Source organism: Arthrobacter gyeryongensis, assembly GCF_039543785.1.
Classification (GTDB): domain Bacteria; phylum Actinomycetota; class Actinomycetes; order Actinomycetales; family Micrococcaceae; genus Arthrobacter; species Arthrobacter gyeryongensis.
Genome location: NZ_BAABKK010000005.1, coordinates 55,183 through 112,212, shown reverse-complemented (window position 1 = coordinate 112,212; position 57,030 = coordinate 55,183). Strand labels below are relative to the sequence as shown.

54 protein-coding genes and 1 pseudogene (1 of these 55 only partly in view) are annotated in these 57,030 nt (G+C 64.1%); 37 read left to right on the top strand and 18 right to left on the bottom strand.

Features of this window, described 5'->3' with window-relative positions; genetic code table 11:
- The 16 genes and pseudogenes from ABEA18_RS03835 to ABEA18_RS03760 all read left to right on the top strand — a co-directional run.
- Positions 1–342: pseudogene (locus ABEA18_RS03835) on the top strand (sugar ABC transporter ATP-binding protein); the annotation flags it as partial.
- Positions 343–373: 31 nt separating this feature from the next.
- The gene (locus tag ABEA18_RS03830; protein WP_345447997.1) at positions 374–1,804 is read left to right on the top strand and encodes an aldehyde dehydrogenase family protein; all 1,431 of its coding nucleotides are present in this window, start codon (positions 374–376) and stop codon (positions 1,802–1,804) included.
- Positions 1,805–1,826: 22 nt separating this feature from the next.
- A complete protein-coding gene (iolD, locus tag ABEA18_RS03825) occupies positions 1,827–3,776 on the top strand; it encodes a 3D-(3,5/4)-trihydroxycyclohexane-1,2-dione acylhydrolase (decyclizing) (protein WP_345447996.1) in 1,950 nt (649 codons plus the stop codon).
- On the top strand, positions 3,773–4,570 hold the full coding sequence (locus ABEA18_RS03820; protein ID WP_345447995.1) for an HpcH/HpaI aldolase family protein: 798 nt from the start codon (positions 3,773–3,775) through the stop codon (positions 4,568–4,570). Before iolD ends, ABEA18_RS03820 begins: the two co-directional genes overlap by 4 nt.
- A 23-nt stretch (positions 4,571–4,593) precedes the next feature.
- Complete coding sequence (locus tag ABEA18_RS03815) at positions 4,594–5,811, top strand: Gfo/Idh/MocA family protein (RefSeq protein ID WP_345447994.1); 1,218 nt, start codon at positions 4,594–4,596, stop codon at positions 5,809–5,811.
- Positions 5,812–5,813: 2 nt separating this feature from the next.
- Positions 5,814–6,830 carry a LacI family DNA-binding transcriptional regulator gene (locus ABEA18_RS03810; protein WP_345447993.1) on the top strand — a complete coding sequence of 339 codons (1,017 nt, stop codon included), beginning with the start codon at positions 5,814–5,816 and terminating at the stop codon, positions 6,828–6,830.
- Positions 6,831–6,906: 76 nt separating this feature from the next.
- Positions 6,907–7,839: a hydroxyacid dehydrogenase gene (locus ABEA18_RS03805; protein ID WP_345447992.1), complete on the top strand. Its 933-nt coding sequence runs from the start codon at positions 6,907–6,909 to the stop codon at positions 7,837–7,839.
- Between the two features lie 92 nt (positions 7,840–7,931).
- A complete protein-coding gene (iolG, locus tag ABEA18_RS03800; protein WP_345447991.1) occupies positions 7,932–8,954 on the top strand; it encodes an inositol 2-dehydrogenase in 1,023 nt (340 codons plus the stop codon).
- A 2-nt stretch (positions 8,955–8,956) separates the two neighbouring features.
- Entirely contained in the window at positions 8,957–9,736 is a 780-nt protein-coding gene (locus tag ABEA18_RS03795; RefSeq protein WP_345447990.1) for an SDR family oxidoreductase, read from the top strand.
- Positions 9,733–10,620: a sugar phosphate isomerase/epimerase family protein gene (locus ABEA18_RS03790; protein ID WP_345447989.1), complete on the top strand. Its 888-nt coding sequence runs from the start codon at positions 9,733–9,735 to the stop codon at positions 10,618–10,620. Before ABEA18_RS03795 ends, ABEA18_RS03790 begins: the two co-directional genes overlap by 4 nt.
- Complete coding sequence (locus tag ABEA18_RS03785) at positions 10,617–11,642, top strand: Gfo/Idh/MocA family protein (protein WP_345447988.1); 1,026 nt, start codon at positions 10,617–10,619, stop codon at positions 11,640–11,642. The genes ABEA18_RS03790 and ABEA18_RS03785 overlap by 4 nt, the downstream gene beginning before the upstream one ends.
- Positions 11,642–13,135: a CoA-acylating methylmalonate-semialdehyde dehydrogenase gene (locus ABEA18_RS03780; RefSeq protein ID WP_345447987.1), complete on the top strand. Its 1,494-nt coding sequence runs from the start codon at positions 11,642–11,644 to the stop codon at positions 13,133–13,135. The genes ABEA18_RS03785 and ABEA18_RS03780 overlap by 1 nt, the downstream gene beginning before the upstream one ends.
- 80 nt (positions 13,136–13,215) lie before the next feature.
- Positions 13,216–13,671: an SRPBCC family protein gene (locus tag ABEA18_RS03775; RefSeq protein ID WP_345447986.1), complete on the top strand. Its 456-nt coding sequence runs from the start codon at positions 13,216–13,218 to the stop codon at positions 13,669–13,671.
- Complete coding sequence (locus tag ABEA18_RS03770) at positions 13,668–14,210, top strand: GNAT family N-acetyltransferase (protein WP_345447985.1); 543 nt, start codon at positions 13,668–13,670, stop codon at positions 14,208–14,210. The genes ABEA18_RS03775 and ABEA18_RS03770 overlap by 4 nt, the downstream gene beginning before the upstream one ends.
- A gap of 31 nt (positions 14,211–14,241) precedes the next feature.
- Positions 14,242–14,445 (top strand): hypothetical protein, encoded by a 204-nt coding sequence (locus ABEA18_RS03765; protein ID WP_345447984.1) that lies wholly within the window; start codon positions 14,242–14,244, stop codon positions 14,443–14,445.
- 7 nt (positions 14,446–14,452) lie between these two features.
- Entirely contained in the window at positions 14,453–14,917 is a 465-nt protein-coding gene (locus ABEA18_RS03760) for a Clp protease N-terminal domain-containing protein (protein ID WP_345447983.1), read from the top strand.
- Here ABEA18_RS03760 and ABEA18_RS03755 read toward each other — a convergent pair.
- From ABEA18_RS03755 to ABEA18_RS03740, 4 genes are all read right to left on the bottom strand, one after another.
- Positions 14,914–16,419 (bottom strand): HNH endonuclease, encoded by a 1,506-nt coding sequence (locus tag ABEA18_RS03755; RefSeq protein ID WP_345447982.1) that lies wholly within the window; start codon positions 16,417–16,419, stop codon positions 14,914–14,916. The two genes, ABEA18_RS03760 and ABEA18_RS03755, sit on opposite strands and share 4 nt — an antisense overlap.
- Before the next feature lie 1,091 nt (positions 16,420–17,510).
- A complete protein-coding gene (locus ABEA18_RS03750; RefSeq protein WP_345447981.1) occupies positions 17,511–17,912 on the bottom strand; it encodes a VOC family protein in 402 nt (133 codons plus the stop codon).
- A gap of 9 nt (positions 17,913–17,921) precedes the next feature.
- Positions 17,922–19,289 carry a sensor histidine kinase gene (locus ABEA18_RS03745; RefSeq protein WP_345447980.1) on the bottom strand — a complete coding sequence of 456 codons (1,368 nt, stop codon included), beginning with the start codon at positions 19,287–19,289 and terminating at the stop codon, positions 17,922–17,924.
- Positions 19,286–20,005, bottom strand: a complete 720-nt coding sequence (locus tag ABEA18_RS03740; protein ID WP_345447979.1) for a response regulator transcription factor — start codon at positions 20,003–20,005, stop codon at positions 19,286–19,288. Before ABEA18_RS03740 ends, ABEA18_RS03745 begins: the two co-directional genes overlap by 4 nt.
- Before the next feature lie 168 nt (positions 20,006–20,173).
- Here ABEA18_RS03740 and ABEA18_RS03735 point away from each other — a divergent pair, with 168 nt between their 5' ends.
- A complete protein-coding gene (locus ABEA18_RS03735; RefSeq protein WP_345447978.1) occupies positions 20,174–20,695 on the top strand; it encodes a hypothetical protein in 522 nt (173 codons plus the stop codon).
- 125 nt (positions 20,696–20,820) lie between these two features.
- Here ABEA18_RS03735 and ABEA18_RS03730 read toward each other — a convergent pair whose 3' ends face one another.
- Positions 20,821–22,407: an MFS transporter gene (locus tag ABEA18_RS03730; RefSeq protein WP_345447977.1), complete on the bottom strand. Its 1,587-nt coding sequence runs from the start codon at positions 22,405–22,407 to the stop codon at positions 20,821–20,823.
- Between the two features lie 255 nt (positions 22,408–22,662).
- On the bottom strand, positions 22,663–23,466 hold the full coding sequence (locus ABEA18_RS03725; protein WP_345447976.1) for a putative protein N(5)-glutamine methyltransferase: 804 nt from the start codon (positions 23,464–23,466) through the stop codon (positions 22,663–22,665).
- A gap of 321 nt (positions 23,467–23,787) precedes the next feature.
- Here ABEA18_RS03725 and ABEA18_RS03720 point away from each other — a divergent pair, with 321 nt between their 5' ends.
- Both ABEA18_RS03720 and ABEA18_RS03715 read left to right on the top strand, forming a co-directional pair.
- Positions 23,788–24,015, top strand: a complete 228-nt coding sequence (locus tag ABEA18_RS03720; RefSeq protein WP_284754430.1) for a hypothetical protein — start codon at positions 23,788–23,790, stop codon at positions 24,013–24,015.
- A gap of 72 nt (positions 24,016–24,087) precedes the next feature.
- A complete protein-coding gene (locus tag ABEA18_RS03715; protein ID WP_345447975.1) occupies positions 24,088–24,348 on the top strand; it encodes a hypothetical protein in 261 nt (86 codons plus the stop codon).
- 86 nt (positions 24,349–24,434) lie between these two features.
- Here the strand turns inward: ABEA18_RS03715 and ABEA18_RS03710 are convergent, their stop codons facing one another.
- Complete coding sequence (locus ABEA18_RS03710) at positions 24,435–26,945, bottom strand: ATP-dependent DNA ligase (protein WP_345447974.1); 2,511 nt, start codon at positions 26,943–26,945, stop codon at positions 24,435–24,437.
- 38 nt (positions 26,946–26,983) lie between these two features.
- Here ABEA18_RS03710 and ku point away from each other — a divergent pair, with 38 nt between their 5' ends.
- Positions 26,984–27,874: a non-homologous end joining protein Ku gene (ku, locus tag ABEA18_RS03705; protein WP_345447973.1), complete on the top strand. Its 891-nt coding sequence runs from the start codon at positions 26,984–26,986 to the stop codon at positions 27,872–27,874.
- 83 nt (positions 27,875–27,957) lie between these two features.
- On the opposite strand, the gene ABEA18_RS03700 is transcribed toward ku, so the two are convergent.
- The 4 genes from ABEA18_RS03700 to ABEA18_RS03685 form a co-directional block, all read right to left on the bottom strand.
- The gene (locus ABEA18_RS03700) at positions 27,958–28,224 is read right to left on the bottom strand and encodes a DUF7218 family protein (protein ID WP_345447972.1); all 267 of its coding nucleotides are present in this window, start codon (positions 28,222–28,224) and stop codon (positions 27,958–27,960) included.
- Positions 28,225–28,251: 27 nt separating this feature from the next.
- Positions 28,252–28,680 carry a hypothetical protein gene (locus ABEA18_RS03695; protein ID WP_345447971.1) on the bottom strand — a complete coding sequence of 143 codons (429 nt, stop codon included), beginning with the start codon at positions 28,678–28,680 and terminating at the stop codon, positions 28,252–28,254.
- A 66-nt stretch (positions 28,681–28,746) separates the two neighbouring features.
- Positions 28,747–28,923: a CsbD family protein gene (locus ABEA18_RS03690; RefSeq protein ID WP_059388403.1), complete on the bottom strand. Its 177-nt coding sequence runs from the start codon at positions 28,921–28,923 to the stop codon at positions 28,747–28,749.
- Between the two features lie 97 nt (positions 28,924–29,020).
- The gene (locus ABEA18_RS03685; RefSeq protein ID WP_139359614.1) at positions 29,021–29,191 is read right to left on the bottom strand and encodes a DUF2207 domain-containing protein; all 171 of its coding nucleotides are present in this window, start codon (positions 29,189–29,191) and stop codon (positions 29,021–29,023) included.
- Between the two features lie 331 nt (positions 29,192–29,522).
- Here ABEA18_RS03685 and ABEA18_RS03680 point away from each other — a divergent pair, with 331 nt between their 5' ends.
- Together ABEA18_RS03680 and ABEA18_RS03675 are read left to right on the top strand one after the other, a co-directional pair.
- Entirely contained in the window at positions 29,523–30,002 is a 480-nt protein-coding gene (locus ABEA18_RS03680; RefSeq protein ID WP_345447970.1) for a Dps family protein, read from the top strand.
- Positions 30,003–30,033: 31 nt separating this feature from the next.
- Positions 30,034–30,984 carry a DNA topoisomerase IB gene (locus tag ABEA18_RS03675; protein ID WP_345447969.1) on the top strand — a complete coding sequence of 317 codons (951 nt, stop codon included), beginning with the start codon at positions 30,034–30,036 and terminating at the stop codon, positions 30,982–30,984.
- Positions 30,985–30,995: 11 nt separating this feature from the next.
- Here the strand turns inward: ABEA18_RS03675 and ABEA18_RS03670 are convergent, their stop codons facing one another.
- The 6 genes from ABEA18_RS03670 to ABEA18_RS03645 form a co-directional block, all read right to left on the bottom strand.
- Complete coding sequence (locus tag ABEA18_RS03670) at positions 30,996–31,274, bottom strand: HPr family phosphocarrier protein (RefSeq protein WP_059388405.1); 279 nt, start codon at positions 31,272–31,274, stop codon at positions 30,996–30,998.
- Positions 31,275–31,307: 33 nt separating this feature from the next.
- Positions 31,308–33,029: a phosphoenolpyruvate--protein phosphotransferase gene (gene ptsP, locus ABEA18_RS03665; RefSeq protein ID WP_345447968.1), complete on the bottom strand. Its 1,722-nt coding sequence runs from the start codon at positions 33,027–33,029 to the stop codon at positions 31,308–31,310.
- Between the two features lie 36 nt (positions 33,030–33,065).
- On the bottom strand, positions 33,066–35,120 hold the full coding sequence (locus ABEA18_RS03660; RefSeq protein WP_345447967.1) for a PTS fructose transporter subunit IIABC: 2,055 nt from the start codon (positions 35,118–35,120) through the stop codon (positions 33,066–33,068).
- A gap of 2 nt (positions 35,121–35,122) precedes the next feature.
- Positions 35,123–36,130 (bottom strand): 1-phosphofructokinase family hexose kinase, encoded by a 1,008-nt coding sequence (locus ABEA18_RS03655; RefSeq protein WP_345447966.1) that lies wholly within the window; start codon positions 36,128–36,130, stop codon positions 35,123–35,125.
- The gene (locus tag ABEA18_RS03650) at positions 36,127–36,939 is read right to left on the bottom strand and encodes a DeoR/GlpR family DNA-binding transcription regulator (protein ID WP_345447965.1); all 813 of its coding nucleotides are present in this window, start codon (positions 36,937–36,939) and stop codon (positions 36,127–36,129) included. Before ABEA18_RS03650 ends, ABEA18_RS03655 begins: the two co-directional genes overlap by 4 nt.
- 311 nt (positions 36,940–37,250) lie before the next feature.
- Positions 37,251–37,442, bottom strand: a complete 192-nt coding sequence (locus tag ABEA18_RS03645; protein ID WP_345447964.1) for a hypothetical protein — start codon at positions 37,440–37,442, stop codon at positions 37,251–37,253.
- A gap of 653 nt (positions 37,443–38,095) precedes the next feature.
- On the opposite strand from ABEA18_RS03645, the gene ABEA18_RS03640 reads away from it, so the two are divergent.
- Positions 38,096–38,899: a GAF and ANTAR domain-containing protein gene (locus tag ABEA18_RS03640; RefSeq protein ID WP_345447963.1), complete on the top strand. Its 804-nt coding sequence runs from the start codon at positions 38,096–38,098 to the stop codon at positions 38,897–38,899.
- 9 nt (positions 38,900–38,908) lie between these two features.
- Here the strand turns inward: ABEA18_RS03640 and ABEA18_RS03635 are convergent, their stop codons facing one another.
- Positions 38,909–39,340 carry an SRPBCC domain-containing protein gene (locus ABEA18_RS03635; protein WP_345447962.1) on the bottom strand — a complete coding sequence of 144 codons (432 nt, stop codon included), beginning with the start codon at positions 39,338–39,340 and terminating at the stop codon, positions 38,909–38,911.
- Between the two features lie 318 nt (positions 39,341–39,658).
- On the opposite strand from ABEA18_RS03635, the gene ABEA18_RS03630 reads away from it, so the two are divergent.
- The 14 genes from ABEA18_RS03630 to ABEA18_RS03565 all read left to right on the top strand — a co-directional run.
- Complete coding sequence (locus ABEA18_RS03630) at positions 39,659–41,710, top strand: hydantoinase/oxoprolinase family protein (protein WP_345447961.1); 2,052 nt, start codon at positions 39,659–39,661, stop codon at positions 41,708–41,710.
- Between the two features lie 10 nt (positions 41,711–41,720).
- Positions 41,721–43,394, top strand: a complete 1,674-nt coding sequence (locus ABEA18_RS03625; RefSeq protein WP_284990764.1) for a hydantoinase B/oxoprolinase family protein — start codon at positions 41,721–41,723, stop codon at positions 43,392–43,394.
- 25 nt (positions 43,395–43,419) lie between these two features.
- Positions 43,420–44,442, top strand: coding sequence for a sugar ABC transporter substrate-binding protein (locus ABEA18_RS03620; protein ID WP_345447960.1), 1,023 nt, complete (start codon positions 43,420–43,422; stop codon positions 44,440–44,442).
- A 117-nt stretch (positions 44,443–44,559) separates the two neighbouring features.
- Positions 44,560–46,086, top strand: a complete 1,527-nt coding sequence (locus ABEA18_RS03615) for a sugar ABC transporter ATP-binding protein (RefSeq protein ID WP_345447959.1) — start codon at positions 44,560–44,562, stop codon at positions 46,084–46,086.
- A gap of 9 nt (positions 46,087–46,095) precedes the next feature.
- Positions 46,096–47,079 (top strand): ABC transporter permease, encoded by a 984-nt coding sequence (locus ABEA18_RS03610; RefSeq protein WP_345447958.1) that lies wholly within the window; start codon positions 46,096–46,098, stop codon positions 47,077–47,079.
- Between the two features lie 83 nt (positions 47,080–47,162).
- Positions 47,163–48,515, top strand: a complete 1,353-nt coding sequence (locus tag ABEA18_RS03605; protein ID WP_345447957.1) for a methylhydantoinase — start codon at positions 47,163–47,165, stop codon at positions 48,513–48,515.
- Positions 48,512–49,594: a DUF917 domain-containing protein gene (locus tag ABEA18_RS03600; protein ID WP_345447956.1), complete on the top strand. Its 1,083-nt coding sequence runs from the start codon at positions 48,512–48,514 to the stop codon at positions 49,592–49,594. Before ABEA18_RS03605 ends, ABEA18_RS03600 begins: the two co-directional genes overlap by 4 nt.
- Positions 49,587–51,101: a helix-turn-helix domain-containing protein gene (locus ABEA18_RS03595; RefSeq protein WP_345447955.1), complete on the top strand. Its 1,515-nt coding sequence runs from the start codon at positions 49,587–49,589 to the stop codon at positions 51,099–51,101. Before ABEA18_RS03600 ends, ABEA18_RS03595 begins: the two co-directional genes overlap by 8 nt.
- 17 nt (positions 51,102–51,118) lie before the next feature.
- Positions 51,119–51,574, top strand: a complete 456-nt coding sequence (locus tag ABEA18_RS03590; RefSeq protein WP_345447954.1) for a GAF domain-containing protein — start codon at positions 51,119–51,121, stop codon at positions 51,572–51,574.
- A gap of 17 nt (positions 51,575–51,591) precedes the next feature.
- Positions 51,592–52,806, top strand: a complete 1,215-nt coding sequence (locus tag ABEA18_RS03585; protein WP_345447953.1) for a metal-dependent hydrolase family protein — start codon at positions 51,592–51,594, stop codon at positions 52,804–52,806.
- Positions 52,807–52,875: 69 nt separating this feature from the next.
- Positions 52,876–53,493: an alpha/beta hydrolase gene (locus ABEA18_RS03580; protein WP_345447952.1), complete on the top strand. Its 618-nt coding sequence runs from the start codon at positions 52,876–52,878 to the stop codon at positions 53,491–53,493.
- Between the two features lie 153 nt (positions 53,494–53,646).
- Positions 53,647–54,657, top strand: coding sequence for a LacI family DNA-binding transcriptional regulator (locus ABEA18_RS03575; RefSeq protein WP_345447951.1), 1,011 nt, complete (start codon positions 53,647–53,649; stop codon positions 54,655–54,657).
- 17 nt (positions 54,658–54,674) lie between these two features.
- Positions 54,675–55,412 (top strand): HAD family hydrolase, encoded by a 738-nt coding sequence (locus ABEA18_RS03570; RefSeq protein WP_345447950.1) that lies wholly within the window; start codon positions 54,675–54,677, stop codon positions 55,410–55,412.
- Between the two features lie 40 nt (positions 55,413–55,452).
- Positions 55,453–57,030, top strand: partial view of a glycoside hydrolase family 65 protein gene (locus ABEA18_RS03565; protein ID WP_345447949.1) — the 5' portion only. The gene runs 810 nt beyond the window's last position; only the first 1,578 of its 2,388 coding nucleotides appear in the window; its start codon is at positions 55,453–55,455; the stop codon falls past the right edge of the window.

The following is a 57,030-nucleotide window of genomic DNA, read 5'->3' as shown; positions in this document are numbered from 1 at the left end:
GCGGCGCTGGGTGTCAAGCAGTCCGGCGTCGTGCTCCGCTACATCCTGCAGGCCCGCGACCGCGGGCTCGGCGTCATTTTCATCACGCACAACCCGCACCACGCCTTCCCCGTGGGGGACCGGTTCCTGCTGCTCAAACGCGGGAAGTCGATCGGCTACTACGACAAGAAGGACATCACCCTGGACGAACTCACCGCCCAGATGGCCGGCGGCGCGGAACTGGCCGAACTCGCCCACGAACTCGAACAACTCGGCGGCCACACCGAAGCACTCAAGGAAGTCCAAGCCGAAGTCGCCGAAGTCACCGACGCCGCATACGAAAGCAACACCAAGCGCCACTAAGCGCGAACGTTTACAACCTGATGGAGCCACCATGGAAATGCTAATAGCCGGAAACTGGCGCGGCGCCGCCGACGGAAGGACCGAGGAAGTCCGCTCGCCCTTCGACGGCCGGACGATCGACACAGTCCCCGTTGCGACGGTCCAGGACGCCCAAGCCGCCCTTGACCGGGCCGAAATCGGCGCCCACCTGCAAAGGACAACACCGGCCCACGTGCGTGTCGATATCCTCCTGCGCGCAGCCGCCCTGGCAGATGAACGTGCCGAGGACATTGCCCAGACTATTAGCGCCGAATCCGGCAAGCCCATCACAGAGGCTCGGGGCGAGGCCAGCCGCTCCGGGAACATCATCCGTCTCGCCGCCTACGAAGGAAGCCAACTGTACGGCTCCACCCTTCCGCTGGACGCAAATGCCGGAACCGGTTTGGACAAGATCGGCTTCACCTTGCGGCAGCCGGTGGGCATCGTCGTCGCCATCACCCCGTTCAACTACCCGGCCCTGCTGGTGTTGCACAAAATTGCACCCGCGCTGGCAGCCGGTAACGCCGTCGTGCTTAAACCCGCCCGCGCAACGCCGCTGACGGCGCTGAAGCTGGCGCAGTGCTTCGTCGACGCCGGCCTACCGCCCGAGGCGCTGTCCGTGATCACCGGACCCGGCAGTTCCCTGGGCGACGTGCTCGTGACGGACCCGCGGGTCCGCAAGGTGTCCTTCACAGGCTCCACCAGCATCGGAACGCGCATCAGCTCGATCGCGGGCGTGAAGAAGCTGTCCCTTGAGTTGGGCGCTTCGTGCCCGGTAATCATCCTGCCGGACGCCGACCTCGAACTCGCCTCCACTGCGGTGGCGGCTGGCGGCTACGTCAACGCAGGCCAGGTGTGCATTTCGGTGCAGCGGGTCATCGTTGACCGCCGCGTCGAGAAAGACTTCCTGGACGCGCTTGTCCCGAAGGTTGAAGCGATCGCCTTGGGCAACCCCAAAGAAGAGGACACCCGGCTTGGCTCCCTGATTTCCGAAGAGGAAGCCTCACGCGTCCACGCATCGATCCTCGAGGCCCGCCATTCCGGTGCCCGGGTCCTCACCGGCGGTGACCGTGACGGCGCCGTGGTGACTCCCGCCGTCGTCGCCGGCGTCGATCCGCGATCCGCGCTGAGCCGGAACGAACTGTTCGGACCCGCCGTCGCGGTCTCCTCCGCGCCGGATATGGAAAGCGCCATCGCGATGGCCAACGACAACGAGTACGGACTCGGCGCGGGCATCTTCACGAGCGACGTCGCCGGAGCTGTACAGGCGATGCGGCAGATCGACGCCGGCAACATCCATATCAACTGGTCGCCGCTGTGGCGGGCGGACCTCATGCCCTACGGCGGCTTGAAAGGCAGTGGAATCGGCAAGGAAGGCGTCCGTTCTGCTGTCCAGGAAATGACCGAAGAGAAGACGGTCGTCCTGCACGGACGCCCCTGGTAACCACGACAACGGGAATAAGGCAATGACCACACCATCGCAGACCATCAGGCTCACCACGGCCCAAGCGGTCGTCAAGTACCTCTCGGCACAGTATTCGCTCGTTGACGGCGTCCGCCGCCGCTTGGTCCCCGCTGCCCTTGGCATCTTCGGCCACGGCAACGTGGCAGGCCTCGGCCAGGCACTGGACGAACTGGCGGATGACATGCCGTTCATCCAAGGCCGGCACGAGCAGTACCTGGCCCATATCTCCACAGCGTATGCCAAGGCGAGCCGCCGCCAGGCTGTCCTCGCGGTCACGGCCTCCATCGGCCCGGGCGCGCTCAACCTCGTGACCGCCGCCGGCCTGGCAACGGTCAACCGGATTCCCCTGCTGCTCCTGCCCGGCGACACCTACGCCACGCGTCACCAGGGACCCGTGCTGCAGCAACTGGAACACCCCACCGAGGCTGATGCCACGGTCAACGACGCGTTCCGGCCCGTATCGCGCTTCTTCGACAGGATCAATCGCCCGGAGCAGCTGCTGACGGCGCTTCCGCAGGCAATGCGCGTGCTCACGAGCCCCACTGACACGGGTGCAGTGGTCATTTCGCTGCCCCAGGACGTGCAATCCCACGCCTACGACTTCCCGGCCGAATTCTTCGAGCCGCGCGATTGGAAGATCCGGCGTCCGTTGCCGGACCTGGAAGAGGTCGACGACGTCGCACGGCTCATCCGTTCGGCCGAGCGTCCGGTGATTATCGCCGGTGGCGGCATCCACTACTCCGACGCCCACGCGGCCCTCGAGGCGCTGGCAGGGCAAACGGGAATTCCCGTCGTCGAGACCTTCGGCGGCAAGGGCGCCGTGACGAAGGACGAATGGTGGCAAGTGGGCGGCGTCGGACTCGAGGGCAACTTCGCGTCCAACACACTGGTCAAGCAAGCCGACCTGGTCCTCAGCGTCGGCACGCGCCTCACCGACTTCGCGACCGGCTCCCAATCGATCTTCGAAAACCCGGACGTCCGATTCGCGTCCTTGAACATCGTGGACGCCGATACCCGCAAGCAAGGCGCCACCGGGATCCTCGCGGATGCCCGCCTTGGCCTGGAAGCACTTGCCCGGGCCTTGGAGGGCCACAGCACCGCCGAAAACTGGCAGGAAACGGTCCATTCCGAGAAGGCAAAGTGGGCCCCGATCCGGTCCCAGTGGCTCGATGCCGACACTGCCTACCGCCCGGAGGACCACCCGGACGCGCCCGTCACCGGAGCCGTCCTGACCCAGCCGCAGCTGATCGGACTGATGCAGGAGCACGCGCGATCCGGCGACACCATCATTGCGGCAGCCGGAGGACCTCCCGGTGACCTGCAAAAAGTCTGGGATGCCACGGGCAACCGCAATTGCCACTTGGAATTCGGCTTCTCCTGCATGGGCTACGAAATCGCGGCCGGCATGGGCGTCCGCTTGGCCGAGGGCAATAACGACAACCGCGTGGTCACCTTCATCGGCGACGGCACGTTCCTCATGGCACCCACGGAAATCCTCACGGCGGCCCAGGAAGGCCTCAACGTCACGGTTGTCGTCTCCGAGAACCACGGCTACCAGGTCATCCACCGCCTGCAAATGAACCGCATGGGACGCGAATTCGGGAACGAATTCCGCTACCGCACCACGGGTGGCAGCGTCGCCGTCGACGACGCCCCCAAGGCGCGGCTGGACGGCGACTACCTCAAGGTGGACCTCCGGCAGATCGCCGAAGGCCTGGGCGCCCTCGCCATCCGGGCCACCACCGCGGAAGAGGTCCGGGAGGCGCTGGCCTCCACGCGCGACACCCAAGGACCCGTCGTGATCGTGGTGCCAACTGTTCCCCACGTGGACCTGCCCGGCGGCGACGTCTGGTGGGACGTAGCTCCCGCGGAAGTGTCCGGACAGGAATGGGTCCGCGCGTTGCGCTCGGACTACGAGCAGGCAAAGAGCCGCCAGCGGTGGTTCGGATGAGCACCTTGAGCGGCGGTAACCACGACGGCGGACCGCTCGACGGCGGCCGGCTGCGGCGCCGCTTGGCAGCCGGAGAGGTGACCCTGGGAACCTTCGTTGGCATGGCTTCAGCCACCGCGGTGGAAGTGTGCGCCGCTGCCGGAGCTGACTGGGTTCTGATTGATCTTGAGCACGGTTCCGGAGGCGAGGATGCCGTCCGCGACGGCGTCCTTGCCGCCGGAAGCTATGGCGTCCCCACCCTTGTTCGCGTGGAGAGCGGGGAACGGATCCGCATTGGCCGGGTCTTGGACCTAGGCGCGGCAGGCATCATGGTGCCCCGCCTGAACTCCGTTGAGGAAGCCGGCCAGGCCGTGAAGCACATGCTGTATCCGCCCTACGGCGACCGCGGCGTGGCAACGTACAACCGCGCGTGCCGCTGGGGCATGGACCGGGCTCCGTTGAGCGCAGACCAGCAGTCAGCCGTGGGAATCGTCCAGATCGAAACCCTCGACGCACTGGAACACGTGGAGGAGCTCGCGGCGCAGGACGGCGTGGATGTCCTCTTCGTCGGACCGATGGACATGTCCTTCGCTTTGGGTGTTCCGATGCAACTGGATAGCAGTGCCTTCCAAGAGGCGCTGCAGCGGGTGGTCGCGGCCGCGGAACTGCACAACAAAGCTGCCGGCATCCTCGCGGTGGACGGCATGGCGGCAGCCAAGTACGTCGGCCAGGGCTTCCGCTTCGTGGCCATCGGCTCGGACTCCACCATCATGGCGGCGGCGTTCCGGGACGCCTTCGACACCGCCCGCAATTGACAAGAATTTTCAACGAGAAAGGCATGAACGTGAGCCCAGAATCCCGCACAGTCGGTGTAGGCCTTATTAGCGTCGGATGGATGGGAAAGCTCCACTCGCGCGCCTACCAGACGGTCCCGTACGCGTACCCGGAGCTTGGCTTGACCACCAAGCTCGTCATCGCGGCGGACACAGCGCCGGATCGGGTGGACTACGCCCGCGAAGTCCTTGGCTTCGCGGAAGGCACCACCGACTACCACGATGTCCTGAACCACCCGGACGTGGATGTCGTTTCCATCTGCGCCCCCAACTTCCTGCACGCCGAGATCGGCATAGCAGCGGCCAAAGCGGGCAAGCACTTCTGGATTGAAAAGCCTGTTGGACGCGGCTATGAGGAAACCGCAGCCGTGCAGGAAGCCGCCGTGGAGGCCGGCGTCGTGACCTCCATCGGCTACAACTACCGCCACGCCCCGGCGGTGGAGCACGCCAGGAAGCTCATCGCGGACGGGCGCCTTGGGCGCATCACGAACGTCCGCGCAGTGTTCTTCTCCGGGTACGCGTCGGAGCCCAATGGCGCCCTGTCTTGGCGCTTTGACCGGAAACTAGCCGGCACCGGCGTGCTGGCGGACCTGTTCAGCCACGCTACGGACCTGTGCCAATATGTAGTTGGGCCCATCGCCGAGGTAACCGCGCTCACAAGCACGGTCTACACGCAGCGGCCCAAGCTGGCGATGGGGTCAGGGACGCACTTCGCGGTGATCGAAAACGGTGAAATGGGAGAGGTCGAGAATGAGGACTACGCTGCAGCGTTGGTCCGCTTCGGCCCGTCCGCCCGCGGGGCAGGCGCCGTCGGCACCATCGAATCCTCGCGCGTTGCCGTGGGCCCCGAATGCGGTTACCAGATCGAGGTCTATGGGACCGAAGGCTCGCTCAAATGGGACTTCGAGCGCATGAACGAACTCAAGGTCTGCCTGGGCCGCAACAACGACGAGCAGGGTTACACCACGGTCAACGCCAGCCCTCGTCACGGCGATTACGCACACTTCCAACCGGGGCCCGGCAACAGCATGGGTTTTGACGACCTCAAGGTCATCGAGGCCAAGAAGTTCCTCGTCGCCGTCACTGGAGGGCCTCAGGAAAACTCCAACATCCACGACGCCGCTTCAGCCGCTGCCATTGTCAGCGCCGCGGAAGCATCCTCGTTGTCCGGTCAATGGCAGAAGATCGAGGAAATCCACGGCACCACGGCAGCGCGGGTGTAACCATGGCACCTTCATCCGCCCGGCGACCGACGATCATGGACGTGGCAGAACGCGCCGGCGTTTCCAAGTCCTTGGTCTCACTCGTGCTGCGCGACTCACCGCGCGTCAGTGACGAACGCCGCCAGCGGGTGCTCAAGGCTGTTGAAGAGATGGGCTTCGAGTTGAACCTCGCGGCCCGGTCCCTGGCAACACGGGACAGCGGAACCATCGGTGTGCTGGTCAGCGACATGCACAATCCCTGGGCCTTCGACGTAGCCGACGCCGCACGGACCGTACTTGAAGAGGCCGGGCACACGGTCCTCTTCAGTGCGGTCACGGCGGCGGGCAGGGGAGTGGACCAGTCCATCCTCCAGGCCTTCCGGGACTTGCGGGTCGCGGGCCTGCTCGTCGTCGGAACCGTGCCTGACAAAGCACCGTTCAGCCGGGCCGTTTCCGGCGGAGCTGTGGTCTTTGCAGGTGGTGGACCGGACTACATCGATACCGCCGATATCGTGCGAAGCGACGATGCCCTCGGCATGTCCATGGTTGTTGAGCACTTGATCGCCCAGGGACACGAGAACATCGTGCACCTTGGCGGCTTGGGTGGCTCGGTTGGCCGGGAACGCGTGGACGGGTATTCGGCAGCAATGGAAGAGCACGGTCTGGCCCGTTACATCCGTGTGGTCGACGCCGACTTCTTCCAGGAGTCCGGCTATGTTGCCGCCCAAAGGGCCCTGAGTTCCCGCTCCACGCACCAGCGCCCCACAGCGCTGGCCTGCATCAACGACCTTGCCGCTTTTGGTGCCATGACGGCTGCCGATGAACGCGGCGTCGAAATAGCCGTCACCGGCTATGACAACATCGCGCTTGGTGCCATGCCGCGCCTGGGACTGACCACCGTTGACCCGGACAGCTCCACCATTGGCGTCACAGGGGCCACAACCCTCCTGGAACGCATCCATGGTGAGGGCAGCGGTTTCGTCCACCATTCCGTCACGCCCCACTTGGTCGTGCGGAAATCCAGCCTCCTCGGTCTCTAAACACAGGACTGAAGAACACCTCGTAACTACGCCGTTTTCGGCGCAGCCCCATACCTCCACATCTTCAAGGATGACGATGGCTTCCATAACAACACCCCAAATCTTTGTCGCTCTCGGCAGCGTCGAACCCGGCTTGGTGGAACCGGTCCTGTCCGAGCACCAGCGACTCATCCAGGACCCCACCGATGAGGACCTGGCCAACGCCGATGCCGCGATCGTCAGGGCCGCCTACCGCGTGGACCGGGAACTGTTGGACCGCATGCCGGCCCTCAAAGTCATCGCCCGGACCGGCGTCGGAACCGAGCTCGTGGACGTTGCCGAAGCGAACCGGCGCGGAATCCCGGTGATCATCACCCCGGGAAGCAACACGGCTTCCGTGGCCGAAGGCGTGTTCGCCCACCTGTTGGCGCTCGTCAAGAAGCTTTCCCCACTAACCGCGCTGGTCCGCGAGGGACGCTGGGAGCAGCGTGCCGCCGTCGGCGTCGGAGACCTCGAGGGATTCACGCTCGGAATCATCGGTTACGGCCGCATTGGCCGCAGGGTAGCGCGGATCGCCGAAGCCTTCGAGCTCAAGGTCCTCGCCTACGATCCGTTCGCGGAGGTTCCCGCGGAAATCCGGTGCGACACCGTAGAGGAGCTCCTTGAAGGCAGCGACTTCACTACCCTCCACGTGCCCCTGACACCCGAAAACCAGAACCTCATCAACGCGGACCGCCTCAAGGTCATGAAGCCAGGAGCGGTCCTCATCAACTGCAGCCGTGGCGGCCTCATCGACCTCGACGCCGCATGCGAGGCGCTGCGGTCCGGACAGCTCTCCGGGCTCGGCCTGGATGTGTACGATCCCGAGCCGCCCGCGCACCACCCGCTGTTCGACCATGAAAACGTGGTCCTGACTCCGCACCTGATGGGATTCACCCGGCAAGGCATGGCCCACACCGTCAGGGACGCCGCCCAAGGTGCGGTCGACGTCCTCGCTGGCCGCACGCCCGCCGCGGTGGCAGCGCCATGACAGGTCCCAAGCCAGGCACGTCCCCGTCAATCGTCCAAAACCAATCCAAGCCCGGCTTTTCCCGGGCAACTCGCTAGAAAGGACCTCCACACATGTCCACTGAACCAGCCGTGAAGCCCCTCAAAGTTGCGTTGTTCGGATCGGGCCGTATCGGGCAGGTCCATGCTCGGAACATCGCTGCCCACCCGGACCTGGAATTGGCATGGATCGCCGACCCCTTCATTGAAGGAGCCCGCAAGTTGGCGGCCGGAACCGGCGCTGTCGCCGTCGAGTCGGCCGACGAGGTCTTCGCGAACGGCGACCTTGACGCCGTCGTGATCGGCTCGCCCACCAACACGCACGTGGAGCTGATCGCACGCGCCATGGCTCAAGGCGTGGCGGCCCTCTGCGAGAAGCCAATCGACCTCGACATCGATCGTGCGCTCGCCTGCCGCGACGCCATCCGAGGCAACAACACGCCCCTTATGCTCGGGTTCAACAGGCGCTTCGATCCGAACTTCGCGGCCATCCAGTCACGCGTCGCAGGGGGCGAGATCGGCCGCCTCGAACAGCTGACCATCATCAGCCGGGACCCCGCGCCCGCGCCGGCGGCCTACATTGCCACCTCGGGAGGGATCTTCCGGGACATGAGCATCCACGACCTGGACATGGCCCGGTTCTTCGTGCCGGACATCATCGAAGTTTCCGCTACCGGTACCAACGTGTTCTGCGACTACATCGAGGAAGCCGGTGACTTCGACTCCGTGGTCATCACCCTCAGGGGAAGCGAAGGCGAACTCGTCACCATCACCAACTCCCGCCACAGCGCCTACGGCTACGACCAGCGCCTGGAGGCGTTCGGCAGCGAGGGAATGCTCAACGCGGGCAACGTCAGCCCGACGACGGTGCGCAAGTACGGTGCTACCGGCACCGAAGAGGCGGACGCCTACCTGCCGTTCTTCCTGGAGCGTTACGCCGAGGCCTACCGGAACGAGCTGGACAGTTTCGCCAAGGCCATCCGCTCGGGCACTGCCTGCAGCCCGGGATTCGACGACGGCCTGCAGGCACTTGCCCTGGCCAACGCTGCCGAAGAGTCCGCCCGCTCGGGCCGCGCAGTTAAGATCGGGCAGCCGTAGCCATGCCACTTCTCCAAGACAAAGTGATCCTCATCAGCGGGGGCACGCAGGGTTTGGGGGCCGGCGTCGCACGACGCGCAGCCGCCGAAGGTGCGGCCGGGATTGCGATCACCGGGCGGAACGCGGACTCAGGTGAACGGCTCGCCGCGGAGATCACAGCCTCCGGCGTCGAAACCCGGTTCATCAAGACGGACCTCGCCGACGTCGAACAGGCCCGGAACTCGGTGCTTGAGACGATCAACGTTTTCGGGCAACTCGACTGCGCGGTCAACGCGGCGGGCCTGACCACCCGTGGCACCATGCTGGACACCACGCCCGAGCTTTTCGACGCGCACATCGCGGTGAACCTGAAATCGCCGTTCTTCATCATGGCCGAAACCATCAAGCATCTTTGTAGCAGGGGTGTGCCAGGAAGCATCGTGAACGTCATCTCGATCGCCGAACTGGGCGGGCAGCCGTACTTGGCGCCGTATGTGGCGGCCAAGGCCGGCCTGGCCGGGGCAACCCGCAATGCGGCGCATGCCCACCGTTGGGACAAGATCCGCATCAACGGGCTGGATATCGGCTGGACCGCCACGGACGGCGAAGCCGAAACCCAGAAGAAATTCCACGGCGCAGGGGACGACTGGCTCGAAAAGGCCAACGCATCCGTCCCCATGGGAAAGCTCGGCCAAGTGGACGAGATCGCCGAATTCATCGTCTTTCTCCTCTCCGACAGGAGCGGTGTTGTCACAGGCTCGGTCATCGACTGGGACCAAAACGTATACGGAGGATCAGATTGAGCACCATCACCAAGCGCCTTGCCGCAGCACCCATTTCCTGGGGCGTCTGTGAAGTCCCCGGATGGGGCCACCAGCTTGAGGCCGACAGGGTCTTGTCCGAAATGACGGAGCTGGGAATCAGTGCCACCGAGTTCGGCCCCGCCGGCTTCCTCCCCGAGCAGGCCACCCAACGCGCGGAGGTGCTGAAGCGGCACAACCTCCAGGCCATCGGCGGATTCTTCCCAGTCATCCTGCACGATCCGTCCAAGAACCCCTTGGATGTCGTGTCGGCCGAGTTGGACGCGTACGAAGCAGCCGGGGCCAGCGTCATGGTCCTTGCCGCGGAGACGGGCGTCGCAGGTTACGACCAGCGCCACGAGCTCGACGCCGAAGGCTGGGAGCTGTTCGGCAGGAACCTCGACGCCGTGGTCAAGGCCGCCGCTGACAAAGGTATCCAGGCGGTGGTCCACCCGCACGTGGGAACCATGATTGAAAGCACCTCGGATGTTGACCGGGTCCTGAACGACACTGCTGCGAACTTGTGCCTCGACACGGGTCACCTGCTCATCGGTGGCACCGATCCTGCCTTGCTCGTCCGCGGCTACGCAGCCCGTATCGGCCACACCCACCTGAAGGACGTGCGAACCGCCGTCGCGCAGCGTGTCCAGGCCGGTGAGATTTCCTACACCGACGGCGTCAAGGCAGGGATGTACGTGCCGCTGGGCCAAGGCGACGTAGGCATCGCCGGAATCGTCCGGGACCTGCTGGACGCCGGTTACGAGGGCTGGTTCACCATGGAGCAAGACACCATCCTCGAAGCCGAACCTACCGACGACGGTCCGGTCCGGGATGTGCGGCAGTCCGTGGCCTTCCTGCGTCAACTCGAAACGGAAATCAACCGATGAGCGCGGTCCGCTGGGGAGTGCTGACCACGGCACGGATCGCCCAAGGCAGGTTCCTGCCCGCCATGAGCCGGGCTCGGAACGCAGTTGCGTCGGCCATCAGCAGCCCGAACGGAAAGGCTGCCGAAGTTGCAGAGCGCTTCGGCATCCCGGCCGCCTATTCTTCCCACGAGGAATTGCTGGCCGATCCAAGCATCGAAGCCGTCTATCTGCCCTTCCCCAACTCGCTGCATGCCGATTGGATTGTGGCGGCCGCAGAGGCTGGAAAGGACATCCTCTGCGAGAAACCACTCGTTGCCAACACCCACGACTATCGCCGGGTGCTGGAAGCCTGCGAACGCAACGGGGTGAACCTGATGGAAGCGTTCATGTACCGCTTCCATCCCCAGCACCAGAAGGTCCGTGAGTTCATCGACTCGGGCAAGATCGGCGAGTTGGTGTCCATGCACGCCCGCTTCCACTTCGTCATGGACCGAAGCGAAGGCGAGGTCCGCCTCCAGCCGGGAATGGACGGAGGTGCGCTCAACGACGTCGGTTGCTACGCCGTCGACATCATGAACATGGTCATGGGCCGTGCGCCACAAACCGTCTACGGCAAAGGCACAAGCCGCACGGACCCGGTGGAAACGACCATGGCCGCGATCCTGGACTATGGGGATGTCCTAGGAACGCTGGACTGCGGCTTCGAAGGCCCGCGCACCAACACGTTCCAGATCATCGGCACGAAAGGCCACATCACCCTGGACAAGGCTTTCGACCCGGACCCGGGCGAAATTGCCCGCGTTACCGTGTCCTTCCGCGACGGCCGGACCGAATCAGTCGACATCGGGGAAGACCCGTTCAAAACCGAAATCGAACGGTTCAGCGCGTGGGTGCGCAACTCCGGACCCGAACTTGTCCACAGGGAATTGACCGAACAAAACCTGGCCGTCCGGCTGGCGCTCCAGGAATCACTCGCCACCGGCTTGCCGCGGGATGTCAACGAAGTACATGCCGTGGAGCACCACCTACTACAGGAGCAGTAATGACCATCATCAACCACTTCATCAGCGGAGCCGAGGCTGCCGGCAGCGGCACGGGCACCAAGCCTGTCTACAACCCGGCCACGGGTGCCGTGACGGCCCAGCTTCGCCTGGCCAACCTGGCTGATCTGGACGCCACCGTTGCCGCCGCAAAGAAGGCTGCTGCGTCCTGGGGCGACATTTCGCTGGCCAAGCGCACCGCCGTGCTGTTCAAGTTCCGTGAACTCGTGGCTTCGCATGTGGACGAATTGGCTGCCTTGATCACCGCCGAGCACGGCAAGGTCCTCAACGACGCCAAGGGCGAGATCGGCCGTGGACTCGAGGTCATCGAATTCGCGTGCGGCATCCCGCAGTTGCTCAAGGGTGAGTACTCGGACCAGGTCTCCACAGGGATTGATGTCTTCTCGTTCCGGGAGCCCGTCGGCGTGGTCGCGGGCATTACCCCGTTCAATTTCCCGGTCATGGTGCCGCTGTGGATGGCGCCGATGGCGATTGCGACCGGAAACGCGTTCATCCTCAAGCCCTCCCACCGAGTACCCTCGGCTGCGATGCTGCTGGCAAAGCTGTGGAAGCAAGCGGGCCTGCCCGACGGTGTATTCCAGGTCCTGCACGGTGATCGCGATGTCATCTCCGGGCTCCTGACGCACCCTGACGTGGACGCCATCTCGTTCGTGGGTTCCACTCCTGTTGCGAAGCACATCCTTGAAGTAGCGACGGCTCACGGCAAGCGGGTCCAGGCCTTGGGCGGGGCGAAGAACCACGCCATCATCATGCCCGACGCCGACCTCGACAACGCCGCCGACCACCTGGCCGCAGCCGCGTTCGGTTCCGCCGGGCAGCGTTGCATGGCAATCTCTGTTGCGGTCGCCGTCGGCGATGCCGCCGATCTGCTGGTCAAGAAGGTTGAAGAGCGTGCCCTCGACGTCAAGGTCAAGAACGGCACCGAAGCCGACGCCGACATGGGGCCCGTGATCAGCCCCGAGTCCCGCGAGTTCATCGTCAAGACGGTGACCGAAGCAGAGCAGGCCGGTGCTGCGATGGTCGTGGACGGCCGCGACTTGGTGGTCCCCGGCCACGAGGACGGTTTCTGGGTCGGCCCCACCGTGATCGACCACGTCAAGACCGAAATGAGCGCTTACCAGGAGGAGATTTTCGGACCCGTCCTGGTGGTGGTGCGGGTAGAGGACCTGGATGAAGGCATCCGACTGATCAACGCCAATCCGTACGGCAACGGCACGGCGATCTTTACGTCCTCGGGAGCGTCCGCCAGGAAATTCCAACGTTCAGTGGACGTTGGCATGATCGGCATCAATGTGCCCTTGCCTGTTCCGGTGGCGTACTACTCCTTCGGCGGCTGGAAAGCCTCGCTGTTCGGCGACAAGCACATCTACGGTCCCGAGGGCGTCTCCTTCTACACCCGCGGGAAGGTCATCACGTCCCGCTGGCCTGAGTCGACCCACGCTTCGGGAGCTTCGTACAACTTCCCGTCCAACTGAGGCGGACCGCTCGGTGACGGCTGCGCTGGCTGCAGCGCAGCCGTCACGTGGGCCGGGCGAAACGGTGGCAGGATCGAAGCATGACTGTGTCGTTCACATGCCGTACTCATATCGGAATGGAGCCCGGGGAGCTCTTCGACCTCGCCCGCAATGTCGACGCGCACGTCGGCTCCATGGCCAGGTCCCGGGAACGTGCGGTTGGCGGCGTCGTGTCCGGGCTGCTCTCGGAAGGCGACGAGGTCACCTGGCAGGCCTGGCATTTCGCGGTGCCCCTGCGGATGAGCAGTCGGATCACACGGTTTCGCTTCCCTGATTCGTTTACGGACGAGCAAGTGCGGGGTCCCTTCCGTTTCTTCCGGCACGTGCACGAGTTCCTTCCCGACGACGGCGGCACGCTCATGATCGATCGCGTCGAGTTCGCGGCGCCCTTCGGCGTCGTGGGCCGGCTTGCGGAGAAAGCCTTCCTGGGGCGATATCTGCAGAACCTCATAGAACAGCGCAACGAATACCTTGCCCGCAACGGTGCCGCCGCATGATCAGGGCGGCCCGCGCGGACGAACTGGAACGGCTCCGCGCGATCGAATTCGCCGCGGGGGAGATCTTCCGTTCTCGCGGGATGGACGCTATTGCAGACGACGAGCCATTGACCGTCACGGAGTTGGCTATCTTCCAGGCACGCGGCGGAGCTTTGGTCTTTGCCGACGCGTCAGACGTACCCGTGGCCTATCTCCTGCTTGAACACCTCGACGGCAATGCGCACGTGGAGCAGTTGAGTGTCCACCCATCGCATGCGCGGCAAGGTCTCGGGAGCGAGCTGCTGGACGTCGCCGAAAAGTGGGCGCACGCGGAGGGCTTGGAGTGGCTGACCCTGACCACTTTCCGCGATGTTCCGTGGAATGCGCCCTACTATCGCAGGCTGGGTTTCGAGGAACTGGGCCCGGAGATGTTGGAGGACGGACTCCGGGGCATCCTGGAATGCGAGGGCTTGGTGGGCCTGAGCCGTTGGCCGAGGATCGCCATGCGGCGGCGCGTCAGATCAATCCTCATACAGGGGAATTCTGTCAGTCTGTATTGACAGGTACATGCTGTCAGTTCAAACTGACAGCATGAACGGTGATGAGCTGACTTCCCACATCCCTGCGACGGACCCGGCAATCGGCCTCCGCGCAGTGGGTGCCCTGCATCGCTTGGCCGAAAAAGTCGAGGCCACCAACGTGGCCATCGCGCGGCAGCAGGGCTGGTCCTGGGAACAAATCGGTGATGCTTTGGGCGTCTCCAAGCAGTCGGTCCACGCCAAATACGGAAAGTGAGCCTGTCATGTTTGAACGATTTGCCGGCGAAGCCAGGACCGCTGTCCATGCCGGCGCCGAGGAAGCCAAACGCCGCGGAGACCGCAGAATTGGCACGGACCATTTGCTGCTGGGATTGCTCCACGACCCCGAGAGCTGCCGGACTTTGGAGACAGACCTGGAGTCGGCCCGCGCCCAGCTCGATGCCCTCGACCAGCAGGCGATGGAGGCCGTGGGCATCACGCTGGGGGATTTCGGCCCGCTGGATGCGCCCAAGGGAAGCAGTCGAACCACCTTCACGTCGGCCGCCCGCTCAGTCATCCAAGACTCCTTGGTATTGACCACCCGGGAGAAGGCCCGAAGGATCAGCGCGCGGCACCTTCTGCTCGCCCTGCTGGAGCGGCATGAACCGGATCCGGCTGCCGTCCTGCTGCATAAGCTGGGCGTGGATACGGCGGCACTGAAGGCCCGGCTCGAGAATCCGGAGTCCTAGGCCGACTGTCGTTGCGGGCGCCAATAGTACAGGTCCCCGAAATAGTGTTCCGTCATAGTCGGCGGGTCCGCGCCGGGCGAATTACTGGTCACTTGGCTGGGAGCGGACTGGTGGAAGCCTGGCAGGGGTGGGGCTGTCGAGCGGTAGGTATGCCCAGTGGGAGTGCGGATGTCGAGGACATGCCGTGTCCCGGGGCGTGTTGTTGCTGCTCTGGTTTGTGGCGTCCAGCCGGGGAGTTCTTTGATGTGGTTGCAGGCTTCGCAGAGGCCGGCACCGTTGGCCAGGCTGGTGGGGCCTTCGTCGTGCCAGGGGATGATGTGGTCGAAGTGCCGGATGGGTGCGTCGCAGTACGGGGTGCGGCAGGTGTCGTCGCGGGCCTGGATGAAGCGCCGCATGCCCGCGTGGAAGAGCCGCGCCCGGGAATCAGTGGCGACAAGCTCGCCGGTCCCGGGGGCGGTGAAGAGACGGCGGAGCCAGAGCTTGAGATCTTGGTCTTGGCCGGGCTGGCCGTGCCCGGGTTTGCTACCTTCGGCTTGGTTCTGGTTCTGGTTCCCGGCCAGGAGTTCCCTCGCCCAACCCGCGGGGACGATGCCGTAGCCGGGCAGGCGTGCCGGTTCGGTATCGCCTTGGAAGAGGGTGCGGTCGGTCATGACGAGCTGCACCTCGACCCCGCTGATCCCTCCTGGGGTGCCGGTGGTGCGTTCGACCAGGGCATCGGCCATGATCTGTCCTCGGCTGCGGGCGTCCCCGCCGGAGCGCAGCGAGTCTGCATGCCGGGTCAGGGCCGCGTGCACGGCCACGCCCTGCGCGACGGGAAGAAGCGCGGTCAGATAGGTCATGGTGTCCGGGGCCGGGCGCAGGCTCACGTGCCGTTCGGTGGCGGCGTGGCTGGCACGTTGGGTGACGGAGCGGGGGTCCCGGCGGTAGGCCGCGGCCCGCGCCGCGGCGATGATTGCCTTGTCTCCGGCGCCGTCGAAGGCCCCGGTGTCGGCGGCGAGTTCCTCGTCCACCGCGCAGCGGTCCTCGGCGGACAGGCAGGCTGTTTCCTTCACGAGCAGGGTCGCCCGCCATTCGTTCAGCCGTCCGGTGTCCAGTGCGGCGAGGGTGCGTGGCATTTCGCTCACGAGCGCCTTGGCCAGGCCGTGGAGCCGGGATCCCCGGGCCGGTGACTCCCGCCGGGCCAACGCGATTTGGGCTCCGACGCCGCGTCCCTGTTCCTCGGCCGGGACACCCGCCGCCGCGTCGGCGCTGCGCTGGGCGGTATCGAAGGCGACGGCGATCTTCGCCTGCGCAGCCGCGGCCGCGGACTTCAGATCCTCCAGGGCACGCAACTGGTCAATCAGTTCAGTACTGACGGAGCCTGGCCGAAGCGATCTCACGGCGTCGATCAGATCCTCCACCCGAAGGCACGGCCCCTGGACGCACGGGCCAGCAGCCTCCGGAACCGCATCGCCGAACGGCGCGCCTCCTCCGATCAGCTGTGTTCCCCGGTTCCCGGCCATAACCAAAGCATTCCAGAGGGGTCTGACATTAATAGTTCTCCACCATGTTGCATCCGATCAGGTCGGTCCGTTGTGACGGTTTGATTCAGCCATGTGTCTCGCTTGTCGGTCTCTCTTTTCAGGGCTGTACTTGGTCGACGACCAAGTTGACCTCACGGAACTTCTACCTGGGGAGTGAAGAGGCTTTCGTTTGGGCTCCAGGGCATATATGCAGCGTTTGGATTTAACTCTGGTGCTCGTGGTTCTGGGGTGTTACTTTCCGACCAGCCTTTCAACTTGGGGGGAGGCGATTGAATCAGGATCGGTTGAAAGGCGGACCTTTATGTTGACGCGTCAAAAAATAAGTGCAGGAGCTACTGCACTCGGACTTATTCTGGTGGGGATTCAGCCGCAAGCTGTTTTCGCTAAGGACCATGAGGATCCGGCACAGCCCGATTTACCAGCCGCGGGAGTGAGTCTGGCTACGGGCACGCGGCCCACGAAACCTAGTCCCCAGTCTCCGACAACCGTCATTGGTCCGGCCGACGAGGCTGCCGCGTCTGCACAGTCACAGCAGGGATCCGCGCTCGCTAAAATCTACCTCGACGCCAACGGTCACCCTGCCACGCTTCCGAAGGAACTTCAGCACCCGAAAAACCTCGGGCCCAACGGTGAGCCGAAGGGCGAGTCGGCAGAGTCGACGTCGACTCTGCCGCAGGTAACGGCCGCATCGATGTCTAAAGGGTCGATGACAGTACCTGCGTCAAGGCCCGTCCGCCTTCTATGTGCGCTGGGCCCTGCCGCAGTTCTATACGCCCACCCGTGTCCGGACACGCCACGTTTCGGGAGATAACCGCCAAGGATGCCAAGGACGTCCTTTCCGGGCCCTGCAATCCGCATTCTGCGGCGGGGTCACCTATTGGTGACGTTCCAAACACGGATCAATCCTGAGACCAGTCCGACGGTTGTGGCTGCGATTGCGCTGCCATAGAGAATGTCCGTTCCCTTGACGGCTGCGCTGACGATACCGAATCCCGGGGCTCCTGAGGCGAGACTGGTCCCTCACGTTCCTAGATACCTACCGGCACGGGGTCCCCTCTCCGCCGAGAGAGCTACCCGGCAACCAGCTCAACCTCGTAGCCGTCAGTATTCACCAGATAGGCGGCGTAGTGGTCGGCCCCGCCGGCATGGGGATATTTGCTCTCGAACATCTCGTACCAGCCCGAGTCGGCGCCGAGCTCCCGGAGCCGGTCCACGTTCTCCCTGGTGCCCGCATGAAAGGCGAGATGGTTGAGCCCGGGCTCCGTCCTGCGGTGCGTGCTTCCCGTGAGCGCCGTGGACTGTTCGATCACGATGTACGTGCCCCCGAGTTTCCAACTGCAGCCCTCGGGCCATTCCTGGAATTGTTCGTAGCCCAGTTCGGCCAGTAACCAACCCCACTCTTCCTGCGCCCGGCTGATGTGGGGTACCCAAATTTCTACGTGGTGCAGCGAACCCACCGGAACATCAGCCATGCGCAGAGTCTACGTTTGACGGGGGCCCGCGGGAATGCCGGGCAACTCCACCACAAATGCCGCGCCGCCCTCAGGCGCGGCGCGCACGCTGATGCGACCACCCATCCGCTGCACGATCCTTGCGGCGATGGACAAACCCAGTCCGCTTCCAACAGGCCGTTCTCCGCTGTATCTGGCAAAGAGCGCACCGCGTTCAAACGCGACGGCGGCATCCGCCTCCGTGAGGCCAGGTCCGCCGTCGCGCACTTCAACGGTTAGCCCGCTGCCGGAAGGATAGGCGGCGAGCACAACGGGAGCCCCTTCCGGTGTCACGCGCAGGGCGTTTTCCAGCAAACCGTCCACCACTTGGCGCAGCCGCTGGCCATCGCTGCGGACCGGCAAGGGCCCAAGAGGCAGTTCGAGCCGTCCCGCGACCCCGTTCTGGACGCACACCGCTTGCCAGGCCTGCCAACTCTCGCGCAGGATCAAGGATGCGTCCACGGGCTGGAGTTCCACCCGGAAGTCGTCGCTCTCAAGCCGTGCCAATTCCAGGAGATCGCGGACAAAACGGTCCAGGCGGTTGGTTTCGGCCACGAGGGTCCGCCCGACCCCGACCACGTCGTTTCCGCTGACCACGCCATCGGCAAGCGCCTCGGCGTAGCCCCGCAACGCGGTCAGAGGTGTCCGGATTTCATGCGAAATGGAGAGCAGGAACTCGCGTTGGCGCCCCTCGCTGGTCCGGAGCGCGGCGTCGAGGGCCGCCAGCGCCTGAGAAACCTCCACCACTTCGGCGGGCCCGCCTGGCGCCACAGCCACGGATCGTTCTCCGGCCGCGAGGCGATGTGCCGAATGTGCCGTTCGCACCAAGGGCCGGCTCAACCATTGGGCCAACAGGCCGCCGGCCACGATGGCGAACACGAGGCAGACCCCGAGGGCAATCAGCATGCGGCTCAACAGGGGAGCGGCGGCGGCGCGGATTTCGGACACGGGCTGAGCCAGTACAACGCCACCGCCTGCCGCCAACGGCCGGGCCTCGAGGACAACGGTGTTCTGCGGACCGTTCACCGACGTCGAGACCGACTTTCCGGCGAGGACATCCGCCACTGTCCTGGCATCCACCAGCCTTGCCCCGCCGCCTGTCACGCGACCGTCGGTGCTGATTTGCGCTAGCCTCGCGCCGTGCGTGAGCAGATCTGCGCGAAGGTCCTGCAGGCTTCCAATGCTTGACTGCTTGCTGAGGGAATCGGCCTCAACCGCGAGATACTTCTTGGCTTCGTCCACGGCCGTAGCGTTGACCAGTTGCGCGGCCAGAAGGCCGGCAAGTATGACGGCGACAGTCGCGACGGCGGCGATCACCGCCGTCGTGCGACCGGCCAGTGTGCCGAACCAGCGCCTCACGTGGCTCCCCCGGCGGCGGGGCGGGGGCCGGACGATTGGGAAGCTGCAGCGGAATAGCCGACGCCGCGGCTCGTGGCGATGGGGGAGTGCTCGCCGAGCTTGGCGCGGAGCTGCGCGATGTGCACATCCACGGTCCGTCCGGCGGCGTAACTGGCCTGCCCCCACACGGCGGACAGGAGCTGCTCACGGGAAAAGACCCGGCCAGGCTGCGCCATGAGGTACGCGAGGAGGTCGAATTCGGTGGCGGTCAGCGTGAGTTCTTCGGCACCTGCGCGTACTGTCCGGTTCAGCGGGTCCAGTTCGACGCTGCCCAGCACCAGCGGTCTGGACCGTGGGGTTCCTTCGGTCCGGCGCAGGACCGCCTTCACCCGGGCGACCAGTTCGGACGGCGAAAACGGCTTGGTGAGATAGTCGTCCGCGCCCAATTCCAGGCCAAGGACGCGGTCCACTTCCTCATCGCGGGCCGTGACGAACAGCACGGGCGTCCAGTCCTCTGCCTGTCGCAATTGCTTGCAGAGCGCGATTCCGTCCATGCCGGGCAGCCCGACGTCGAGGATCACCGCGACCGGTTTGAGCCGTTTGATTTGTGCCAGCGCCGAAATCCCGTCCCGCTCAACGTGTACGCCGAACCCCGCGCGGCCCAGATAAAGGCGCTGGATATCGGCAATCGCCTGTTCATCCTCGGCAATCAGCACCAATCCGCGGCTGTCTTCCATGCGTCCATTCAACAGCACGGACGGAGCCCTTGGAGCGTCGTTGTCAGCCGGTGGCGACGGTTTTACATTCCTCGAACATTGGCCGAACAATCAGTTCACGCGGCCGGACCAGAGTGTGGTGAAGAGCGCCGGAGGATCGACCACCGGCCGGAACAAAGGACACGGACCATGAACAACAGCACCCCGAACTCCAGTACCCCAACTCCGTGCCGCAAGCGCACCCGGTCCCGCACCGCCGTCGTCGGTGTCCTGGCAGCTGGCCTCCTGCTGGGCGGCGGCGTGATCGCCGCAAACGCGGCCACCTTAAACAGCACGAGTACGACGGCGGCAGCCACCTCCCAGCCCGAGGCGACGGCCGCGACGGCTGCCGTCGCGGCCAAAACGGCTCTCGCGCGGCACCCGCTGGCGGCAGGCCTGCGGTTCTTCGTGAACGGTGACAGTACCAAGCCGAACTACGGCCAGCGCGCCGCGAAGATCGCCACCTTCATCCTGGACAAGCGCCCGAAACTCGCCGCAAAGCTTCCAGCCGCCCTGCAGGCGGACTTGAAAGCGCTCAAGGATGCTGCGGACGGCGAGCGGGTCGCGAAAGCCACCCACATCAGGGACACCGCGCTGAACGGCGGCTACGGTCCGAAGATCCAGGCGCAGGCAAAGCGCATGCAGGAGCAGAAGGCCGACCGCAAGGCCTAAGGACAAGGCTTAAACGACGGCAAGGCTGGTTATTTGCAGCGTTCCGCTACAAATAACCAGCCTTGCTCTGCGGACGCGGGCCGCCCGCAGCCCGCGTCCGCCCTGTGTCTGGACCGGCAGTGTGCCTAGGCCGGGACGGGGTCCCGGTCCGGCTCCGCTGCTACGAGGGTGCCGTCATCGAACGGCATTTCGTCCAGGTCGATCAACGGGTTGGTGTCCTGGGTGGCCACCAGCTCGCGAGCCTCGGCCTGGGTGTCCACACTCGGCATGGAGCCCGGGAGCGGACGTTGCGCGGATTCGCGCAGGAAGTAGATGGCGATTGCGCCAACCACGGACGTTCCCATGAGGTAATACGCAGGCATCATGTCGTTGCCGGTGCCCTGGATCAAGGCGGCGACAATGAACGGTGTGGTGCCGCCGAAGATCGCTACGGAGAAGTTGTAGGCGATGCCCATTCCCCCATAGCGGCTCGAGGTCGGGAACAGTGCCGGCAGCGCCGAGGCGAGGTTTGCCACGTAGAACGTGACCGGGAAGGCGATCAGGGCCAAACCGGCAAGCGTGGACCAAATGTCGCCGATGCCGATCAGCAGGAAGGCCGGAACGGCGAACACGACGGTGCTGATGGCGCCGATCCACAGTACGGGCCGGCGGCCGATCCGGTCGGAGAGCTTGCCCGTCAGCGGGATGCAGACTGCCATGATGACCAACACGGGGATGGTCAGCAGTGTGCCGTGAACGGGGTCGTAGCCCTTGGACTCGGTCAGGTACGTGGGCATGTAGGAAGTCAGCATGTAACCCACGGTGTTGGCGGCGGCGGCAAGGATCATGGCGAGGATGATCTGGCGCCAGTAAGCCTTCACGATGCCGATGGGGCCCTTGGCTACCGCGGCGTCGCCTGCTGCGGCGTCCGCGGCGAGGGCTTCCTGGGCATCCAAAGTGGCTTGGAACTGGGGTGATTCCTCGATCTTGCTACGGAAATACACCGCAATGACGCCGAGGGGACCGGCGAGGAGGAACGGCAGTCGCCAGCCCCAGTCCTCCATGGCCGACTGGCCGATGGTGAGTTGCAGGATCGACACGAGGGCCGCACCAAGGGCGAAGCCGATGTAGGAGCCCATATCCAGGAAGCTCGCGAAGAAACCGCGGCGCTTGTCCGGAGCGTATTCGCTCACGAACGTCGTGGCGCCGGCGTATTCGCCGCCGGTCGAGAAACCCTGGACAAGTTTCAGGAGGACGAGCAGCACAGCCGCCCAGATGCCGATTTGTGCGTATCCAGGCAGGAGTCCGACGGCGAAGGTGCTGGCAGCCATCAGCAAGAGTGTTGTGGCGAGCACCTTCTGGCGGCCCACTTTGTCACCGAGCCAGCCGAAGATTACGCCGCCGAGTGGCCGTGCCACGAAGGTTGCGGCGAATGTTCCCAGCAGGAACAGGGTCTGCACGGACTTATCGGCCTCGGGCAGGAAGACTGGCCCCATCGTGGTGATGAGGTAGCCGAACACGCCGACGTCGTACCATTCCATGGTGTTGCCGACGATCGTGCCACCGAGTGCTTTTTTCAGCATGGGCTGGTCAACGACGTTGACGTCGGATACCTTGAGTCGACGGCGTGTTGGAAGTTTCAATTTTGAGGCACCGCGTGGTGCAGTCTTGCTCGTTGCAGCAGCGTTCCTAGCGCCTGCTGAAGAGTCGGTAATGCTTCGGTCTGTGGGCATTTGTGTTTCTCCTAGGGAGATCATTTGCTTGCGACATACAGCTGCTCCGCTCTGGGCAGGGTTTCAATTTTACGCGAGATTCGCCGGATCTGAGAGTCGGGCCCTGTGATTCGGGCCTATTCCACTCCCTTTTCGGGGTAAATGTCTGACATCCATTTACCTCCTACAGCCCCGGAATCACGCGGATTTTGGCGCGCTCAGGAGGTGCGTTACCAAATTGTTTGGTTCAGGGGCCCGAAACGCACAGTTTGCTGATCATTTCCGGTGGGTTTCCCGTAGTTTCCCAAGCACCACCGTGGCATCGAATTCTTCAGAATGGACCACGAGCGCGGACAGCCCGGCGTCCCCGAACAAGGCCGCCGTCGTCGGGGCCTGCCGGACGCTCGTTTCGATCAGTAGCCGGCCCCCGGGAGCCAGCCACGACGGAGCTTCTCTCGCGATCCGGCGCTGCACATCCAAACCATCCGAGCCGCCGTCGAGCGCCACCCGCGGTTCATGCAGCCGGGCCTCCGGCGGCATCATGCCGATCGAGTCCGTAGGGACGTAGGGGGCGTTGGCCACCAGGACGTCCACCCGGCCGCGAAGAGTGTCCGGCAGGGCCGAAAAGAGATCACCTTCATGCACCTGGCCGCCCGCCAGCCCGATGTTTCGGCGGGCGCAGCGGACCGCTGCGGGGTCGACGTCGGCCGCGTGAAGCTCAATGCCGCCCACTGCGGCAACCAAAGCGGCACCCACAGCACCCGAACCACAGCAGAGATCGACGACGACGGCGCCCGGCCGGACGAGGCGGGCGGCCTCCTGGACGAGGTGCTCCGTGCGGCGGCGGGGGACGAAGACGCCAGGTTCCACCGTGATGTGTTGGCCGCAGAACTCAGCCCATCCCAAAGGGTATTCAAGGGGCAATCCTGAGACGCGTTGTCCGAGCAACTGCTCAAGATCCTCGGGCGCGTGCGCCGCGGCGATGAGGAGCCGGGCCTCGTCCTCGGCGAAGACACAACCGGCAGAACGGAGCCGGGCTGTCACGGCGGAATGGGAAGGCTGGAACGCGGGTGCTGACATGGAGAGTCTTTCGGGGTACCGAGGGGTGCTCTCCGGGCCATGCTAGCCGAGAGCGAAGGCGGAGGCCATGCGTGAAACGGCCTCGACAAAAAGCCGGGGTTCACAAACACGGCGAGGAGTGTCTAGGGTGGGTGCATGGGAACACTGATTTTTGAATAGACCAGCGGGTCACCGCTGAGTTTGAACCGACAAAAATCCACGCCTGTTGAGGCTTCGCCTCCGCGCCGTTTCTGTTGCTTTGGTTATACCCAGGGTCTCGCAGCGGACGTCGCGTCCCGATACCTCCTCCGGCAAATCAAGAGCTTTAAAGGAGTCCACTGCATGACACCGAACACACCCGAAACCGACGCCGGGCAGGAACCAGTAGCGCAGGAAACCGACGCCCCGGCTGCCGGTGTCCGATCGAAACTGACTGACGCGCAGAAGGAGATGCTGGCCAGCAAATCCCGTGGCGGGGCAGCGAACAGCTGGCAAAGCACCGGAAAAGGACACAAGCCCACTCAAGCGAGTGGCAAGCTGGCCAAGTCCGAGAAGAAGGTCCGCTGGTAGATCCTGCAGACAAGCGGACCGCTCCCACCTAGTATGGAAAATCCCTTCGTTTCAATGCAGAAAGGAAGAACAATGGCTGCGAAGCACGTTGAGCAACAAATCAACTCCGAGGTGGCCAGCCACTTGGTCGAATCCATGGATAAGGCGCCCATGCCGGCCCCTGCAACTGTGGCCATGGCCCTCGGCTCGACGCAAGGACAGGCCTGGCCAGACGGTAGCGGCAAGACCAGGCACCCCAAGGATCGCGGCGCCAGCCACGGTCGCGTTGGCCAACAGGCGGCGGTCACCGCGGTCCACCGGACCAGCCGTCCCCAGCTGCCGCACTCCTCTTAGGAATACCTTCGAAACGGAAAATGCCCTGCGAGACCGGAATTCCGGTGGCGCAAGGCATTTTCCGTTTCGCTGGATTGGTCGGGGAGCTAGGCGCGCTCGACGTCGGCGGGAGACTTGTCGGGGCGCCATCCGCGCCAGACGGGATGGCGCATTCTCTCGGTGCCGGTCCAGTCGCCGAACGTCACCTCTCCCACGAGCTCGGGGGAAACCCAGTGCGCGGTGGCGGCGTCCTCGGCGGGGATGTCGCGGAAGGGGGAGTCCGGGCGGTCGAGCCCCTCCATGCGCTTCAGGATGTCGCGCAGCTGCCAGTCCTTGAAGCCAGTGCCCACCCGGCCGGCGTAGCGCAGCTTGTCGCCGTCGGGAATCCCCACGAGCAACGATCCAATGGTTCCGAGCCTCGCCCCGGCGCCGGGCCGCCAGCCACCCACCACCACCTCCTGCGTGCGTTCCAACTTGAGTTTGATCCAGGACCTGCTGCGCCGTCCCGGTTGGTACCGGCTATCCGTGCGCTTGGCCATGACGCCCTCCAAGCCAAGCTCGCTGGCGCTCGCCAAGATGTCGTCGAGGTCATGTTCCAGGATCTCGGATACATGGATAGGGGAGCCCTGGGCCGGCAGCTTGGCACGGAAGGCCGCCAGCCTGTCCCGGCGCTCGCTGAGCGGCAGGGAGGCGAGATCGGCGCTGCCTTGGGATCCGGCGTCGTACAGGAGATCGAACACCATGAGCTGCACGGGGACCGCGGCCCGGGCGCGTTCGACGTCGCCGGGTTTGAAGAGGTTCATCCGCTTCTGGAGCAACTCGAAGCTGGGCCGGCCGTCCTTGCTGAGTGCGACGATTTCGCCGTCTGCCACGAAGTCGTGGTCAGGCCAGTAGCGCGGATCCGCCAGTTCGGGATAGGTGGGAGTCATGTCGATCCCGGAGCGGCTGGTCAACCTGATCTTCCCGCCCGAACCTGAAACGATGGCCCGGAATCCGTCCCATTTGAGCTCAAACAACCAGTCGCCGGAGGAGACATCGGCGGGGGTTCCGGATGTTGCGAGCATGGGCGCGTAGCTGGGGGTCCCGTTCGGTTGTGGCTGGGCGTCGGGCAACAGCACCGTCCGGTGGCCCGCTTTGTCCTTCATCAGGTGGATCAGCCACTGGGACGGCGACTCCCCGGTGTGTATCAGCGCGAAGCGCCGGGTGCCGTGCAATCCGCCGCCGGGCTTGCCTGTGAGGGTGGCGATGACTTCCTTGCCGTCACGCCATTTTTCGCACTCGAACTCGCCGCTGTCCCAGATGCTGACTGTCCCGGCACCGTATTCGCCCTTCGGAATGATGCCCGCGAATTCCGCATACTCCATCGGGTGGTCCTCAGTCCGCACCGCGAGATGGTTCTTGTCCGGAGTGTCCGGCACGCCCCGCGGCAATGCCCAGGACGCCAGGACTCCGTTGTGCTCCAGCCGGAAGTCCAAGTGGAAACGGCGGGCATGGTGCTCCTGGATGACAAAGATTCCGCCGGGCGGATTGGGTTCGGCGTCAGCCTGGAGTGGGCGCGAACCGGGTTGGTGTTCGACGGCGGGAAACGGTTCGGGCGTCCGCTGCGGGTCGCGCTTCTCCACGTAGCTGGCCAGCCGCGGGTTTACCGCGGCGCTCCCGACGGCGGCGCTCCCGACGGCGGTGCTCCCGTCGGCGGTGCTCCCGTGCTCGGGCGCATGCCCCGACCGCCCGGCCGCCACCCCGGCGAAGGGGTCCTTTCCCTCTTTAACGCGCTTCATGACGGCCGTGAAGTCCAGATGCTCGAGTTTGGGGGAGGCGAGTTCACGCCACGTCCTCGGTGCAGCGACCATCGGGTGGGCGCGACCGCGAAGGGAGTACGGGACGATGGTGGTCTTGTTCCCGCTGTTCTGGCTCCAGTCCACCAGGACCTTGCCGCCGCGCAACGTCTTCTTCATGTCGCTGACCACGAGGTCCGGATGGTCAGCCTCGAGCGAGCGCGCCAATTCGTGCGCGAACGCGGAGACCTGCTCCCATTTGCGGGTGCCATCCAGCCCGGCGTAGAGGTGTATCCCCTTGCTGCCGCTCGTCACAGGAACCGGATCAAGGCCGATGTCCTCCAGGATGCTTCGCGCCAGCTTGGCGACTTCCACGCATTCGGGAAGGCCGGTACCGGGACCCGGATCGAGGTCCAAGACAAGGCGGTCCGGCGGCAGCATGGTTCCGTCGGCGTCCACTTGCCATTGCGGCACGTGGATTTCCAAGGCCGCAATCTGGGCCAGCCAGGTGAGCGTAGCGAGGTTGTTGACGAGGGGGTAGACGTTGCTGTGGTCCCTGTGCTGGATGGTGACCCGGGGAACCCACGACGGCGTCGAATCGTCCAGGTTCTTCTGGAAGAACATCTGTCCGGGATCCTGGGTGGTCCCTACTCCGTGCACCCAACGCTTCCGGGTGGCGGGCCGGTTGGCGGCAGCCGGGATCAGGAACGGCGCTACGGCGGCATAATATTCGAGCACTTCGGCCTTGGTGGTGCCAGTCTCCGGGTAGATGATTTTTCCCAGGTTGGTGAGCGTCAGTTCATGGCCTTCGACGTTGACGCGTTCCTTCTGGCTGGTTGCCACCTCTTCACCTCCGCCGTGTTGTGATGTTCACTTAGTGCATGAGGGCCATATGGAAGGGTTCTATCGCGTTCGGGCTGGTCAACGTACCCGTCAAGCTCTACAGCGCCACCGAGGACCACGATGTCAGTCTCCATCAGGTCCACAACAAGGACGGAGGCCGCATCCGTTACCAGCGGAAGTGCGAAATCTGCGCCTCTGTTGTGGATTACGAGGATATCGACAAGGCCTACGAAGAGGAAGGCCGTACCGTCGTGCTGTCTGCGGCCGATTTGAAGTCGCTGCCCGCGGAGAACAGCCGCGAAATCGAAGTGGTGGAGTTCGTTCCGGCCGAACAGTTGGATCCCATCATGTACGAGCGGCCGTACTACCTTGAGCCTGATTCCAAGTCGCCCAAGGCCTACATGCTGCTTCTGCGCACACTGCAGGACACTGAGCGAGTGGCGATTGTGCAGTACGCCCTCCGGCAGAAGACCAGGCTGGGCGCGCTGCGGGTACGCGGCGACGTGCTGATGCTGCAATCCCTGCTCTGGGACGACGAGGTCCGCGAAGCCGACTTCCCGTCGCTGGAAACCGACGTCAAGATCTCGGACAAGGAGCTCGAGATGTCCTCGGCCCTGGTGGACTCCATGGCGCGCGACTTCGAGCCCGAGCAATACACCGACAACTACCAAGTTCAATTGCGCCAACTCATCGCTGCCAAGCTCGAAAAGGGCGACTCCATCGACACCGAGGAGACCTTTGGAGTGGCAGCCAGTGAAGGGGAAGGCGGCGAGGTCATCGACCTCATGGAAGCCCTCAAGCGGAGTTTGGAGAAGAAACGCGGCAAGGAGGCCAGCGGGTCGTCCGCTGCGTCGTCCACCGAAGAGTCCGACGTCGGCGCCACCGCCAAAGCGGCCAGCAAGCCCAGGGCGAGGGTCAAGAAAGCCTGACGCGCCGCCGTCGTGCGCTCCGCGAAAAATGGACATGTCCCTCTTGGCACGCAGCGGAGCAAGGCACATGTCCCTTGGAGGGCCTAGTGGTTTCGCAACGCAGAGATCAGCTCGGATTTCTTCTTGCTTGAGTACCCTGTGAGCCCCAGTTCCTTCGCCCGTGACTTCAATTGGGGCACAGTCCAGTCCTCATAGTCGCCCGAGGTGCCGCCGCGTCGGCCGATTTCCTTGCGGCCCTCCTTGGCAGCGGCATTCGAGATCCTCGCGGCCTTTTCTTTCGAGGCGCCATCCTCACGGAGGGTTTCGTAGAGTTCCGGATCCTTGAGGCTGGGATTCTTCTTGTTTGGCATGCGTTCCTCCTTCGGTCAAGATCCGGGCTAGGACGGAAGCTCCATGCGGAACCCGCAGCGGCACTGCAACACCTTTGTGGCCAGGTACACGTCGAGAAGGTCGACAGCGGGGTCTTCGGTGGACACCGGCGCATACACGCTGTGGAATCCGGTTCCTGAGATCTTCATGGGTTCGCCGCAATGGATGTATTCGCCGCCGAATTGCAGCACACCTGACACCGTGCCTCGCTGGTTCAGGATGGCCGCGACGTCCTGGAATGTTGCGGCATGGGCGTAGAACATATCGCATTCCATGCAGGTGTAGGCGACGTCCACGAACTCTGCCGACGGTGGCTTCAGGGGCTCGATGGAATCGAGAATCACGTACTCGGCGGTGCCGCAATGGCCGCACCAAATTCGTTCCCCTTTGGGGAGAGGTGCGCCGTTGGGAACAAGCGGGTCAGAGATAGTCGGCATCGACTTAACTCCTTGAACCAGGAAGTGCGGCTCCCGCGCGAGGCGGAAGCCGCACTTCGAGCGGATTTAATCCTTCTTGAAAGCGTCCTTGACCTTTTCACCGGCCGATTTCAGGTCGCTCTTGCTCTGATCCATCTTGCCTTCGGCTTCGAGTCTCTCGTTGCCCGTCAGCTTTCCAGCCGCTTCCTTGGATTTGCCTGCAAGCTTTTCTCCGGCGTTCTGGATCTTGTCATCTGCACCCATGGAGGTACTCCTTTTGCTGGTAAATGGATTACTTCACTTCGCCAAGTTATGTGGGGCCCGGCCGGAAGGGGCCAGGCGCCCTAACTGCCGTCGTCGGTCAAACGCCGTGTGACCGACGGCCGGACATGAAGCTAAGGAGCCAGCCGATGGCCGCGACAATCAGGAGGACAACGCCGACCCAGAGGAGCCAACTCACGGCCTGCGAGAATCCGCCGACGAGCAGAAGAACGATTGCCACAACGCCTGCAATGATCAGAAGAGTGTTCACAATGACACATTCCTTACTTCAGCGGGACCACTGGCAAGCGCCCGGGCCCCTTGCGATGTATTCGGTTATCGGTTCACTTGCGAACCGTTGTTCCCCGCCAGGCCCCCAGGCCCCGTGCAAGGTCTTGCTGTAGCGATACCGCCCCGGATTTTCGGGGTTTTCGTCTGGAACGAACCGGTACCGACTTCCTCCATGTTACTACTAAGCACCCTTATCAAATCAAGTACTAAGTACACTTACAAAGATTTTTGGATATCGTCGTAGGGTAAATGGAAGGTCGTGCGCCGGTTTCCAGCCCACGCATCGGATGGTCGTCTAGGAGGAGAAAAACGTGAAAGCATCGCAAACCCTGGCAGATAATCTCCAGCTGGTCCTGACGGATCTGATTGAACTCCAGCTCCAAGGAAAACAGGCCCATTGGAACATCGTCGGCGCCAATTTCCGGGACCTGCATCTGCAGCTCGACGAACTCGTCGCAGCCGCCCGGGAGTTCGCCGATGAAACCGCCGAAAGGATGCGGGCGCTCCATGCCCTTCCCGACGGCCGGAGCAGCACCATCGCTGCCTCAACCCGGCTGGAGCAATTCCCCGCGGGATTGACCAAAACCAAGGACGCCGTGAAGCTGATCACCGACCGTCTGGAGCGGACGGTCCAGACCATGCGTGATGTCCACGACGAAGTGGACGCGGAAGATCCCACGACGGCGGACCTCCTCCACGCGTTCATCGCCCGTTTGGAGCAGCTCGCCTGGATGATCAGTGCCGAGATCATGTCCGCGAATGCGTCCGTGGCGGACCCGCAGGAAGCTTAGAAAACCGGGACCCTGGCAAACGGCGCCAGGCATGCCACGGCTCCGCCGCAGCAAACCCGGCACTCCGGGCATTTCCCGGCGAAGGTCCGGCCGCGGATTCAGCTACTACCATCCGGACGGATCGCTTATCGCGGGTGGGGAGCGCAAGCGCCTTGACTCGCTGGCGATTCCTCCTGCGTGGGCCGATGTCTGGATATGTCCGTTCGAGAACGGGCACATCCAGGCAATGGGAGTGGACGACGCCGGCCGGAGCCAATACATCTACCACCCGGAATGGCGCGCCCGCCAGGATATTGAAAAATTCGCCCGGGCTGCGCGGCTCGGGGCCCTCCTGCCGCAGGCGCGCCGTCTGGTCTCCCGGCATCTGCGGGAGTCAGCTTCGGAGAAGACCAAAACCTTGGCCGCGGCCGTGCGGCTCATGGATCTCGGTGCCTTACGCGTTGGATCTGATGGTTACACGCGCCGCAACGGCTCATATGGGCTCACCACGCTGAGGTGCAAGCACGTCAAGGTCAACAGGGATGCGGTCTCCCTGCATTTCCCGGGGAAAAGCGGTCAAACCTGGGATTCCACCATCGAAGACCCTGTGCTGGCCCGATTCCTCGGGCCCTTGGCGGGCAGGCCCGGCAAGGAGTCCCTGCTGGTCTTCCAGAACGGTGAGGGCAGCGTCTGCCTGAATGCCGCGATGGTCAACGAGTACCTTCGCCACATCACCGGCGGCGACTATACGGCCAAGGACTTCCGCACGTGGAAAGGGACCGCGGCAGCCGGCATGGCGCTCGCAGGCAGATCGAAAGTGCCGGCCCGCCAACGAGTCCTCGAGGCGATCAAGCAAACCGCTGAACTGCTCGGCAACACGCCCACGGTGGCGAGGGCAGCCTACGTCGACCCGCGCGTCGTCGAGGGTTTCCTTGCCGGTGACCTCGAACAGCTCAAGGCCACCGAGTCGGATATTGCGGCCTACCTGAATAATCTGCCCTGAATTAACAAGGGTTACTCGGCGTCGTGGTCCGTTTCGAGGATCTTCACGAGGCGGTCCAGGGCTTCGTCGGCCCCGGCACCTTCGGCGCGCAGCACGACGACGTCGCCGAATGACGCTCCAAGGCTCATGAGGGACAGGATGCTGGCGGCGTCCATGGCGTCGTCGGCGGGCTCGCCTTCGCGGGCGATGGTGACCTCGATGTCCAGCTCGCCGGCGGCTTCGGCGAAGATGGCTGCCGGGCGGGCGTGCAGGCCGACGCGGCTGGCGATGGTGGCGGTACGTTCGGACATTGTTGCTCCTTCGATTGTGGGCTTGGGGAAAGTCTAGAGACCCAGCTCGTCCAGGATAGGCAGCTGGGCGCGAACGGCTTTGCGCGCGGCGGATGCACTCGGGGCGGCCAGCGCCGCGGTCGCGAGCTGTTGGGCCTGTGCCACGGTGACGGTTGCCAGGACAGCGGAAACGGCTGCCAGGGCGCGTGCACTCATGGAAAGCGTCGCGACGCCCAGTCCAACGAGTACGACGGCGAGGGCGGGGTCCGCGGCTGCCTCGCCGCACACTCCCACAGGGCGGGCGCTGCCACCCGCGCTGGCGGCAGCAGCGCCGTCGGCGGTCAACTTCACGAGCTGCAGCACGGCGGGCTGCCAGGGATCATTGAGTGTGGCGAGCGGGCCGAGTTGGCGGTCGGCGGCCATGGCGTACTGGGTGAGGTCGTTGGTACCGAGCGAGGCGAAGCTGACTTCGCGCAGCACGGAGGCGGCGGTCAGGGCAGCTGACGGGACTTCGACCATGACGCCGGGGGTCTTCAATCCGGCGGCTGAGCAGAGGGCTGCGAAATGCGCGGCTTCCTCTGCGGTCGAGATCATGGGGGCCATGACCCACACTTCCGCCTGGTTGGCGGCCTCTGCCGCGGCGATCGCCGCCAGCTGGCGTTCGAGGACGCCGGGGGAGGTCAGATCGGTGCGGTACCCGCGGACGCCCAGCGCAGGGTTGGGCTCGTCCGCATTGGTGAGGAACGGCAGGGGCTTGTCCGCGCCGGCGTCTAGCGTTCGGACCACCACCTTCTTGCCCGGGAACGCGGCGAAGACGGCGCCGTAGGCGGCGATTTGCTCCTCGACGGTAGGTTCGTCGTCGCGATCAAGGAAACAGAATTCGGTGCGCAGCAGACCGACACCCTCGGCGCCGGCGTCGGCTGCTTTGACCGCGTCGGCGCCTGTACCAACGTTGGCGAGCAGCGGAACCCGGAACCCGTCGGCCATGACATTGCTTCCGCTGAAGGCGGCAATCGTAGACGCCTGGTTGGCCCAAGCCTTGGCCGCAAGCCGGAGTTCCTCGCCGGGGTCAACCGTGATGGTGCCGGCAGCGCCGTCGAGGTAGACCTCGGTGCCGTCCCCGATCTCGTCGACTCCCGGAGCTGCGACGATCGCGGGCAGGCCGAGGGCGCGAGCCAGGATGGCGGTGTGGGACTGCGGGCCGCCGCTTGAGGTGATCAATGCGATCACCTTGGCGGGGTCCAGGGTGGCGGTGTCTGCCGGGGCGAGGTCCTCGGCGGCCAGGATGAACGGAACGTCCGACGCCGGGATCCCCGGCGCGGGCAGCCCGCGCAGCTCAGAGACGATGCGGGCGCGGACGTCCAGGACGTCGGCCACGCGCTCTGCCATGTAGCCGCCGAGGGCCTTCAACGAATCTGCAACCGTGGCAGCTGCCTCCCAGACGGCCCGTTCGGCGGTACGTGCGCCGCCCGGGGCCTCGGGGGAGAGGAGCCTGATGGCCGATTTCACCAGCATGGGATCGGCGGCCATCAGGGCGGTTGCTTCCAGGACCTCTTTGCCTTCGCCGGACGCTGTGGCGGCTCGGGCACGGAGTTCCGCCTGCACGGCCTTGGCTGCATCTTTGATGCGCTGGCCCTGCGATTCGACGGTTACGTCCGCAGGAATATTGACTGCCCCGTCCAGCCTAGCTGGAGGTTCTTGAACCGGCTTCGGCATCTGCCGCACCGGCCCCAGAACACGCCCCGGGGCAACGCCTACACCTGAAAAGGTCTGCATGGATTAGTCCTCTACTTCGCTTGTTGGCGGGGTTGTTCAGGCCGCGACCGGAACAGGAGCCTGCTCGGCCTCGACCGGCTTCCGGACTGCCCAACGCTTGAGTGCGATGAGGATCAGTGCGGTCACCACGGCACCGACGGCGATCGAGACGAAGAACATGAGGACGTTGCCAATGGCGAAGAAGACGAACGCTCCCCCGTGCGGAGCCTGGGACGTAACGCCGAAGGCCATCGACAGAGCACCCGTCACCGCACCACCAATCATGCTGGAGGGAATGACGCGCAGCGGGTCGGCAGCAGCGAAGGGGATAGCGCCTTCGGAGATGAAGGACAGACCCAGCAGCCAGGCAGCCTTACCGTTTTCACGCTCGGCCAAGGAGAAGCCTCGCTTGTCCAGGACAGTCGAGGCGAGGGCCATGGCCAGCGGCGGAACCATACCGGCTGCCATAACAGCGGCCATGATCTGGAGCGGGGCCGGGTTGGCGAGGCTGCCGGCACCGAGACCGGCCACGGCGAAGGAGTAGGCAACCTTGTTGACCGGACCGCCGAGGTCGAAGCACATCATGAGGCCAAGAATGATGCCGAGAACGACGGCCGAGGTACCGGTCATCCCGGACAGCCAGGCGCTGAGGCCCTTGGAGACGGCCGCGATCGGGCCGCCGAGGACAAGGAACATCAGGCCAGAAGCGACGATCGAGGCCAGCAATGGGATGATCACAACCGGCATCAGGCCGCGCAGCCAGCGGGGGACGCTGAAGCTGCCGATCCAGTGTGCCGTGACGCCTGCCAGCAGGCCGCCCACGAGGCCGCCCAGGAAGCCCGCACCCATGTAGCCGGACACTGCGCCGGCGACGAAACCGGGAGCGATACCCGGCCGGTCCGCGATGCCGTAGGCGATGTAGCCGCCCAAGGCCGGGACGAGGAAGCCGAGGGACAACGCGCCGATCTTGAACAGAACGGCTCCGAGGTATGCGCCGAGCGGACCCCATGCATGGACCGGGTAATCAGTGGGCAGGTTCACGAGGGTGTTCGCGCCAAGGATCTTGTCCGCGACTCCGGCGATTTCATAGCTGCCCAATAGGAAGCCCAAGGCGATGAGCAGGCCACCACCGGCGACGAACGGGATCATGTAGCTGACGCCGGTCAGGAGGACTTTCTTGACCTTGGTGCCGAGGTGCTCGCTGGCGGCCTCGGATGCCTGTTCGGCGCGCTCTTCGGCGCCGAAGTGCGGGACGCGGTGGGCATGTGGGTCGGTAGCGGCGGCGAGGGCTTCTTGCACCATCTTGGCCGGTTCGTCAATGCCCCGCTTCACGGGCGCGTTGATGACGGGCTTGCCAGCGAAGCGCTCCTTGCCGCGGACATCGACGTCTACCGCGAAGATCACGGCGTCAGCTGCGGCAATGACAGCCGGGTCCAATGCTGTGAATCCACCCGAGCCCTGGGTTTCTACCTGCAGATCAACGCCCATTTCCTTGCCCGCAGCCACAAGGGAATCGGCTGCCATGTAGGTGTGGGCGATGCCGGTGGGGCAAGCCGTGACGGCGACGATGCGCTTGGGGCCAGCCGACGATGCGGCACTGGCCGGAGCGGGAGCAGCCTCGGCGGCGGGCGCTGCTGCCCCTGCCGCATGCGCAGCCGGCTTGTCGGCCAGGGCGCCGTCAACCAGGTCGACGATGTCCTGCTCGGTGGAAGCCGCGCGCAGGGCCGCGGTGAAGTCCTTCTTGATGAGGGAGCGGGCCAGCTTGGAGAGCAACTTCAGGTGCTCCTGGTCCGCTCCTTCCGGGGCGGCGATGAAGAAGATGATGTCCGCGGGCCCATCCTTGGCACCGAAGTCCACCTTGTTCGAGAGCCGGGCCATCGCCAGGGCGGGCTCGGTCACAGCGATTGAGCGGCAGTGCGGGATGGCGATGCCGCCGGGTACGCCCGTGGCAGTCTTCTGCTCGCGGGCGAAGGCGTCCGCGAAGAGCCCTTCAACCTCGGAGGCGCGTCCGGCTGCGGCAACTTTGCCTGCCAGGAAGCGGATGACATCGGCGGGAGAATCGCCGAGGTTCTGGTCAAGGGAGACCAGTTGGGGGGTGATGAGCTGGGTCACTGTTAGTCCTTCTGAAGGGCCGTGATGGTTACGGCGTCGGGAGTTGTTTGGTGGACCGCCGGGACAGTGGAGCCCGGCAGCGAAGCAGCGGCGGCACCATGTGCCACAGCCTGACGGAGGCAGTCCTGCGAGGTTCCGCCGTTGGTGGCGGCCAGCAGATAGCCAGCAAGGGATGAATCGCCGGCACCAACTGTGCTGACGGCTTGGATCGGCGGATGCGTGGCGAGCCACGCGCCGTCGGCGGTTACCAGGACGGCGCCCTTGGAACCGAGTGTTGCGAGTACTGCACCCACACCGCTGCCGACGACGGCGGCGGCGGCCCTGACGGCAAGGCCGGGGTCCGCTTCCAGTTCGTCAGCCGTGTGGACGTCTGTGAAGCCGGCCGCGGCGGCCAGTTCGGCCAGTTCTTCCGCGTTGGGCTTCAGGAGATCGGGCTTGCCACTGATGTCGCCGAGCGAATCGCCACTGATGGCGGCAACCAGGGGGGCGCCGGAGGAGTCGATCGCGATAAGCGGCGGTCCGCCATTTGCCGGATCGCCATGTGTTGAACGGAGCCTGCGGGCGACCGTGGCGTAGAAATCCACTGGAACTCCTGGTGGGAGCGATCCGGCGAGTACCACCCAGCTGGCGCCACGCGAGCGGTCCAGCAGCAGCCCGATCAGGGCTTCCTGCTCGTCCAGGCTCAACTCCGGGCCGGGTTCGTTGATCTTTGTAGTGACGCCGTCCGGTTCGGTGAGCGTCACGTTGCTGCGCAGCGGCGCGCTGATGGGAAGCGCGGCGTAGGGGACGCCGTCGTCGAGCAGTCCAGCGAGGACGGGATCGGAATCCCCGCCCGGCAGGACCGCAACGGTGTCCAGGCCCGAGGCGACCAGCGCCCGGGAGACATTGACGCCCTTGCCGCCGGAATGCTGGTGGACAGCGACGGCGCGTTGCACCTCGCCGCGGGCCAAGGGGGCCGGGAGCTCTACGGTACGGTCCAGGCTCGGGTTGGCGGTCAGGGTGACGATCATGCGATCACCACGTCGACGCCGGCCTCGGCCAAAGCGGCGGAGAGCTCTTCAGAGGGTTCGTGGTCAGTAATCACGGTGTCCACATCTTTAAGGGCGGCGAACTGGACGAGGGTTTCCGCGTCCAGCTTGGAGGAATCCGCGAGGACGACGACGCGCCGTGCGGACGTGACGAAGGCGGCCTTGACGGCGGCTTCTTCGGGATCAGGCGTGCTGAGCCCGAACGTGGCGTGGATACCGTTGGCGCCGACGAAGGCGATGTCCGGGCGGAGCCGGGAAGCGGCCTCGACCGTGGACTGCCCGACGGCGGCCTGGGTGAGCCCGCGGACGCGGCCGCCCAGGATCTGGAGGGCGATGTGCGGGTTGCCGGAAAGCCGCGCGGCGATGGGGATGGCGTGGGTGATGACCACGAGTTCTTCACGCGGGGCGGTCCCGTTGGAGGACGCCGTGCGCTGCGCGGTGCGCTGGTCCAGCAAGCGGGCGAGGGCTTCCGTAGTGGAGCCGGCGTCGATCAGGATGCTGCCGGCCGCGTTCTCGGGGATGAGGGCAAGGGCGGCCTCGGCGATGCGGAGCTTTTCCGGTTGGCGCTGGATGGCTCGCTCAACCACGCTTTCCTCACGGGTGCTGAGGCGGTCCGACGGGACAGCCCCGCCGTGGACGCGGCGAAGATTGCCGGCGGATTCGAGGGCAGCGAGGTCACGGCGGACAGTCTCCGTGGTGATGCTGAATCGATCCGCAAGGTCCGTGACGCTGACCCGTCCACGCTCGGCGACGAGCTCGGAGATCAGCTGTTGGCGCTCCTCGGCAAACACATACCCTCCATTGCGTACAAGCTCTAGGTACACCAGTGACTGTGATCACATGATGTGGAATTGCTTGACTCTATCTTTGTTCATGTTGGTCTGTCAACAGAAAACAACATAAACAAAGATATTGGTTTGGTTTGGGTTTGTTGAGTGGTGGTTTGGGTGGTTCTGAAGGCGCCCTGAGCGCGGGTTCGACGTCGGACGGGCGCGACCTCGCGCCCGCGACGACATAACCGGTCCGACGCAGGGCAGGCTAGTCCCGGAAGGGGGTGGTCGATAAAGGGGCTGGCGGCCCTAGCGCCGGGCCGGAGGGTGTCCTACGGCCACTCGATGTCCCGAAGGCCGGGGTAGTCGATGGGGAGGTTGTCCGGGTCGGGAGGGTCGGGCAAGCGGGACTGGTTAGAGGAGTTCGGTTCGTGCCGGCTCTTGTCCTTCTTTTGGTCCAGCCCATCCGAATCTTTCCGGGAGTCGTCTTCGGGTCGTCGCTGCTGTGTACTTTCAAGCTTCACGGTGCTTCCTTCGGGTAATGCTGCATGTCGTTGGCTAAGCAGGAATTTCCAACTCGAACCCGCAACTGCATCTCAAGACCTTGGTGTGGAGATGGGCTTCCGGGGGAGAGCTGCGCGATCGGGGCCTGCCCGTCTGCGGAGCCCTGAAGCGTCGCAGTGCGGATTTCACTTCACGGAGGGGTTCACCGCAGTGGAAATAGTGGCTTCCGAACTCCAGGAGGCCATCCTGAATCCCCCGACGATTCAGGATGGCCCCCGCCTGCTGGACAGTGGCCGCGTGGCTATAGGAAAACCCGCAGGAAGTGCACGTGTAAAACACGGCAAGCTGTTGGGAAGACCTTGGAGTCTGGGCCTGGATGGATTCGATGATCAGATGCTTGTCTGTTCCACAAACGGCACACCAAAGGCGGGCAGCCCTGGGCTGGTGTGGTTCATGAGGGATGGCGGATTCGGAGAGGGTCGACATCGACTAGCTCCGCGCCGGTAAAAGGCATTTGCTCATCAGGCAGCACCTTCACGTTGAGTGAAATGGCGCCCGGCTGCTTGAGCGAAAACAGGCCGAAAGCTCGGCCTTTGTCCGGAGTTCTGCACGGACTGTAGAAGAATTCTGCACTCTGTATTCCCAGTGCGCAAGACCGTGAGAGCGTTTGTCCATGTGGTGGACGTTTTATCGCAGGCCTGTTTCCGCCATTGCCGCGCTCCTGCTCCTAGACTGGATCATGGACGAAATGGGCCTGAATGCCTCGGTAGTGGGACAACTCCAGGATTTGGTCATCGACAGTGAAGACGTCAGTGGCTTCCTCGAGGACCTTGCGATCTTCACTGCGTCCTCAGTGTCCGCCGCGCGCGATCAGGACGTATTGTGCGGCGTCACGTTGAGCCGACGCCGCCGAGCGATGACAGTCGCAGGAAACAACCACGAAGCCCGCCTCATTGACGAGGTGCAGCAAGCCTACGGAGACGGACCTTGCCTGGAAGCGATGAGAACGGGGAAAACTGTACTCATTTCAGATACGTCCGGGGACTCGCAATGGCCTGAATACTGCGCCACCATCGCGGAACGCGGGCACCTGGCCGTGCTTTGCGTCCCGTTGGGTTTGGAAGATGGCGCGACGGCGGCGCTCAACCTGTTCGCCCGGCAACGTGATGCCTTCGATGAAGCCTCCATCCGCAGCTGCGAACTATTCGCAAGCCAAGCGGAAAAGGCATTGAGGCTGGCGGTTCGGATAGGTGCCAGGCAACAACGTGCAGAGGACCTCGAACAGGCCATGCGCTCCCGGACCGCCATCGATCTGGCAACCGGAGTGATCATGGGCCAGAACAGATGCAGCCAGGAAGAGGCCTTCAGGATTCTGAGCAGGGCCTCGAACGGCAGGAACCAGAAGCTGAGGGATGTTGCGGAGTCCCTTCTCCGATCCTTGGCTAACGAAACGCCAGTCTCTCACTTCGAAGCGTAAGGGACTTCGCTAGCTGCGCTCCGCGATTCTCTTCACGCTCTCCACGAGGCTGTCCCACATGCCCTTCGAATGCGCAGCTTCATCCGCGCTGGCGTTGTTGTCCTGCGCCAAGGTCAGCTTGGTCAGCCCGTCTTCCGGCTCCAAAGTCCACGTCAGCGTGTGGTAGTTCTCCGGGGCATCGTCTTGGCCGGACAACGGACTGAAATGGGTGTTTACCAACCGCTTCCCGGGCTCGAATTCGAGAATGACACCTTTGTCCTCATAGTCTTTGCCTTTCCAGACCCCGCGCCAGGCAATCGGTCCGCCAACGGACCAGTCGGTGAGAACCTCTGTCCCGAACATGAACTCCTTGATGGCCTGGGGGTCGGTGAGCACCGACCACACCCGATCGGCGCTTGCGTGGATCGTGATGGTTGAACTCGCGATGAAGTTGCCCGCCATATCCTTCTCCTTTTTCAAATGGTCGGCGTCCGGGAGCCGGCGCAACAGAGTCTACGCCTGGGAGTGACGGCCGGCGGAGCCATGCCGAATTGCGCTCTCGGTCACGTCAAGAGATTCAGGTTGTTTTCTCTTAGTCTCACCGCACATCTCAGAATTGTGGCTTTGAACTGGGGCGATAGTCGGAGTTCGATGGTCGTTAGGCAGTTCGCCCTCGGGATGCTTGCAGCATCGTGCAGTTTGCCCACGTCCGGAAAAGCCGGGTCCGTAGCGTGATGTCTCACACATCGAGTTCCCATTCAGAACCATGAGGAGACATACATGCCGAACTACAGGGTGTCCATGGACATCGGCGGAACGTTTACCGACATTGTCGCTTACGATCAGCACGCCGGAACCTATACGGCCACCAAATCATCCACTACGCCGGGGAATCTGAGCGCGGGCGTCATCGCCGGCCTCGAGTCCATTGTCGACGACCTGTCCGACATCGAGTTCCTGGTCCACGGCACCACCCAGGGATTGAATGCCTTCCTTGAGCGCCGCGGCGTACCGGTGCTGCTGCTGGCCACCGCCGGCGTCGAAGACACCTACCACATTGCCCGCGGCCCGCGCCTTGAGCTCTACAACGCCCAGTACCGCAAGCCTTCCCCGCTGCTCGAGCGCAAGGATGTCATCGGTGTGGGAGGACGCCTGGATGGGCAGGGCCTCGAGATCAGGCCTTTGGATGAAGTTGCCGTCCGTCAGGCAGGCCGTCGGGCAGTTGCCGAAGGTTATGGCGCAGTCGCCGTCGCATTCCTGTTCAGCTACAAGAACCCCGCTCACGAGCTTCGGGCCCGGGAAATCCTGCTCGAAGAACTAGGCGAAGATTTCACCGTTTCGCTTTCCCACGAGGCCGCGAAGGAATGGCGCGAATACGAGCGCACCTCATCCGCCGTCGTCGAGGCCTATACCGGACCGGTGGTGCGCAACTACCTCCTGGACCTCGAAAAGAAGCTCGGGGACCGCGGTGTGGAAGCCCCGCTGCACATCATGCAGTCCTCCGGCGGGGTGCTCACCGCTGAGTCCGCACGGAAGCGCCCGCTCCAGACGCTGCTCTCGGGCCCGGTCGGGGGCGCCATGGGCGACGTCGAACTGGCCGGCGTTTCGGGAAACCGCAACCTGATCGGCGTCGACATGGGCGGAACGTCCTTCGATGTCTCCTTGGTAGTCGACGGAAAGCCCGACGTCTCCACGGAGGCACACCTTGAAGGCCTTCCAATGCTCATGAGCGTGGTCAACATTCACACCGTGGGCGCTGGCGGTGGCTCGGTCGCCTGGCTCGAAGCCGGTGGCCTCCGGGTCGGGCCGCGTTCCGCGGGAGCCACGCCCGGACCTGCCTGCTACGGACGTGGAGGCACGGAACCTACCGTCACCGACGCCAACCTGGTGCTGGGGCGCGTGGACCCCGACTGGTTCGCAGGCGGACAGGTCTCCCTGGACCGCGAAGCGGCGATCGCCGCCCTGAAAACGGTTGGCGACCGGCTGGGCCTGGACCCCATTGCCATGGCCGAGGGGATCTGCGACGTCGCCAACTCCCAGATGGCCCAGGCGATCCGGACCATCACGATCTCCCGCGGGATCGAACCCCGGGACTTCGCGCTCGTGGCATTCGGGGGCGCTGGTCCCATGCACGCAGTCTTCCTCGCCAAGGAACTGGGCATCCCGGAAACAGTCGTCCCCCGGTTCCCCGGAGCGTTCTCGGCCTGGGGCATGCTGCAGACCAACATCCGCAAGGACTTCTCGGAGCCGTATTTCTACCTCGACGAGGATATCGACGTGGCCCACATGGCCGGCGTGCTGCGGTCGATGGAGTTCGAGGGCCTGAGCTCCCTGGCCTCCGAGGGGGTGCCGGAGGACAGCCGCCTCACCAATGCATCAGTGGATGTCCGCTACCAATCGCAGGAATTCTCCCTGAACGTTCCGCTAACCTCCGCTGACGAACCGGAATCCACCGACTTCGTTGCCGCGTTGGCCACGCGTTTCTCAGCGATGTACCACGAGCGCTATGGGCATTCCAACCTCGGGGCGCCCATCGAAATCGTGGCCCTACGGACACAGGCAGTCGGTGACCTGGGCCGTCTTGATGCGCCACGTTTCGCCACCGCACAGAGCGCGGAGTTCAAGCATGAAATCCGCCCGGTGGTGTTTGAGCACGTCGAACACCAGACCACCGTGGTCCGCCGTGACGACTTGGCCGCCGGCCATGCCTTCGAAGGCCCCGCCATCATCGTGGAACAGACCGCCACAACCGTGGTGCCCCCCGGCTTCGACGTCATCGTCGACGAATTCGGCTCACTGATCATCCGCACTCAAGACGTCGAAGGAAACTGAGGTACCACCAATGACAATCACTGCAGTCAAGACCCTTGATCCAGTCACCGTGGAGATCATCCGCAACGCGCTCACCAGCGCCGCGGACGACATGAACGCCACCCTCATCCGCTCCGCCTACTCACCCATCCTTTACGAAGGAGGGGACTGCGTCGTGGCGCTCCTGGACACCGAGCACCGCGTGCTCGGACAGTCCGCTGGGCTGCCGCTGTTCTTGGGCAACCTGGAAACCTGTTCCATCGCAGTGGAAGAACTGTACGGCCGCGACGTCTGGAAGGAAGGGGACGTCTGGATCCTCAACGATTCCTATCTTGGCGGAACCCACCTGAACGACGTCACCATTTTTGCCCCCATCTTCGACGATGGCGCTGTGGTCGGCTTCGCAGCCACCCGTGCGCACTGGATGGACATGGGCTCCAAGGACGTCGGCGGTTCCATGGATGCGACGGACATCTTCCAGGAGGGCTTCCGGATGGGCCCGGTCAAACTGATCGAGGCAGGCATTGAAACCTCCGTCGTGGATCTGATCCGAACCAATGTCCGCTTCCCCTACCAGACCATCGGTGACATGCACGCGATGATCGCCGCCCTTCGGATGGGTACCACCCGGATGAAGGAGCTCGTGGGCCGTTACGGGATGGACCAACTGGATGCTGCCCGGGATGAGATCTTCCGTCAGACGGAGGAAATCGAGCGCGAGACCGTCCGCAATATTCCCGACGGCGTCTACGAAGCCGAAGGCGTGCTGGACAACGACGGCATCAACCTGGACACCCCGATTCCGATCAGGCTAAAGATCACCGTCTCTGGCGACACCGTTGATTTCGACGTAACCGGATCGGCTGACCAGACCATGGGGCCGGTCAACTGTGGCGCCGCCCAGGCCGTCTCCGCACTGCGGGTCGGCTACAAGCTCCTGGTCAGCCCGGACTCCAACTCGAACGGCGGGTCCTTCCGGCCGTTGACCACCCAGGTGCGTTCAGGTTCAGTTCTTGGCGCGGTGGCGCCAGCCCCGTGCCAGTGGTACTTCTCCCACCTCGGACTACTGATCGACCTGGTTTCCAAGGCCATGGCACCGGCCATGCCCGAGCGGGTTGCCAGCGCCAGCCACGGCGACTCGATGATCATCACTGCAGCCGGTTTCGATCCGCGCTTCGGCCGGAACTTCGTGACCATGGAGGCCACACTGGGCGGTTGGGGAGCCTGGCAAGGCACGGACGGCGAGTCCGCCATGATCAACAACGTCAACGGCTCCCTCAAGGACCTGCCCATCGAAATGATGGAAACCCGCTACCCGTTCCGCATCAACGAGTACTCCATCCGCCCCAACTCCGGCGGCCCCGGCCAGTGGCGCGGCGGCAACGGAGTCATTCGTGAATACGAGTTCCTGGCCGACTGCGTCGTGGGGCTCTGGTTCGAAAGGTCCAAGACCCCGGCCTGGGGACTCTTCGGCGGCTCAGACGCCCAAGGGCCCGAGGTTGTGTTCAACCCAGGCCGCAGCGATGAGGTCCGCACTCTGAAAGCCAACGCCCGCAAGGTCAAGGCCGGCGACATCGTCAGGCTCGCAGTCGGTGGCGGCGGCGGTTTCGGGGACGTCTCCCAACGGTCCCGGGACGAGATCACCTACGACATCGTCAACGGCTTCATCACCGAGGACTTCGCCAAGACCCACTACGGATACTAAGCCCCGCCCACAGAAAGACACCCCAATGAAAAACATAAAGAAATCAGCCGCAGCCGCGGCGCTCATCGGGCTAGCGCTCCTGACGTCAGCCTGCACGCCACCCACGCAAGCGGCCGCAGGACCAGCTTCGACGGCGGACGCCGGCAAATCCCTCAACGTCGGATTCTTCGGATTCGCCAAGTCCAACGGCTTCGCCCAAGGAACATTCCTCGGCGTCCAGCAGGCGGCCAAGGCCAACAACGCCACCGCCACGTTCGTAGACCCCAACTTCAACGCCCAGACCCAGGTCCAGCAGATCCAGGACGCAGTCACCTCAAAGCAGTTCGAGGTGATCGTTGTCCAGGCGAACGACAACCAGGCCCTCATCGCGCCACTGCAGCAGGCCGTCCAAGCTGGCATAACGGTGGTGGTCGAGTTCTCCGTTATCGGTCCGAAGTTCGACACCATCCAGCCCCAGGTCCCGGGTGCAATCAGCATCGTTGACCTTCCCACCAGCAACGGCAAGATGCTCGGCCAAATGGGCAAGGATGCTTGCGCCAAAGTCTCCAAGGACACCTGCAAGGTGGCCTACCTCGAGGGATTCAAGTCCCTGCCGCTGGATAACGCCCGGACCGAAGCGGTGAAAGCTGAGCTGGCCACTGATCCGAAGATCAAGCTGGTGGCCAGTGTCGAAGGCGGATACACCCAGGACAGCGGCCGGCAGGCGTTCCAGAACGTTTCCCAGGCCAACCCGGACGTCGATGTCGTCATCGGCGCATCCCAGGCGATCACGGGTGCGGCCGCTGCGGCTGGCAATAGCAACATCAAGTTCATTGGCAACGGCGCATCCACTTCGAATGTCGAGGCCGTCCGATCCGGTAAATGGTTCTCCATCTACGTCAGCGACGTGGTGGCGAACGGCGCCAAGGCCACGGAACTCGGCCTTGCCAAGGCCCGGGGACAGCAGGTGGAAACGGCAGTGGACGAGGCGAGCTTGGCTCCCAACAAGGCCAAGGGCACCAAGGAAGCCCTCGACGCCGTGAACTACGTCTCGAAGTACTCGGACTAGCCGACTTATCCCCCTCGTGGCCCTGTCCTGCCGGGGCTGAGATCCCGGCAGGGCAGGAGCCCCCGCCCGGTCCCGGCAGGACCGGCCAAAACGTCCATTCCATCTCCCGAGGTCAAAATGGCTATACAACAGTTGGATACACCAGAGCGAGTCAATCGGAGTGCCGCTCCGGAAATCACCCTCGCCGGAATCGGAAAGCGGTACGGTGCCAGCACTGTGCTCCGCGATATCACGTTGTCGGTGGCTCCGGGGGAAATCCACGGCATCATGGGGGAAAACGGTGCTGGCAAGAGCACGCTGCTGAAGATCCTCGGCGGCGCCATCGCGGCAGATTTCGGCGTCGTCAAGCTTGACGACCGCGAGGTGAAGATCACCGAGCCCCGGGACGCCATCGCACAAGGAATATCCCTTATATCCCAAGAGCTGGCACTCATTCCTGGCCTTTCAGTGCTGGAGAACGTCTTCCTGGGCCGATGGGCCAACGCAGGAAGCCTGCTCCGTTCGCGGCGGGACGCCGATCACTTGGAGCGACTCCTGGCCGAGACCGGTTTTGAGCTTGACCCCCGGGCGATGGCAGGGGATCTCCCCATCGGTCAGCAGCAGCAGGTCGAAATCCTGAAAGCCCTCGCCCGTGGCGCCAAGGTGCTGTGCATGGACGAGCCGACGGCGGTCCTGAACGAGGCCGAGAAAGCAAAGCTGTTGAAGGTGATCAGGAGCCTCGCGCGTTTAGGCACCACCGTCATCCTCGTGTCGCACTATCTGGAGGAAGTCCTGGGTTTAGTGGACCGAGTGACCATCCTCCGAGATGGACAGCACATCACCACTGAGGACGCCTCGAGGCACACGCCGGAGTCGCTCGTCGGCCTGATGGTCGGCAGGGAGGTCGATTTCCTCATTCCGGAGGTTCGGCCGGTACCTCCGGAAGCCAAAACGGTGGTCCAGGTGGCAGGACTGAGCAGCTCAAAAGTGCAAGACGTCTCCTTCACGGTCCGCCAAGGCGAAATCCTGGGTATCGCCGGCCTGGTGGGCAGTGGCCGCAGCGAGACCCTGCTCGCCATGTTCGGTGCTGATCGGACCACCAGTGGATATGTCCAGATCAACGGCCGACGCCTCCGTGCCAACTCCATCCGGGAAGCCATCAAAGCCGGAATGGCCCTCGTCCCCGAGTCGCGGAAAGAACAAGGCCTGGTCATGTCCCGGCCGGTGGACGAAAACATCGCCCTTTCCACCTTGTCGGGCCGATCACTGGGCGGTTTCGTCAGGGTAGCCCGGGAAAAGGCGGCCGTATCCGGGATCAGCCATTCCGTCGACCTCCGCGGCGCCCGCCGCGGCTCGCTAATTGCCGATTTGTCCGGAGGAAACCAGCAGAAGGCGCTCTTCGCCAAGTGGCTGCTCAATCCTCCGGCGGTGCTGCTGGTGGACGAACCCACGCGTGGTGTCGACATCGCGGCCAAGGCGCGCATCCACGGGATGATCGCCGACCTCGCAGCAAGGGGCACGGCTGTTGTCGTTGTCAGCTCCGAACTCGAGGAAGTCATCGGTCTATCCCACCGTATCCATGTCATGAGGCAAGGCCGCATCGTTGCTGAATTCGACCGGAACGCCTCCCGCGATGAAGTCATGACTTCCGCATTTCTGAAATAGGTGAATCAAATGACCACAGTTACCGTTGCCGTGTCCGAGCCGGCCGAGAAGAAATTCAAGCTCAATGTCAGGGATTTCGGGATCGTCTTCGGACTGATCGCCATCATGCTGCTACTGACCCTCAATACCGGAACGTTCCTGACGGGCCGAAATTTCATCAACCTGTTCGACCAAGCGGCCATCGTGGGACTGTTGGCCGCTGCCGCCACACTGTGCATCGTCAGCGGTGTCTTCGATCTTTCCTCCACCGCAAACTTGGCTGTCTCCGCCATCGCCGGAGTGATGATCACCCAGCACTTAGGGGTGATCGCAGGATTTGTCGGCGCATTGTTGGTGGGGGCCGCCCTGGGAACCGTCACCGGCCTGATCGTGGTCAGTACGAAGGTGAATTCCTTCATAGGCACGCTGGCGGTGAGCATCATTTATCGCGGCCTGGCCATCGTGATCACGGGTGGAGCCATCGTCGCGCCGCTGCCCGAGCAACTTGCCTCCTTCCAGACATGGACCTGGCCCAGCCTCTTTGGCCTCACTGCGGGCTCCGTGCTCATGGTTGCCATGACGATCGTCCTAGGCATCGTCCTCTGGCGCACTACGTTTGGACGCAGGATTTACGCAGTGGGCGGCAACAAGGAAGCGGCCCGCCTTAGCGGTATCCGCACCGGTTCCATCCACGTCGCCGTCTTTGCCATCAGCGGCCTGTGCTCCGCGATGGCCGGCATGATTCTTGCTTCGCGCGCAGGCTCAGCCCAGCCAGCCATGGCCATCGGCATCGAGCTCACGGCCATTGCCGCCGTGGTCATCGGAGGCACCAGCATTCTTGGCGGACACGGCGCTATGTGGCGGGCCTTCGTCGGAGTCATGATCCTGACCGTCATCGGCAACGGCTTCAACCTGCTCCACTGGGACACCACCTACCAGCAGGTTGTCACCGGCGTCCTCATTCTGCTCGCAGTCGCCGCGGACGGATTGTTCTTCCGCAAGCGCACCGGATAGGCCCTCTTGGGGGACGCTATATACATGGAACATGGTCATGACCTGGTGAGGGAACTGCGGCAGGCTGAACAGGAGGCAGAACAATGCGCATAGGTCTGCGGTTGCAAGGAACAAGCTGCCGGACCTTGGTGCTGGACGGGCACAGCGTGGTGGCCTCCGCGGCTGCGGTGCGATGCAGCACGCTTGCGGAGGCAGTCGACACCACCTTCGAAGAGCTTCGCCACGAGCTTGGTGCGGGAATTACGAAAGTAACGGACATTACCTGCGACGCCGGACGCGTCCTCGCAGCACGGAAACTAGCCTCGGTCATCGCGATCCGGATTTCGCCCCGCCCGCCTGCGGACGCGTTCCACGTGACTGGGTTGCCTGCACTCGTCGAACCTGTGGTGGCCCGGACCGTCCACGTCGGCGGAGGCCACGACCTGCGGGGACGCCCCCTCGCTCCGCTAGGTTTGGAGGCTTTCCTGGCCGAACTTCCGGACATCCTCTCCGGAGAGGTACGGAACATCGCGATCACCTCCGTCGGGTCGACAGCGTCGAAGGATCACGAAACGCGCATTGCCGATGCCATCCTGTCCAGTGACAGCGAAATGCGCATCAGCATCTCCAGCGACTTCTATTCCAGTGTTTTCCGCGACCGTGACTACACAGCCATCCTCAACAGCGCCCTCATGGAAACAGGGGAGGACCTGGCCGCGATGCTGGAAGCGTCGGGACGGCGGCATTTTCCCTCCGCCACAATGTGGTTCGCCAAGAACGACGGCGGCCGCGCGCCGCTTGCGCGGCTGGCGGTGATTCCGATTCACGGGTTGCGCCCCGAACCCGCTATGCAGATCCTCGGCGCGGCCACCTTGGCCGGCGCCCCGGACGGGGAGGTCGTCATCTGTGCGGACTCTGGGGTCACCGTGGGCCAAATCCGCGGGGGCCTCCCTGCTACGCGAAGCGTCATCCGCCAAGGGTACGAGGCGAGCCTCGCCAGCAACGCCGCCGTCGTCGAACCGTACACGGCCGACCATCCGGTCCGCCCTGCGGTCCCCTCGCTGATTGCCGACCTCCGAAGCGGGCAGGACACCCCGCTCCCGTTCGGGCTGGTTCCCACGCTGGCAGCTGCGCACGACGCCGCGCAGGTTGGGTCCGCCGTCGCGCCACTGACCGCCTGGATCGACAGGTTGGAGACGGTTAGCGGGCGGGCGGACCTCCAGTTGGTGCAGCGTCGCGCGGAAGAAGATGCCGAGTCGGCTGCTGTTCAGTTGGGGGCGAGCCCCGGGCTCACGCGGATCATTGAATCGAACGTGTACGCCATGCCCTATGGCAACCCGGGCATCGTGCGGATCCGAGTCCAAGCGGCTGGTGAAGTCTCCGGGGACACGATTGAAGATGCCGCCGAAATTCAAGTACGGGCACCCTTCGGGGCGGAAGAGGGTGTCATTCGATGAGCGCCCTGATGACGGTGGAGGATGTCCGGCACCTGCGGACCGGCGCCCACTTCCTGGCCTGCACCATCGACCCGACAGCCATCTACGTTTACGCGGAGATGATCGAAAAGGCCATGGAAAACCGTGTGTTGGAACTCATCTCGATTGACGAGCTGGCCACCGATGACCTCGTGGTTGCGATCGGAATGGTCACTCAGGGTCTCCTCATCGCGGATATGCCTCCCGTAGGCGATGAGTTCATCGGGTGCATCCGTGCCATCGAGGCCAACCTCGGCCGGCAGGTGCGGGCGATCTATTCGCTCGCCGCCGCCAACATCAACGGAATTGTTCCCCTCATGGTCGGGCTGCAGTCCTCGCTGCCGGTGATTGATTCCGACCCCATGGGCCGTGTTTTTCCCTTGATCAGCCAAACAACGCTGAACATCGGCCACGTCCCCATCAGTCCGATCGCCCTCATGGGAGTTACCGGCGAACGGGCTGTGGTGGAGGCTGAGAACCCGCAGCGGGCCGAAACCCTGGTGCGGGCCCTCGTCACGGAGATGGGTGGGTGGGCCGCTACAGCCATGTATCCGTGCTCAGCAGGCCAAATGCGCGAGCACGGAGTCCACGGCTCCATCAGCCGGATGATCCGAATCGGGGAGATTCTCGATGCCGAAACCTCGGTTGGGCGCAAGTTCCAGCAGCTCGCTGAATTTCTAGGTGCCACCCGGATTGCTCGGGCCCGGGTGAGTCACGTCGAAGGCCTGTCGCGCCCTTCGGACCTAGGCCTTCCGGCGCTGCCGTCCAGCGTGACGCTCGTGGACGAACGATCCGGGCAGATCATCCGCTTGGAGATCCAGAACGAAATCTTGCTGGCCCTCGTCGACGGCGCCATCGCAGCGGCCGTCCCGGACATCGTCTCGCTGCTCAACTCCGAGCACGGCACGGTCGTCAACATCGACGATGTGCGGGTGGGCGATGTCATTGACGTCCTGAAGATCACGGCTGCGGCGCAGTGGTACTCGGAGGCAGGCCTTGATCTTGCTGAACCAAAGGCCTTTGGTATTCCGATCGAGCACCCAAGGCGGCAACATGCGTAGATCGAAAAGCGAGAACCATCTGGATGTCGCCGGGCTCCTGGCGCACGGCTCCCTCCGCGGCACCACCCCGCTGTATCTCACTCCGTCCAGCGCGGCAATCGACGGCGTCGTTCTTGTCTCCCAGCTTGATGCCATCCAGCGGGTGCGGCCCAACACCGTCATCGTCCTTTCTGCGGAGATGGGCTCCGGCGGCTGGCTGGTGTCCGCAGCCCTGCGGCACGCCTGGGAGCGGAAGGCCAGCGCCGTCGTTGTCGCAGGAAGTACCTACTCCAGCGCAGTGATCGGCCTCGCCGAGCGGCTGGGTATCACCTTGCTGGCCGCCGAGGGCGACACGTCAGGCATCGCCCTCGCACTCGCTGCTGAAATCGGCGCTGCCCTTTCTGTGGTGGACGCTGAGCTGGCGCGGTTTGCCCGAGCGGTCGCGAAGGACACGACCTTGGGAGCTGTCCTGAATACCATCTCCAGGGAGCTGGACGGTATTGAAATCTTGCTGGAGTACGACGGCGTGAGCCTGGCGTCCGCGGGAACGCCCACCCGGGAGGCAGCCGAAATCATCACCGTGGATGTTCGCGGTTCGAATAGCTCCATCCCGTCCAGGCTCACCGCGAGGGTACCAAGATCCGGAGTCCACAACCTGCAGCTCGTCCGGTCGATCCTCGAGGTGGCAACGCCGTCGGTAAACGCTGCGTGGCTGTTGGGAGATGTCCTCGACACCGCGCGTGCAGTACCCACGGCGGCCCTGGTCGGCTTGAACCATGACCCCGGCTCCTCCTGGACCACGTTCGTGGAACGTCACCGGCACTTGCTCTTTCAGCTGGGCTGGCGTGGGGAGGAGCAATATGTGGCCGTATGGATCCGCAGGGCGTCGTTGGAAGCTCATCGTCCGGAGCTCACAGCGGTCCTGCGGCTGCTCTGGCGGAAAGTCACAGTCCGCAGCCCCTTGGCCGAAGTCCACGGTGGCTGGCTCGCCCTTGTTCCAGTCGGATACCAAGAGGCGGCGGATCAGCTCGAAGCGCGGATCCGGGTCCGTCTCGGGAAGTCTTTGGAGGAACTGGGTCTGGGGGCAGGACTCTCTCGGTGGCGCGAGGAACCCGCGGCACTGCCGAATATCGTCCGTGAATCCCGTTTGGCCGCTGAATCCGCTCTCTCGACGGGACCCGGCACCGTGGCGGGCTTCGCCAATCTTGACGTTGCGGCGGCCGCGACGTTCGTCGATGAGGACTCGGTCCTGCTCGTGGCCGAACTGACGCTGCCGCTGCTCATGGCCAGCCCGGACAGAGACCTCGTCATTGCGGCTGCAGGGGCCTTCCTCGACCACCACGGCTCCGTCAGCCTCGCAGCAAGCTCCCTTGACCTGCACCGGAACACCCTGCAGACCCGGCTCAACCGTGCCCGCGAACTGGGCGTCCCCCTCGACGTCCCAGCCAAGCTCTTGTCCGTCCATCTCATCCTCAGCACACTTCGCCGCTCAATCCACAACAAGACGAGTTCCGCCAATCCCGGCTAAAACCAGAAAGGACTCCCATGAGTTCCCAGTTCGAAAACTTTGACGATGTCTATGCCACCGCGCAGGAAACGCCCGGCGTGATCCTGTTCACCGCTTCCGTCGTCGCCGACGCAGGCACCAGCATGGCGCGCATCTATACGAGCCACCCAGGGGTCTACCCCGTCGGCGGAAGGAAGACCCTGGGCGGGGACACCAACCCAGTGTGGCTCGAGCAGGTCCTCAAGGGCCAGCAGCCGTTCCTTGGGGCGGACAAGGAAGCAGTCCGGGCATTCTTCTTCGACTCGGCAACCATTGAGTCGCTGGGTTGCGGTGCCATCGTCAACGTTCCAGTGGTAAGCAACGGTGAGACCATCGGATCCATGAACTTCCTTGCCCCTGAGGGTAGCTACGGGCAGACATCGGTGGATGCGGCCGTGGACATCGCCCAGCGCTCCATCCCGCTGTTCGAACAAGCGATTGCCACCACCAACTAGGAAAGGAATCTCCACACGTGACCACTACGCCGCCGGGAACACTGACCATCCGGAACGCCCTCATCTTCGATGGCGAGACCCGGAACCTGATCGAAGGCTCCATCACAGTCCGCGAAGGCCGGATCACGGAAGTGGGGCGAGACGTGGAAGAGGCCGGAAAAATCGTTGACGCCGACGGCCGTACCGTGATTCCCGGGCTCATCGATGCGCATTTCCATGCCTACGCGCTCAGCTTGACCGCCGCCAAGAACGAAACGGGGCCATTAAGCTACTCTGCGCTCGCAGGGGCGCGGCGACTTGAGGCAGCCTTGAACCGGGGCTTCACAAGCGTCCGTGACGTGGCCGGGGGAGACATAGGCCTTGCCAATGCCATCGACGAAGGCTTGTACGCAGGTCCGAGGTATTTCTTTACCGGACCCGCCCTGAGCCAGACAGGTGGTCACGGTGACATCCGGGCCGCGGACGACGGCGGTTGCTTCCATGGCGGCCACATGTGCGAAGTGGTGGACGGCGCGGATGAGCTGCTGCGGGCCGTGCGCAACCGCTTCCGCACCGGAGCCACGGCCATCAAGCTCATGACGTCCGGCGGAGTCATTTCGCCCGTCGACCCCATCAGGGTTCCGCAGTACAGCTCTGCCGAAATCCGTACGGTAACGGAAGAGGCGTCCCGCCGGGGCAGTTATGCGACGGCCCACGCTTACTCGCCCGAGGCCATCCGTCATTCGGTGCTCAACGGGGTGCGCTGTATTGAGCACGGAAATCTGCTGGACGCCGAAACTGCCCGCTTGATGGCTGACAATGAGGTCTATCTGGTACCGACTTTGGCGACCTACGACGCGATGGCACGGCGCGGCGAAGAAATCGGTCTCACGGGGGTTGGGGCGGCCAAGAACCGGGAAGTGCTGAATGCCGGCCGGAACGCCGTCGTGTTGGCACGCGACGCGGGGGTCCGGATTGGATTTGGTACGGACCTCATGGGGGAGCTGGAGGATGAGCAACTGGCCGGGCTCCGCCTGCAATGCGAAGCACTGGGTGTCTACGATGCGCTCCGCTCGGCAACATCGACCAACGCAGCCCTGTTGCGTCGCGATGACCTGGGCCGTATAGCCGAAGGAGCCTTTGGAGACCTGGTCATCCTGGACGGAAACCCTGTCGATGAACCGTCGGTGCTCTGGGACGAAAGTCGCATGCGTACAGTCATCAAGGCTGGACAGGTCATCACAAAGCAGTAGCCAGCCGCGCACCGGGCTTCGGGGCCCGTGCGGTCCAACAGGCCGCCGGCCCCCACTAAGCTGTGGCCCATGGAAACAGTCGTCTGGTCCAAGCCGGAAAACGAGCGCGTAGGGACGCCGCTCCTCGTGATGATGCACGGGTACGGCACGGACGAGCAGCGAATGGTGAATCTCTTTCCCCAGCTTCCCGGTGAATTCACCTGCGCCGCGCTCCGTGGGCCAATGGCGATCGGGGACCACTACGGTTGGTTCCTGCTTGACTACTTCCTCGCCAACGACTTTGCGGACGTCATCACCGCCACCAACAAGGTGTTCTCCTGGATTGACTCGGTCAAGCGCAACCACAGCAGCGTGAGCCTCCTCGGCTATTCACAAGGCATGGCCATGGCCAGTACGCTTCTGCGGCTTCGTCCGGAAGGCTTCAAAGCGACCGTGGGCCTCTCCGGATTCGTGCTGGATAACGATCTTCTGGCGCTCAGCGAATCCTTCGACTCCCCGCCGCCGTTCTTCTGGGGGAGGGACAAAGCCGATCCCGTGATCTTCAGTGATGCCATTGAGCACACCGAGGAATGGCTCAACAAGAATATGGCTCTGACCGCGAGAACCTACCCCGGCATGGGCCACCGGATCGAGCCCCGGGAGATGGCGGATGTCAGCGCGTTTCTTAGCTTTTACGTCCTCCGCTGAGGTGAGGTTCGCGTCACATTCAAGGGCGCTGAAAAACAACTCTTGATTGCCAAAATTGTAAGCGCTTACACTCTTCTTCGGCGGTCAAGGATGTGCTGCTAAATCCAGAAGATGAAAGGGTTGAGGCCGTGTTGAATGGTTAAGGCTCACCGCGTGACAATCCAGGACGTTGCCGTCCTCTCGGGCTTGTCCATCTGCACCGTCTCACGCGCCCTGCGGAATCTGCCGAACGTGTCCGAAAAAGCGCAAGCCAAAGTGGCCGACGCCGCCGCCAAACTCGGTTACAAGGCATCCTCGGCGGCAGCCCGGCTGGCCGGCGGAAATACCGGTTCCATCGCCATCATTGCTCCCACCGCCACCGCCTGGTTCTTCGCCCAGGCCGTCGAAGCGGCAGAGGAAGTGTTCGGAGACAGCGGTTTCGACAGCGTCCTGATCAGCCTGCGCGGCAAGTCGAGCGTCAAGCGGAAGATCTTCGACGATCTCCTGGGCCTGTCCCAACGCGTTGACGGCGTGCTGCTCCTCAACGTCGATTTGAGTGAATCAGAGGTTGCCCTCCTGGCTGCATCCGGCCTTGCAGTTGCGAGCGTGGGGATGACTTCCGTACCGTGGGACAACGTGGGGATCGACGACGAACTCGCGGCTTGGCAAGCCACCTCGCACCTGTTGGGGCTGGGCCATTGGGATCTGGCGGTTCTTTCCGGGCGCGAAACCCAAGAGAACTCAGTGTTGACGTCCAGCGACAGGCTCAAGGGATTCAGCCGGGCATTGAAAGACCATCACCTGACCGTTCATCCGGACTTGGTCATCAACTCGGATTCCACCATCGACGGCGGCCGCAAGGCCATGAACGAACTCATTGCCCACCGAAGCCTTCCAACGGCGGTCTTTGCGGACTGCGACGAGGCGGCTTTCGGAGCCTTGATGGCCATGCGCGAGCATGGACTGTCCGCACCCAAGAATGTCTCCGTGATTGGAATCGACGACCACCCCATGAGCTGGTTCCTTGGCCTAAGTACAGTGGCCCAGCCGGTGGCGGACCAAGGTGCCTTCGCCGCCAACCTGCTGGTGGACCGGCTCCAGAACGCCGACGCCCCCAACGAACCCTCCAACCACTTCCTTGACACGAAACTCATTGAACGCAAAACCACGCGCCGCCAGCGCTGAACGGACCACTCCACACCATGACTGATACCCGAGCAACCCAGAAGACCGCCTGGACGGGCGCTACTGCGCTCCTTTTCGACCTCGACGGCGTGCTGACGCCGACCGCCGTCGTGCATGAGCAGGCTTGGCAGGAACTCTTCGACGGCTACCTGGCGGAAGCCGGCCATCCGGACGGCTACCAGGAGAGCGACTACTTCGACCACATCGACGGCAAGCCGCGCTTCGATGGAGTGCGGGATTTCCTCACCTCCCGCGGAATCACGTTGCCGGAAGGACCCACCGACGACGATCCGGCCAACACCAGCGTGCAGGGTCTGGGCAACCGCAAGAACCGGATCTTCAACGAGATCGTGGATGCTCGCGGGGTCGAGCCTTACGTGGGCTCTGTCCGCTTCATCCACGCAGCCTTGGAGCTGGGACTCAAGCTCGCCGTCGTGTCTTCTTCGCGCAACGCGCCCGCAGTCCTGAAGGCGGCCGGACTCGATGGCTACTTCCCGGTGGTGGTCGACGGCCAGGTGGCGGCCGCCGTCGGGCTCCCCGGCAAGCCGGATCCGGCCACGTTCCGTTACGCGGCCGAGCTGCTGGACGTACCCGCCGAGGGCTGCGTCGTTGTCGAGGACGCCGTGTCCGGCGTGCAGGCCGGGAGCGCCGGCAACTTCCGCGCGGTGATCGGGGTGGACCGGGGGGCCGGCCACCAGACCCTGCTCGACGCCGGTGCAACCTTCGTGGTCGACGACCTAGACGAACTCCTCTAACCAAGCCGTTTCACCAGAAACAGAAGGAACCCAACAGTCCATGGCACTCATCAGCTCCGACAGGCTGCGCTTCCCCTGCGAACCGTGGAAGCTCGTGGAGAGCATCCACGTTCCCGGTGACGCCGGTACGCTCGAAACCCTCTTCAGCCTCGGAAACGGCCACCTGGGCATCCGCGGGGCCCACTGGGCTGGGGCGGACGCCGAACTCCCCGGCACGTTCATCAACGGTTTCCACGAAACGTGGGACATCAAGCACGCCGAGAATGCGTATGGCTTCGCCCGCATAGGACAAAGGATCGTTTACGTCCCGGATGCCAACAACTTCAATATTGTCATCGACGGCGAACAACTGAGCCTCGCCGAGTCAACGGTGCAGAACTACCGCCGCAGCATCGACTTCGCCACAGGCGTTTACGAGTGCGCTGTCACGTGGGAGTGCCGTTCAGGCGCCACCGTCACCACGGTGGAGCGCCGCGCCGTCGGGATCGAATCCAGGGGCTCCCTTGGCATCGAGCTGAGCCTCACCACCGACCGCCAGGTTTCTGCGGACATCACGTCGCTCGTGATCAACCGTCAGGACCAGCCTGTGGAGGACCACTCGGCCCACGACCCCCGCCGCTCCGGCCGCCACGCCGGCCGGGTGTTGCGCCCGCTCCATCTCCAGGGCTCCGATGGATCCCTGCGCATGGCCTGGGAGACCGCCGAATCCCACCAGCGCATCGGCATGGCCGTGGACCACTGGATTTCCGCCGAAGGCCAGCCTTTCGAAACCGTGGTGGGGGAGGACGAATCCACGGTCCGCTACGTCATGGCCGTGAATGAGGGCGAGACGTTCCGCTTGGAGAAGAGCGTCAGCTACGTCGTGAACACCGCCGACGCAAGCGCAGCAGAGCCCGGCGAGATCCTCGCGTCCGACGCCGAATTGGGACTCGTGCCATTCGACGCCCTCCTGGCCGAAGGGGCAGCCCACTACCGGGATTACTGGTCCACCGCGGATATCACCATTGGCGGCCAGCCCGAACAGCAGCAGGCCGTGCGCTGGAGCCTGTTCCAGCTTGCCCAGGCCACCGCGCGTGCCGGCGTCGCGGGCATCCCGGCCAAGGGCGTCAGCGGCTCCGGCTACGAGGGCCACTACTTCTGGGACCAGGAGGTGTACCTGCTGCCGTACCTGACCTACACCAACCCGGCCGCAGCCCGCCAAGTGCTGGAATCGCGCCATGCCATGCTTCCCGACGCCCGGATCCGGGCCAAGGAACTGAGCGTGGACGGTGCGCTGTTCCCGTGGCGCACCATCAACGGGCACGAGGCCAGTGCGTACTATGCTGCCGGCACCGCGCAGTTCCACATTGCAGCCGCGATCTCCTTCGCCGCCAACCGCTACCAATGGGCAAGCGGCGACGCCAGCTTCCGCGCTGAAGTGGGCGCCGATCTGTTGATCGAGACGGCCCGCATGTGGGCTTCGCTGGGCTTCTTCGGCAAGGACGGCCTGTTCCACATCCACGGCGTCACCGGCCCGGATGAATACACGGCCGTAGTCAACGACAACCTTTACACCAATGTCATGGCCCGCTTTAACCTGCGGGCGGCCGCGGCACTGGAACACCCGGACGTCCCGGAC

Coding starts and splice junctions, on each gene's coding strand:
- ABEA18_RS03700 (WP_345447972.1), bottom strand. CDS start 28,224: ATGCCAAACAAGAAGAATCCCAGCCTCAAGGATCCGGAACTCTACGAA.
- ABEA18_RS03635 (WP_345447962.1), bottom strand. CDS start 39,340: ATGGCGGGCAACTTCATCGCGAGTTCAACCATCACGATCCACGCAAGC.
- ABEA18_RS03715 (WP_345447975.1), top strand. CDS start 24,088: ATGGCTGCGAAGCACGTTGAGCAACAAATCAACTCCGAGGTGGCCAGC.
- ABEA18_RS03740 (WP_345447979.1), bottom strand. CDS start 20,005: ATGGAAGACAGCCGCGGATTGGTGCTGATTGCCGAGGATGAACAGGCG.
- ABEA18_RS03615 (WP_345447959.1), top strand. CDS start 44,560: ATGGCTATACAACAGTTGGATACACCAGAGCGAGTCAATCGGAGTGCC.
- ABEA18_RS03830 (WP_345447997.1), top strand. CDS start 374: ATGGAAATGCTAATAGCCGGAAACTGGCGCGGCGCCGCCGACGGAAGG.
- ABEA18_RS03570 (WP_345447950.1), top strand. CDS start 54,675: ATGACTGATACCCGAGCAACCCAGAAGACCGCCTGGACGGGCGCTACT.
- ABEA18_RS03755 (WP_345447982.1), bottom strand. CDS start 16,419: ATGGCCGGGAACCGGGGAACACAGCTGATCGGAGGAGGCGCGCCGTTC.
- ABEA18_RS03670 (WP_059388405.1), bottom strand. CDS start 31,274: ATGTCCGAACGTACCGCCACCATCGCCAGCCGCGTCGGCCTGCACGCC.
- ABEA18_RS03655 (WP_345447966.1), bottom strand. CDS start 36,130: ATGATCGTCACCCTGACCGCCAACCCGAGCCTGGACCGTACCGTAGAG.
- ABEA18_RS03795 (WP_345447990.1), top strand. CDS start 8,957: ATGCCACTTCTCCAAGACAAAGTGATCCTCATCAGCGGGGGCACGCAG.
- ABEA18_RS03675 (WP_345447969.1), top strand. CDS start 30,034: ATGCCACGGCTCCGCCGCAGCAAACCCGGCACTCCGGGCATTTCCCGG.
- ABEA18_RS03750 (WP_345447981.1), bottom strand. CDS start 17,912: ATGGCTGATGTTCCGGTGGGTTCGCTGCACCACGTAGAAATTTGGGTA.
- ABEA18_RS03770 (WP_345447985.1), top strand. CDS start 13,668: ATGATCAGGGCGGCCCGCGCGGACGAACTGGAACGGCTCCGCGCGATC.
- ABEA18_RS03595 (WP_345447955.1), top strand. CDS start 49,587: ATGCGTAGATCGAAAAGCGAGAACCATCTGGATGTCGCCGGGCTCCTG.
- ABEA18_RS03630 (WP_345447961.1), top strand. CDS start 39,659: ATGCCGAACTACAGGGTGTCCATGGACATCGGCGGAACGTTTACCGAC.
- ABEA18_RS03815 (WP_345447994.1), top strand. CDS start 4,594: ATGAACGTGAGCCCAGAATCCCGCACAGTCGGTGTAGGCCTTATTAGC.
- ABEA18_RS03820 (WP_345447995.1), top strand. CDS start 3,773: ATGAGCACCTTGAGCGGCGGTAACCACGACGGCGGACCGCTCGACGGC.
- ABEA18_RS03625 (WP_284990764.1), top strand. CDS start 41,721: ATGACAATCACTGCAGTCAAGACCCTTGATCCAGTCACCGTGGAGATC.
- ABEA18_RS03605 (WP_345447957.1), top strand. CDS start 47,163: ATGCGCATAGGTCTGCGGTTGCAAGGAACAAGCTGCCGGACCTTGGTG.
- ABEA18_RS03735 (WP_345447978.1), top strand. CDS start 20,174: ATGAACAACAGCACCCCGAACTCCAGTACCCCAACTCCGTGCCGCAAG.
- iolD (WP_345447996.1), top strand. CDS start 1,827: ATGACCACACCATCGCAGACCATCAGGCTCACCACGGCCCAAGCGGTC.
- ku (WP_345447973.1), top strand. CDS start 26,984: ATGAGGGCCATATGGAAGGGTTCTATCGCGTTCGGGCTGGTCAACGTA.
- ABEA18_RS03695 (WP_345447971.1), bottom strand. CDS start 28,680: ATGCCGACTATCTCTGACCCGCTTGTTCCCAACGGCGCACCTCTCCCC.
- ABEA18_RS03775 (WP_345447986.1), top strand. CDS start 13,216: ATGACTGTGTCGTTCACATGCCGTACTCATATCGGAATGGAGCCCGGG.
- ABEA18_RS03780 (WP_345447987.1), top strand. CDS start 11,642: ATGACCATCATCAACCACTTCATCAGCGGAGCCGAGGCTGCCGGCAGC.
- ABEA18_RS03580 (WP_345447952.1), top strand. CDS start 52,876: ATGGAAACAGTCGTCTGGTCCAAGCCGGAAAACGAGCGCGTAGGGACG.
- ABEA18_RS03810 (WP_345447993.1), top strand. CDS start 5,814: ATGGCACCTTCATCCGCCCGGCGACCGACGATCATGGACGTGGCAGAA.
- ABEA18_RS03690 (WP_059388403.1), bottom strand. CDS start 28,923: ATGGGTGCAGATGACAAGATCCAGAACGCCGGAGAAAAGCTTGCAGGC.
- ABEA18_RS03640 (WP_345447963.1), top strand. CDS start 38,096: ATGTGGTGGACGTTTTATCGCAGGCCTGTTTCCGCCATTGCCGCGCTC.
- ABEA18_RS03730 (WP_345447977.1), bottom strand. CDS start 22,407: ATGCCCACAGACCGAAGCATTACCGACTCTTCAGCAGGCGCTAGGAAC.
- ABEA18_RS03725 (WP_345447976.1), bottom strand. CDS start 23,466: ATGTCAGCACCCGCGTTCCAGCCTTCCCATTCCGCCGTGACAGCCCGG.
- ABEA18_RS03765 (WP_345447984.1), top strand. CDS start 14,242: ATGAACGGTGATGAGCTGACTTCCCACATCCCTGCGACGGACCCGGCA.
- ABEA18_RS03620 (WP_345447960.1), top strand. CDS start 43,420: ATGAAAAACATAAAGAAATCAGCCGCAGCCGCGGCGCTCATCGGGCTA.
- ABEA18_RS03590 (WP_345447954.1), top strand. CDS start 51,119: ATGAGTTCCCAGTTCGAAAACTTTGACGATGTCTATGCCACCGCGCAG.
- ABEA18_RS03805 (WP_345447992.1), top strand. CDS start 6,907: ATGGCTTCCATAACAACACCCCAAATCTTTGTCGCTCTCGGCAGCGTC.
- ptsP (WP_345447968.1), bottom strand. CDS start 33,029: ATGCAGACCTTTTCAGGTGTAGGCGTTGCCCCGGGGCGTGTTCTGGGG.
- ABEA18_RS03600 (WP_345447956.1), top strand. CDS start 48,512: ATGAGCGCCCTGATGACGGTGGAGGATGTCCGGCACCTGCGGACCGGC.
- iolG (WP_345447991.1), top strand. CDS start 7,932: ATGTCCACTGAACCAGCCGTGAAGCCCCTCAAAGTTGCGTTGTTCGGA.
- ABEA18_RS03720 (WP_284754430.1), top strand. CDS start 23,788: ATGACACCGAACACACCCGAAACCGACGCCGGGCAGGAACCAGTAGCG.
- ABEA18_RS03760 (WP_345447983.1), top strand. CDS start 14,453: ATGTTTGAACGATTTGCCGGCGAAGCCAGGACCGCTGTCCATGCCGGC.
- ABEA18_RS03610 (WP_345447958.1), top strand. CDS start 46,096: ATGACCACAGTTACCGTTGCCGTGTCCGAGCCGGCCGAGAAGAAATTC.
- ABEA18_RS03785 (WP_345447988.1), top strand. CDS start 10,617: ATGAGCGCGGTCCGCTGGGGAGTGCTGACCACGGCACGGATCGCCCAA.